50 protein-coding genes and 1 pseudogene are annotated in these 53,169 nt (G+C 40.3%); all 51 read left to right on the forward strand.

What is annotated here, in order from left to right:
• The first annotated feature begins 763 nt into the window (after positions 1-763).
• Positions 764-976: a type II toxin-antitoxin system Phd/YefM family antitoxin gene (locus BUB85_RS10990; RefSeq protein ID WP_047388351.1), complete on the forward strand. Its 213-nt coding sequence runs from the start codon at positions 764-766 to the stop codon at positions 974-976.
• 36 nt (positions 977-1,012) lie between these two features.
• Entirely contained in the window at positions 1,013-3,703 is a 2,691-nt protein-coding gene (locus tag BUB85_RS10995) for an N-6 DNA methylase (protein WP_073110185.1), read from the forward strand.
• Positions 3,697-4,818, forward strand: a complete 1,122-nt coding sequence (locus BUB85_RS11000) for a restriction endonuclease subunit S (RefSeq protein WP_073110191.1) — start codon at positions 3,697-3,699, stop codon at positions 4,816-4,818. The genes BUB85_RS10995 and BUB85_RS11000 overlap by 7 nt, the downstream gene beginning before the upstream one ends.
• A 13-nt stretch (positions 4,819-4,831) precedes the next feature.
• A complete protein-coding gene (locus BUB85_RS11005; protein WP_073110197.1) occupies positions 4,832-7,957 on the forward strand; it encodes a type I restriction endonuclease subunit R in 3,126 nt (1,041 codons plus the stop codon).
• Positions 7,947-8,702, forward strand: coding sequence for a M48 family metallopeptidase (locus BUB85_RS11010; protein WP_242945405.1), 756 nt, complete (start codon positions 7,947-7,949; stop codon positions 8,700-8,702). Before BUB85_RS11005 ends, BUB85_RS11010 begins: the two co-directional genes overlap by 11 nt.
• A complete protein-coding gene (locus tag BUB85_RS11015; protein ID WP_073110202.1) occupies positions 8,677-10,263 on the forward strand; it encodes a helix-turn-helix domain-containing protein in 1,587 nt (528 codons plus the stop codon). Before BUB85_RS11010 ends, BUB85_RS11015 begins: the two co-directional genes overlap by 26 nt.
• A gap of 373 nt (positions 10,264-10,636) precedes the next feature.
• On the forward strand, positions 10,637-11,155 hold the full coding sequence (locus BUB85_RS11020) for an RNA polymerase sigma factor sigma-70 region 4 domain-containing protein (protein ID WP_073110207.1): 519 nt from the start codon (positions 10,637-10,639) through the stop codon (positions 11,153-11,155).
• A gap of 65 nt (positions 11,156-11,220) precedes the next feature.
• Positions 11,221-12,000 carry a phage antirepressor KilAC domain-containing protein gene (locus BUB85_RS11025; protein WP_073110210.1) on the forward strand — a complete coding sequence of 260 codons (780 nt, stop codon included), beginning with the start codon at positions 11,221-11,223 and terminating at the stop codon, positions 11,998-12,000.
• 1 nt (position 12,001) lies between these two features.
• A complete protein-coding gene (locus tag BUB85_RS11030) occupies positions 12,002-12,436 on the forward strand; it encodes a DUF7768 domain-containing protein (RefSeq protein ID WP_073110214.1) in 435 nt (144 codons plus the stop codon).
• A complete protein-coding gene (locus tag BUB85_RS11035; protein ID WP_073110217.1) occupies positions 12,433-14,790 on the forward strand; it encodes a virulence-associated E family protein in 2,358 nt (785 codons plus the stop codon). Before BUB85_RS11030 ends, BUB85_RS11035 begins: the two co-directional genes overlap by 4 nt.
• Positions 14,791-15,014: 224 nt before the next feature.
• The gene (locus BUB85_RS11040; RefSeq protein ID WP_073110220.1) at positions 15,015-15,296 is read left to right on the forward strand and encodes a VRR-NUC domain-containing protein; all 282 of its coding nucleotides are present in this window, start codon (positions 15,015-15,017) and stop codon (positions 15,294-15,296) included.
• A complete protein-coding gene (locus BUB85_RS11045) occupies positions 15,277-16,629 on the forward strand; it encodes a DEAD/DEAH box helicase (RefSeq protein WP_073110223.1) in 1,353 nt (450 codons plus the stop codon). Before BUB85_RS11040 ends, BUB85_RS11045 begins: the two co-directional genes overlap by 20 nt.
• A complete protein-coding gene (locus BUB85_RS11050) occupies positions 16,626-16,847 on the forward strand; it encodes a hypothetical protein (RefSeq protein ID WP_073110226.1) in 222 nt (73 codons plus the stop codon). Before BUB85_RS11045 ends, BUB85_RS11050 begins: the two co-directional genes overlap by 4 nt.
• Positions 16,847-17,299, forward strand: a complete 453-nt coding sequence (locus BUB85_RS11055; RefSeq protein WP_018659555.1) for a DUF1492 domain-containing protein — start codon at positions 16,847-16,849, stop codon at positions 17,297-17,299. Before BUB85_RS11050 ends, BUB85_RS11055 begins: the two co-directional genes overlap by 1 nt.
• 118 nt (positions 17,300-17,417) lie before the next feature.
• A complete protein-coding gene (locus BUB85_RS22435; protein WP_073110316.1) occupies positions 17,418-17,777 on the forward strand; it encodes an HNH endonuclease signature motif containing protein in 360 nt (119 codons plus the stop codon).
• A 118-nt stretch (positions 17,778-17,895) separates the two neighbouring features.
• Positions 17,896-18,435 (forward strand): P27 family phage terminase small subunit, encoded by a 540-nt coding sequence (locus tag BUB85_RS11065; RefSeq protein WP_073110229.1) that lies wholly within the window; start codon positions 17,896-17,898, stop codon positions 18,433-18,435.
• Between the two features lies 1 nt (position 18,436).
• On the forward strand, positions 18,437-19,600 hold the full coding sequence (gene metK, locus BUB85_RS11070) for a methionine adenosyltransferase (RefSeq protein WP_073110319.1): 1,164 nt from the start codon (positions 18,437-18,439) through the stop codon (positions 19,598-19,600).
• On the forward strand, positions 19,590-20,828 hold the full coding sequence (locus tag BUB85_RS11075; protein WP_073110232.1) for a site-specific DNA-methyltransferase: 1,239 nt from the start codon (positions 19,590-19,592) through the stop codon (positions 20,826-20,828). The genes metK and BUB85_RS11075 overlap by 11 nt, the downstream gene beginning before the upstream one ends.
• A 135-nt stretch (positions 20,829-20,963) precedes the next feature.
• On the forward strand, positions 20,964-21,656 hold the full coding sequence (locus BUB85_RS11080; RefSeq protein WP_073110235.1) for a virulence protein: 693 nt from the start codon (positions 20,964-20,966) through the stop codon (positions 21,654-21,656).
• A complete protein-coding gene (locus BUB85_RS11085; RefSeq protein ID WP_073110238.1) occupies positions 21,640-21,870 on the forward strand; it encodes a DUF4314 domain-containing protein in 231 nt (76 codons plus the stop codon). The genes BUB85_RS11080 and BUB85_RS11085 overlap by 17 nt, the downstream gene beginning before the upstream one ends.
• Positions 21,857-22,039, forward strand: coding sequence for a DUF5049 domain-containing protein (locus BUB85_RS11090; protein WP_456298567.1), 183 nt, complete (start codon positions 21,857-21,859; stop codon positions 22,037-22,039). Before BUB85_RS11085 ends, BUB85_RS11090 begins: the two co-directional genes overlap by 14 nt.
• 4 nt (positions 22,040-22,043) lie before the next feature.
• Positions 22,044-22,268, forward strand: a complete 225-nt coding sequence (locus tag BUB85_RS11095; RefSeq protein ID WP_073110244.1) for a DUF7678 domain-containing protein — start codon at positions 22,044-22,046, stop codon at positions 22,266-22,268.
• Positions 22,269-22,416: 148 nt separating this feature from the next.
• Complete coding sequence (locus tag BUB85_RS11100; RefSeq protein WP_073110322.1) at positions 22,417-23,982, forward strand: terminase large subunit; 1,566 nt, start codon at positions 22,417-22,419, stop codon at positions 23,980-23,982.
• A gap of 15 nt (positions 23,983-23,997) precedes the next feature.
• On the forward strand, positions 23,998-25,266 hold the full coding sequence (locus BUB85_RS11105; RefSeq protein ID WP_073110247.1) for a phage portal protein: 1,269 nt from the start codon (positions 23,998-24,000) through the stop codon (positions 25,264-25,266).
• Complete coding sequence (locus tag BUB85_RS11110; RefSeq protein ID WP_073110251.1) at positions 25,256-25,987, forward strand: head maturation protease, ClpP-related; 732 nt, start codon at positions 25,256-25,258, stop codon at positions 25,985-25,987. Before BUB85_RS11105 ends, BUB85_RS11110 begins: the two co-directional genes overlap by 11 nt.
• Before the next feature lie 16 nt (positions 25,988-26,003).
• Positions 26,004-27,200, forward strand: coding sequence for a phage major capsid protein (locus BUB85_RS11115; RefSeq protein WP_073110255.1), 1,197 nt, complete (start codon positions 26,004-26,006; stop codon positions 27,198-27,200).
• Positions 27,201-27,212: 12 nt separating this feature from the next.
• Positions 27,213-27,437 (forward strand): Head fiber protein, encoded by a 225-nt coding sequence (locus BUB85_RS11120; RefSeq protein ID WP_067425072.1) that lies wholly within the window; start codon positions 27,213-27,215, stop codon positions 27,435-27,437.
• 22 nt (positions 27,438-27,459) lie between these two features.
• Complete coding sequence (locus BUB85_RS11125) at positions 27,460-27,768, forward strand: head-tail connector protein (protein WP_073110259.1); 309 nt, start codon at positions 27,460-27,462, stop codon at positions 27,766-27,768.
• On the forward strand, positions 27,756-28,133 hold the full coding sequence (locus BUB85_RS11130) for a head-tail adaptor protein (protein ID WP_456298568.1): 378 nt from the start codon (positions 27,756-27,758) through the stop codon (positions 28,131-28,133). Before BUB85_RS11125 ends, BUB85_RS11130 begins: the two co-directional genes overlap by 13 nt.
• On the forward strand, positions 28,120-28,551 hold the full coding sequence (locus BUB85_RS11135; RefSeq protein WP_073110262.1) for an HK97-gp10 family putative phage morphogenesis protein: 432 nt from the start codon (positions 28,120-28,122) through the stop codon (positions 28,549-28,551). The genes BUB85_RS11130 and BUB85_RS11135 overlap by 14 nt, the downstream gene beginning before the upstream one ends.
• Positions 28,548-28,892 carry a hypothetical protein gene (locus BUB85_RS11140; RefSeq protein WP_073110265.1) on the forward strand — a complete coding sequence of 115 codons (345 nt, stop codon included), beginning with the start codon at positions 28,548-28,550 and terminating at the stop codon, positions 28,890-28,892. The genes BUB85_RS11135 and BUB85_RS11140 overlap by 4 nt, the downstream gene beginning before the upstream one ends.
• 2 nt (positions 28,893-28,894) lie before the next feature.
• The gene (locus tag BUB85_RS11145) at positions 28,895-29,479 is read left to right on the forward strand and encodes a major tail protein (protein ID WP_073110268.1); all 585 of its coding nucleotides are present in this window, start codon (positions 28,895-28,897) and stop codon (positions 29,477-29,479) included.
• Positions 29,480-29,492: 13 nt separating this feature from the next.
• Positions 29,493-29,876: a hypothetical protein gene (locus tag BUB85_RS11150; RefSeq protein WP_046391891.1), complete on the forward strand. Its 384-nt coding sequence runs from the start codon at positions 29,493-29,495 to the stop codon at positions 29,874-29,876.
• Between the two features lie 205 nt (positions 29,877-30,081).
• Positions 30,082-32,688 (forward strand): phage tail protein, encoded by a 2,607-nt coding sequence (locus BUB85_RS11155; protein WP_073110271.1) that lies wholly within the window; start codon positions 30,082-30,084, stop codon positions 32,686-32,688.
• 12 nt (positions 32,689-32,700) lie between these two features.
• Entirely contained in the window at positions 32,701-33,477 is a 777-nt protein-coding gene (locus BUB85_RS11160; RefSeq protein ID WP_073110274.1) for a distal tail protein Dit, read from the forward strand.
• A gap of 4 nt (positions 33,478-33,481) precedes the next feature.
• Positions 33,482-36,007: a phage tail spike protein gene (locus tag BUB85_RS11165; protein WP_073110277.1), complete on the forward strand. Its 2,526-nt coding sequence runs from the start codon at positions 33,482-33,484 to the stop codon at positions 36,005-36,007.
• 202 nt (positions 36,008-36,209) lie between these two features.
• Positions 36,210-36,794, forward strand: a complete 585-nt coding sequence (locus BUB85_RS11175) for a hypothetical protein (protein ID WP_073110283.1) — start codon at positions 36,210-36,212, stop codon at positions 36,792-36,794.
• Positions 36,794-39,262 (forward strand): glycosyl hydrolase family 18 protein, encoded by a 2,469-nt coding sequence (locus BUB85_RS11180; RefSeq protein WP_073110286.1) that lies wholly within the window; start codon positions 36,794-36,796, stop codon positions 39,260-39,262. The genes BUB85_RS11175 and BUB85_RS11180 overlap by 1 nt, the downstream gene beginning before the upstream one ends.
• A gap of 60 nt (positions 39,263-39,322) precedes the next feature.
• On the forward strand, positions 39,323-39,733 hold the full coding sequence (locus tag BUB85_RS11185) for a phage holin family protein (RefSeq protein WP_046391885.1): 411 nt from the start codon (positions 39,323-39,325) through the stop codon (positions 39,731-39,733).
• A 2-nt stretch (positions 39,734-39,735) separates the two neighbouring features.
• On the forward strand, positions 39,736-40,674 hold the full coding sequence (locus BUB85_RS11190) for a GH25 family lysozyme (RefSeq protein ID WP_073110289.1): 939 nt from the start codon (positions 39,736-39,738) through the stop codon (positions 40,672-40,674).
• 332 nt (positions 40,675-41,006) lie between these two features.
• A complete protein-coding gene (locus BUB85_RS11200; protein WP_073110295.1) occupies positions 41,007-41,324 on the forward strand; it encodes an rRNA biogenesis protein rrp5 in 318 nt (105 codons plus the stop codon).
• A complete protein-coding gene (locus BUB85_RS11205; RefSeq protein ID WP_073110298.1) occupies positions 41,317-42,453 on the forward strand; it encodes a DUF2800 domain-containing protein in 1,137 nt (378 codons plus the stop codon). Before BUB85_RS11200 ends, BUB85_RS11205 begins: the two co-directional genes overlap by 8 nt.
• A gap of 5 nt (positions 42,454-42,458) precedes the next feature.
• Positions 42,459-43,010 carry a DUF2815 family protein gene (locus tag BUB85_RS11210; protein ID WP_073110301.1) on the forward strand — a complete coding sequence of 184 codons (552 nt, stop codon included), beginning with the start codon at positions 42,459-42,461 and terminating at the stop codon, positions 43,008-43,010.
• Between the two features lie 73 nt (positions 43,011-43,083).
• Positions 43,084-45,024, forward strand: coding sequence for a DNA polymerase (locus BUB85_RS11215; protein ID WP_073110304.1), 1,941 nt, complete (start codon positions 43,084-43,086; stop codon positions 45,022-45,024).
• A 55-nt stretch (positions 45,025-45,079) separates the two neighbouring features.
• Positions 45,080-45,295, forward strand: a complete 216-nt coding sequence (locus tag BUB85_RS11220; RefSeq protein ID WP_073110307.1) for an SHOCT domain-containing protein — start codon at positions 45,080-45,082, stop codon at positions 45,293-45,295.
• 58 nt (positions 45,296-45,353) lie between these two features.
• Entirely contained in the window at positions 45,354-46,919 is a 1,566-nt protein-coding gene (locus BUB85_RS11225; RefSeq protein WP_330392294.1) for a recombinase family protein, read from the forward strand.
• Entirely contained in the window at positions 46,920-47,336 is a 417-nt protein-coding gene (locus BUB85_RS11230; protein WP_061106162.1) for a hypothetical protein, read from the forward strand.
• Positions 47,337-47,355: 19 nt separating this feature from the next.
• Complete coding sequence (locus BUB85_RS11235) at positions 47,356-48,918, forward strand: recombinase family protein (RefSeq protein WP_073110313.1); 1,563 nt, start codon at positions 47,356-47,358, stop codon at positions 48,916-48,918.
• 491 nt (positions 48,919-49,409) lie between these two features.
• Positions 49,410-50,894, forward strand: coding sequence for an ABC-F type ribosomal protection protein Lsa(E) (lsa(E), locus tag BUB85_RS11240; RefSeq protein WP_002294513.1), 1,485 nt, complete (start codon positions 49,410-49,412; stop codon positions 50,892-50,894).
• 53 nt (positions 50,895-50,947) lie between these two features.
• The gene (gene lnu(B) / locus BUB85_RS11245; protein WP_002294514.1) at positions 50,948-51,751 is read left to right on the forward strand and encodes a lincosamide nucleotidyltransferase Lnu(B); all 804 of its coding nucleotides are present in this window, start codon (positions 50,948-50,950) and stop codon (positions 51,749-51,751) included.
• 936 nt (positions 51,752-52,687) lie between these two features.
• A pseudogene (locus BUB85_RS11250) lies at positions 52,688-53,169 on the forward strand (hypothetical protein); the annotation flags it as partial.

Here is a 53,169-nt window from a genome sequence, read left to right on the forward strand (position 1 = left end):
CAATTACCGAAATAATATCGCAAAACAGGTTTTAAAAATTCTCTGTTTTGTACAAAAATTAATTAGTTCCCCAAGGGGGTTCTGAACAGTTACCATAATTTTTTGAATTGTGTAAAGCAAAGTATGAAGTAAAACGTATGCAAAAGTTGGTACTGACAAGCAAGAGCGAGAAATGGAGCGATTGAATGGAAAAATTCGAAAGGAAATAAAATCAACAGCATCTTATAGAGACGCTGTCAAGGAAATTCAAGACATCATTTTACACTGGCGAAAGAAACCAGACCAAGAGAAAAAAGAGATTTTTCAAAAGTATATTGATAAATGGGTATGTTAGGTGGTCAATAGTGGATATATTCCCACATACGGACGAGGGCATAAGGCGTACTTCCTGTCGTATCGAACCACGTTGAGACGGTAGTATTGATGTCAAGGGTAGATAAGTAAGCGTGTAATAAGATAAGTAAATAAAGGCTTTCCGTGATTTGAGGTCTGGTTCTAAGCCGGAAGGATAATCACGGATTTTTACTTTGAGGGAAGTTATCCAAGAGTGGTGGATTACTCACCGGATTTACGAATTTGAATATAGGATTGGTGGGTTGATAAGATTGCTAGCAAAAATGTGGTGAGTTGACAAGATGGCTATTGGCTTGAATAGATAAACAAGATTGAAATGCACTTAAAAAGTAATTACTTTTTAAGTGTATATAAAGGTTGAAATAACAATGTCTATATATTATAATAAAAAGAAAAGGTGGATTTAGGTATGGATAAGGAAGATAAAGCCCAAAAGCAACCAATGGAGTTTTATAATATGTCAGATTTTCTTAGAGGACAATCCTCGAAATTGATCACAGGTTTATCAGATGAAGATAAAACTGCTTTTGTTTTGAAAAACGGAAAGCCTGTAGCAGTGCTTATTTCTCACGAGAGATACGAAAGGTTATTAAAAGCAGGAATAGATATAACTGAATACTAAATATAAAACAATTAAGAGATGAGAGAGGTTAAATGAATGGCCGTGAAAAAATCAGAATTGTATTCCCTATTATGGGAGGCTTGTAATAAATTAAGAGGTGGAGTAGAACCTTCAAGGTATAAAGATTATGTGCTTGTTTTGTTATTCTTCAAGTATGTATCGGACAGATATAAGGGGCAACGTTTTGCTGAATTTACAGTAAATGAAGGTGCCTCATTTGACGACTTGATTGCTGCAAAAGGTAAACCGGATGTTGGCGAAAGAGTAGATGTAATTCTTCAAAAGTTTCTAGAAGATAATAAGCTAGTAGGAGCGCTTCCTGATGTAAGCTTTAATAATCCGGATGAACTAGGTTCTGGCAAAGAACTAGTTGATAAAGTTTCTGGTCTTATTGCTATTTTCCAAAATCCTGCAATCGACTTTAAAAGCAACAGAGCTAGTGGTGATGACATCATTGGGGATGCATATGAATACTTTATGATGAAATTTGCTCAAGAGTCTGGTAAGAGTAAGGGACAGTTTTATACACCTAGTGAAGTGTCACGTATTATTGCTAAGCTTATTGGCATTGGCGATATTAAACAAGAGACAGGAAAGAAATGGACTCTTCATGATCCTGCGGCGGGGAGTGGATCATTACTTATTCGTTCAGCAGATGAAGCACCAACTGATGATAATGGTGATTCCATAGTTACAATATTTGGACAAGAAAAATATCCTGATACTGCTGGTTTAGCAAAGATGAACTTCATCCTACATAACAAAGGTACAGGAGAAATCAAAAGTGGGAATACATTAGCAAATCCACAATATACTGATGATTTTGGTGGACTTAGAAAATTTGATTTTATTGTCATGAACCCCCCATTTTCTGATAAAGACTGGACTGATGGAATTAAACCATCTGAAGATAAATACAAGAGGTTTGATGGTTATGGCATTCCACCAGAAAAGAATGGTGACTATGCTTGGTTTCTACATGTTCTAAAAGCGTTGGAAAGCAATGGTAAGGCGGGGATTATTCTGCCACACGGTGTTCTCTTTAGAGGGAACTCAGAAGAAACCATTAGAAAAGCGGTTCTTGAGAAGCGATACATTAAGGGGATTGTTGGTCTGCCAGCAAACTTATTTTATGGTACAGGAATTCCTGCTAGTATTATCATAATCGATAAAGAAAACGCTGATAAACGTGAAGGTATCTTTATGATTGATGCGAGCGATGAGTTTAAGAAAGACGGAAATAAGAACCGCCTACGTGAACAAGATATTGAGAAAATTGTGCAAACCTTTATTCACCAAAAAAAAATTGAGGGATACTCTCGCTTTATTACCTATAAAGAGGTTTTAGAAGAGAACGAAGGAAACCTTAATGTGCCTCGGTATATCCAAAAAATAGATGACACATTACCTCAAAACATTGCGTCACATCTTAAAGGGGGTATTCCAGAAGTCGATATTAACTCTTTAGAGAGACTCTGGAAAATATCACCGCAGTTAAGACAAGAGATATTCACTTGTGTTGATGAAGAACATAATATCTATAATCTTGCTATAAAACCAAATGAAATTGAAACAGTCATTTCTGAAGATGAAAATATAAAGGTTGAAAAGGAGACTGAATACAGTTCTCTATTTGAGACGTGGAAAAATAAAGTAAAAGATTCATTACTCAATATTAATACAGATACAAATCCAAAAGAATTAATTCGAAGCTTGGGTATTGAAATTTTGAGAGATTTTGAATCGGCAAAACTTCTAGACAATTACGATGTGTACGACTTCTTGCTTAACTATTGGAATGAGAAAATGCAAGATGATGTATATGTAATAAAAGCGAGCGGATATGATGCGGGACGTGAGATTGAATATGTATACGCTCAAAAGAAAGCTAAAGATGAAAATGGAGAAGAAATAAAAGTCGATGATACTTCGAAAATGAAGTCTTTTGAAGGTGCTTTAATTTCGAGAGACATTATTGAACAGGAGTATTTTGAAACTCATTTAATGGCTCTTAATGAGCTAATCGAAAAATCTGCATTGCTTGAATCTGAACTGGATGAAATGAGAGAAGAAGAATCAGGTGACGAAGGTTTGCTTATAAATGCTTTGAATGAAAAAGGTGACGGTATACCTAAAGCAAATCTGAATAAACAAATAAAAGAACTTGAAAGTAAAAAGACTTCTGAAGTAATAGATGACATTACAAAACTTATTGAATTATTTGACGCAGGCAGTACTTCAGAAATGGAAAAAATCGTCAAATCTAATATTGAGCTGAAGACATATGAGCTTAGAAATAAGAACGGTTCATTTGGAAAGGCTAAGTTAAGAAATGCATTAAAAGAAGCAAATGACAATGCAATAATGCCAGAAACATATGTTGAAGAATATAATGCTCTTCTTTCTTACCAAGCTAAGTTAACTGAAAAAGAAGAAGCTGATAAAGCGATTAAAGATTCTCAAAAAGAACTGGATGATCTAGTACTTGCTAAATACGGGGAACTAACGATTGATGAAGTAAGGCATTTACTTTTTGACAAAAAGTGGATGGCAAGGCTTGAAAGCGACATTATTGATGCGATTGACCAGGTGCTGAATTCTCTTGCCTCTAAGGTTTTCTTAATTGCTAAACGCTATGAGCACACATTAGGCGAGATTGAAGAAAAGACAGCTCAGTCAAAGGCTAAGGTGAAGTCCGCTTTAGAAAGGATGGGATACACATGGTAACTTATCCTTCTGATTGGGAAATTAGTCAAATTGATAAAATAGCTGACATTACTACGGGATGTAGAGATGTAAAGGATAGCGTTAAAAACGGTAAATACCCATTCTATGTCAGATCTAAAGATGTGGAACGTATAAACTTTTATGATTTTGATTGTGAGGCAGTGTTAACTGCAGGCGATGGCGGAGCAGGGAAGATTTTTCACTATAAAAACGGTAAATTTGCAGCCCATCAACGGGTATATGTTATTAGTAAATTTGAAAAAGTTGACGGAAAGTATTTTTATTATTTTTTCTCGAAAAACTTCCTGCAAGAAGTTGAAAAATATACTGCGAAATCAACGGTTGATTCTGTAAGACGTCCAATGATAGCGAATATGGAATTTCCCTTACCACCCTTCAAAGAACAACAAGCTATCGCTTCAGCATTATCGGATTTTGACGAGCATATCGACAATCTCACCGAACTAATTGAAAAGAAAAAAGCAATCCGTGACGGGGCTTTAGAGGACTTAGTCAGTGGTAGGACAAGACTTGATGGGTTTAATGGTGAGTGGATCAATGTAAAATTGTCTGACTTTGCACAAATTAATCCTTCTTCCGCACTTCCAGAAGTCTTTAAATATGTCGACTTAGAATCTGTCAAGGGAATAACACTCATGGGGTGGCGGGTTGAAAGAAAAGAAACTGCTCCATCGAGGGCTAAGCGACTAGCTCAATTTGGTGATATTTTCTTTCAGACTGTACGCCCATACCAAAGAAACAATTATCTATTCGAATTGTCAGATGAGGATGTTGTTTTTTCTACTGGTTACGCTCAATTAAGAACTAAGAACGATGCCAGATTTCTTTTTTTACTTCTGAGACAGGATGATTTTGTTAATGAAGTACTTGATAACTGTACGGGTACTAGTTACCCTGCAATTAATCCGTCAAAATTATCTGACATAAAAATATATGTTCCAATAGATAAGAATGAACAACAAGCAATTGCTGAAGTTCTGACAGCAATGGATGAAGAAATAGAATCTCTTAAAATAGAAAAAGAAAAAATGATTCAAATCAAAGAAGGTGCAATGGACGACCTCTTAACAGGCCGTGTGCGCCTTAATGTATGAGGAGGTAAAGGCTATGTCTGTTGATTTAGAAAGAAAATTGCAAAACAAGGTCCTTCACTGGTTAATAGATAAAGAGGAAGACGGAGGTCTAGGTTATACGTATCTCGGAAATCTAGAGGATCAGAATAACAAACCTATCAGAGAAGATTTGCTGAAGAAGAATCTTGAAAAACGTGGTTATTCGAAAGACCAGATTTCCAAAGCTGTAACTGAGCTTGTTTCAAAAGCGAGCAATCAAGTGGATAGCCTTTACCAAATCAATAAAGAGGTCTATTCCCTACTTCGCTATGGCAAGCAAGGTGTTAAAGACGAGAATAAAAATCGTCAAACAGTCCATTATATCGACTGGAACAATGTCGAAAACAATGATTTTTATGCTGCTGAAGAAGTAAGTGTTCTCTGCTTTAATCAAATAGAGAGAAAACGCCCTGATGTGGTGCTGTATATAAACGGTATCGCTCTTGGCATATTTGAGTTAAAGCGTTCATGTGTGAGTATTGGTGAGGGAATTCGTCAGAATCTCACAAACCAAAAAAAAGAGTATATTCAGAACTACTTTAGCACTACGCAGTTTCTCTTTGCAGGTAACGAAGCAGAAGGACTGAAGTATGGAACAATCGAAACTCCAGAAAAGTATTATCTGAATTGGAAAGAAGATATTAAAGCTAGTGATGAACTTTCTGCGAGTATTAAAGGTATCCAATCCAGAGAAAGAAATAAACTAAGGGATGGTGTAATTTCTCTTTGTCATAAAGAGAGGTTTCTTTCACTAATCCACGACTTTATTATTTTTGATGCTGGAGTGAAAAAGATTGCAAGACATAATCAGTATTTTGCTAATATTGCTGCTAGGAAAAGAATCCTTTCGGGTGAAGGTGGAATAATCTGGAATACGCAAGGTTCAGGAAAATCCCTAATTATGGTATGGCTTACTAAGTGGGTTATTGAGAATGTAGCAGATAGCCGAGTGGTAATCATCACCGACCGAGATGAGCTTGATGACCAAATTGAAAGCCTGTTTATTGATGTAAATGAAAAAGTACGAAGAACAAAAAGCAGTGCTGATTTAAGAGAGATTCTGAATAAAAATGATGATTCTATTATCTGCTCTTTGATTCATAAATACGGACATAATGCAGGTAAACAATCTGACGTGGATCAATATCGTAAAGAATTGATAAAAGACCTCCCTGCTGACTTTAAAGCAAAAGGAAATATTATAGCTTTTATTGACGAGTGCCATCGTACTAACTCGGGAAAATTGCATGAGGCTGTAAAAGTACTGATGCCTGAAGCATCACTTATTGGTTTTACAGGTACTCCACTACTCAAAAAAGATAAAGTAACGAGTCTTGAGACTTTTGGACCTTACATCCATACTTATAAATTTGATGAAGGTGTTCAAGATGGTGTTGTTCTTGATTTACGTTATGAAGCAAGAGATGTTGACCAAGACTTATCTAGTAAAGACAAGGTCGATTTATGGTTTGACAATAAAACCTTAGGTCTTACAGATAGAGCAAAGATACAGCTGAAACAAAGTTGGACTTCAATCAACAAATTATATAGTTCAAAACAAAGACTTGAGAAAATAGCTAGCGATATCATTTTCGATATGAACTTAAAACCTCGTCTAAAAAATGAGCGTGGTACTGCCATGCTTGTGGCCAACAGTATATATGAGGCTTGCAGATACTGGGATATTTTTACTAGCAACGGCTTTAACAAGTGTGCTGTTGTAACTTCCTTTGAGCCTTCAACCGCGAGTGTTAGAACAGCTACGAGTGATTTAAGTCAAGAGGGCGAAGAAGAATATAAGAAGTCTATTTATGAGCGTATGCTTAAGGGCAAAAAATTGTCTGAATTTGAGAAGGAAGTAAAAGAGCAGTTCAAAAAAGAACCTGCTAAGATGAAACTTCTTATCGTGGTAGATAAACTTTTAACAGGATTTGATGCTCCAACAGCGACATATCTATATATTGATAAATCTATGAGGGATCATGACCTTTTCCAGGCTATCTGCCGAGTTAATAGACCAGATGGCGAAGATAAGGACTATGGTTATATCGTAGATTACATGGACTTGTTTCGTAATGTTCAGCTTGCAGTGGCTGATTATACTGCTGAAGCTTTCGATAGCTTTGATAAGGAAGATGTTGAGGGACTTATAAAGAATCGCTATGACGAAGCTAAATCTGAGATGGTGGGTGCAATTGCATCGCTGAAAGATTTATTAGAAAATGTAAGCGATCCTAAAGACGATACGGATTATATTGAGTATTTTTGTGGTGAAAATAGTGAAGACGATGAAAACACTGGTCGCAGAGATATTTTGTATAGTCTTACAGCTTCGCTAACACGCTCTTTTGCTAACTGCAGTGATAAACTTGTGAGTGATTATAGCTATTCAGAGGGGCAAGTTAGCAGGCTAAGGAGTGATATTTCAGGCTATAACAAAATAAAAGAAATGGTAAAACTAGCAAGCTGTGATTATATCGATTTAAAACCATATGAGGCTGATATGCGATATGTCCTTGATACTTACATACGTGCAGAAGATTCTACAGTTGTAAGTGAACTCGGGAATATGTCGTTGGTGGAATTGTTACTTGAAAACACTTCAACAACACCAATAGAGGCCCTGGTACAAGGTCTTCCAGGTAATGAAAATGCTAAAGCAGAAATCATCGAAAATAACTTGCAGCATGAAATTGTAAAGAAGATGTCATCTAACCAAGTTTATTATGGTAAGTTATCAGAAATGCTCCAAGTACTAATCGACCAGAGACGAATAGAGGCTATGAGTTACGAGGAATATTTACGGCAAGTTGTTGAGTTGGCCCAAGCGATTTTGCACCCTGAAGACAGCTTGGATTATCCTGATACCGTTAAGACTAGTGAAGCTAGAAGAGCTTTCTTTGATTATTTTAATAAAGACGAGACTTTAGCAGTAAATATTGATAGTGCTGTCCATAGTGCATTACGTCCTGATTGGAAAAGGAATTTTCAAAAACAACAAAACATAAGGCTTGCTATATATGAAAATTTATTGGTATATGGTTATGACGAAGATGAAGCAACGCAAGAAACTGCTGCGGTCTTCGAAATAGCTGAAAGGCAGGCAGAATATGATGTGTAATGAAGAAATAATTGGTGGGTTGCCAATAGAAATTATAAAAAAGAAAAATCTTAAAAATCTCTATATTAGGGTGAATCCACCAGAAGGCAGTGTGACAGTTAGTACTCCTAGCGATTATCCTGATGAAGAGATAAGGCTCTTTGTATTAAAGAAAATGCCAGAAATCACTAAGGTAAGAGACAGGATGCTGTCACAGGCGCGTCAAACTGAGAGAGAATATGTTTCAGGAGAATCCCATTTCCTGTGGGGAAAGCCATATCGGCTACAAGTTGTCTATGAAGGAAACAAATACGAAATTTCAAAACTACCAAACAAGATAATATTGACTGCTCCCGAAAGATCAACTAAAGAATCAAGGGAGAGGGCATTCAATGAATGGTACAGAGAAGAACTTAAACGAGTGTTGGATGGGGTTGTTTCAAGGTGTGAAACAAAAACAAACCTCCATGCTAATGAGTACAAAATTAAGAATATGAAAACTAAGTGGGGTACATGCAATATTGATAAAAAAAGAATATGGATTAATCTACAGCTAGCCAAGAAACCAATAGAATGTCTTGAATATGTTGTTATCCATGAACTGGTACACTTGTTAGAAAAGAATCACACCCATAGATTCAATTCACTTGTGGAGGAGTTCTACCCTACCTGGAAAGAGGCAAGAAAGTTATTGTCAGAGTTGCCTTTGGATCATATTGAAAAAGGAGAACAGGTAGATTATGAAGAGGAAGATAACTCCAAGTGATGTATTCGATATCAATAAAAAATCAGGTGCTCTAATTCTTGGAAAGAATCGCCTTGATGACTATGCTACAAAATTTCTGACTAAATACTGTAAACAGGCATTGGTTGAACCGATGCCTCTTCCGGTTGATGACATTCTTAAGGATATGGGGCTTACTGTTCAAGAAGTTTATTTATCAAGCGACCTAGATGTTTTTGGATGTTGTTTACTTTTGGATGCAGATGTTGATATATATGACAGGGAAACAGGTAAATATTTATCAACTTCCTTCAGTGCTGGAACAGTATTAATTGACCCTTTGTCCGAGTCTTTATATGGTGAAGGCTCGAAAAGAAATACGCTCATTCATGAAGCACTACACTGGGAAAAAGATAAAACATATTTTCAAATTCTTAAGGTTAAAAATAAAAATGAATCTGAAAAATTATATCCAATTTTATGCCGACAATCCGAGACTTTCTTTACACCACCAGAGGGTAAGAACACAAAAGAAAATGAAGTTCGATGGTTGGAATGGCAAGCACATAGATTAGCTCCTAGAGTCCTGATGCCCAAAAATTGCTTCAAAAGGAAAGCGTTAGAGTTTATTGAGCAGTATAAAGCATCTGGTGAAAATACAATATACTCTTGTGACACCTTGATTGAGGATTTAAGCAGCTTCTTTATAACGTCAAGGCTATCAGTAAAATATAGATTGATTGAAGTTGGTTTAGAGGATATCATATCAGAATTCTCTGATTACAATGATGTATATGAAGAAATCAATAGTAATCAAGATTTTGTTAGATTAACTCCAGTTGAAGCATTGAAAATAATTGATTCAGATTCAACTCTACAGAACTGGATAACAGAGAGACATTTTGTATACGCTGACGGATACTTTGTACTTGCCAACAGCCAATATGTTACACAAAAAGATGGAAAACTCTTTTTAACGCCAAAGGCAAAGAAAAATCTCTCTAAATGTGTTATCAATATTCGTGAACAGAATTTTGTAACATACACTAATACTTACAAAGACTTGCTTGGGTATACGGTCCTTAAGAAGGTTGAAGGCATTGATAGTAGACTTCTTACGTTTCATCCTAAGTACCAATCCCCTTTACTGAATGAACCTGAAGAAACATATCAAGCATTTTCTCAGCAGCTAGCTTCTTATAATGAGGAGGAAGAAATTGAACTCATTAAGTTGCTTGGTGACCCTACCAAAACACTATGTAATTGTCTGTGGTTTTTGATGGAAAATAGAAAGTGGAATTATCCTGATAAGTTTAATGAAGAGACAGGAATCCACAAAAATTACCATGGTAGAATAAAAAATGATAAAGCCAACAATATGACAACGAACGTGTTGATGGCCATCTGTGTTGGTATGCAGTTATGCACGAGGATTACGCAAAAGCTGTTTGATAAATCAAATAATAAACTAGATTATTATAAAGATCCCGATAAGACGTATATTCGTATTATGGATACTATGCCAGGGCTTTCGCTTGATGATTTCAATGGTATTCTAGAGCAATGTGGTATTCAGGAACTAGGTAGTGAAATAAAAGAATAAATAAGTTGATAACTCGATGAGTTGGTTTAGGACCCCGAAAGGGGTTCTTTTTTTATGCCCAAATTTAGAAAAGACTGATAAATAGGCAAATTTGGCCCAACTCAACGAGTTGGTCGTGAAATTTTGAAACCTATTATATTTATAGATGTAAGGGACAAGCCTTACAAAAATATAAATGCGTCTAAAGCTGGCCAGCAGAAGACGGCGGATACATAAATGATTCGAAGATAGCCAATGACAGGCTGTTGGGTGAAATTTATGCTCCTCCGTTTTATTTCCTATACATATTTGTAGGAAGTAACTCTGTTGGTCATTGTTTTCCAAAGATTCATTAGTTCTCCGCTGTCTTCCAGGACGGGATTAGGAGAATCTAATGAGATTATCAATCAGATATGAGAACCAGTTTCAAAGCATCGAACTCAATGAGGAAGAAACTCAGGAGATGTGGGTCAGTCTTTCACTTGAAGGTGAAAATCTTGAAAAGGAAAAATTAATCCAAAAAACATTCGATGAAAAGTTCAACAAGCCGGAGTACAACATCTGGCACAGAGAAACCAGACACTTAACAACTCCTAAGGAGCGCTTCAATGACGATGGTGATGAATACGATACCTCGGAACCACTTATGAAAGAAGTTGCGGATGACAGAATTTTTAGAAAAAACGAAATTGAGCGTGCTTATCAGGATGATTATGAAGGTGTCTGCAAATGGATACGTACTGCTCTTGGCAAAAAACAGGATTGGGCAGATATGTTTATCGCAGTTCGTATTGACGGTGTGTCCATCCGAGAATATGCCAGTTCCATCGGTGTAAGTGAAAACAATATTACTCAGAAATTAAAGCGAGCAACAAAGAAATTACAAGAAGAATATAAATACCGTCAGATTTGACCTTCTCCCAAGGCTACTAGGTAGGAGGTCAAGACCTCCAATAAAAACACAAGGAGGTAATTCGAATGGAATTACAAGTTTACAAAAATGCAGAGTTTGGTTCTGTACGTACTACAACGATTGGCGGTCAACCTTATTTTGTAGGTAAGGATGTAGCAAGCATACTCGGTTATACAAATACCCGAAAAGCATTAATTGATCATGTTGATGAAGAGGACAAGGGGGTAACGAAATGTGACACCCTTGGTGGAAAACAGGATTTGATTATCATCAATGAGTCTGGTCTCTATAGCCTCATCCTCTCAAGCAAAATGCCAAATGCTAAAAAGTTTAAGCGCTGGGTCACTAGTGAAGTCCTCCCTGCTATTCGTAAACACGGACTCTATGCTACGGATGATTTAATCGCAAACCCCGACCTTGCTATCGCAGCTTTTACCGCATTAAAAGAGGAACGTGAAAAGAACAAGGAATTGATGGCAGCCGTTGCGATTGGTCAGCAGCAAATTGCAGAGATGAAACCCAAGGCTACCTATTATGATGTGGTTCTTAAATGCAGGGATGCCGTCAATATTTCTGTGATTGCCAAAGATTATGGTTGGAGTGCCATGCGCATGAACGAATACCTTCATGAAAAAGGGATTCAGTTTAAACAAGGTGATATTTGGCTGTTATATCAAAAGCATGCTCCAAATGGCTACACAAAAACCAATACCCACATCTATGAAGATAGTAAGGGTATCCAACATACGAAAGTGCATACCAAGTGGACGCAAAAAGGCCGACTCTTTATCTATGAACAGTTGAAAGCCGACGGTATTTACCCGCAAATTGAGATGGAGGTGTGATATGGAAATCGATATGAAAAACTCAGAAGGCTATTATGATCCAACTCCCCATGAAGCACTTAGCAATATCACCCGTGAGGAAAAGGCAGCAGCAAAAGCTGCCTTTAAGCCCCTTGTCTATATTTGCTCTCCCTTTAGTGGCGATATTGAAAACAACAATAAGCGGACACGAGCGTTTTGCCGTTTTGCTTTAGATAAGGGCAATATTCCGCTTGCTCCTCACCTTTTATTTCCACAGTTTATGGATGACAGCAATGAGAAAGAACGTGAGCTCGCTATTTTTATGGATATTATCCTGATGGGCAAATGCCAAGAGGTCTGGGTGCTAGGTGATGTGATTTCAAGGGGCATGAGTATTGAAATTGAAAAAGCAAAGAAACGCAGACAGCCGGTCAGATACTTTAATAAAGATTTTGAGGAGGTAGAGTCTCTATGAAGATAGCATACGGCAACAGCCGAATGGATAAAAAGTGGAAAAACACAGACATCAGCTGGGAGGACTTCTGCTCCCGTGTTAAGACCACACAGCGTACCACCGAAACGGTAGAAGAATATCGGAAAATGAGAAAAGGCGGTCAGGATTCTATTAAAGATGTCGGCGGTTTTGTCGGAGGTCATTTAAAAGATGGCAGACGTAAAAAAGGAAATGTTCTATCACGCTCCATGCTCACCCTTGATATGGATTATGGCACGAGTACTATCTGGGAAGAAATCTCTACCTTCTTCCCTTATCAGTGTTGTATTTATTCTACTCATAAGCATACTCCAGAACATCCAAGATTAAGGCTGATCATTCCACTCTTTCGTGATGTGGGAGAAGAGGAGTATGCAGCCGTTAGTCGCATGGTCGCAAAAGAAATCGGCATCGACCTTTTTGATGACACAACCTATGAACCGGAACGATTAATGTATTGGCCGTCTACTTCTAGAAATGGCATTTTTGTGTATGAGGAAAAAGATGGTTCTCTCCTTGATCCTGATGAATTTCTAAATAAATACGATGATTGGCGAGACACAAGTACTTGGCCCGTATCCTCTAGGCAGTCAGAAGTACTTGATCGCTCATTAAAAGAACAAGCCGATCCACTTTCTAAAGAGGGAGTTATCGGTACTTTTTGCCGTACCTACTCAGTAAGCAGTGCAATCGATATGTTTTTAAAGGATATATACGAGCCTTCAGTAATGGTAGGTCGATATGATTATATCCCGGCTGACTCCAGTGCAGGGGTTATCCTCTATGATGATAAGTTTGCCTATTCCCATCACGCAACAGATCCTGCAAGTGGGAGGCTGCTTAATGCTTTTGACCTTGTTCGCATTCACAAGTTTGGTCATTTAGATGATCGAGCGACAGAAAGTACACCACCAAGTAAACTCCCATCCTTTATCAATATGTGCGAATTTGCTATCCAAGATGATGAAGTAAAAGCACAGTTTATGAAAGAGCGGATGGAACAGGCAACAATCGATTTTACTGAAGATAACTGGCAGACAGCACTTGAGCTGGATAAGCAAGGAAAGATTAAGGACACCTTGGATAATATCGTTCTCATCATCCGTAACGATTCAGAACTAGAATCCATTGCTTTTAATAAGCACCGTGATGGAATCGATGCAAGAGACGGACTGCCTTGGGAACAGATGAAGGGTGGCTGGAATGATTCAGATAATGCAGCCCTTAAAGTTTATCTGTCTAATAAATATGGCATCTACTCCCCAACCAAAACAAAGGACGCAATACTAGCAGTCGCAGCAGAGCGATCCTATCATCCTATAAAAGAATACCTGGATCATCTACCAGAGTGGGATGAAATCGACCGCGTTGAGACCTTACTGATTGATTATTTTAATGCAACAGATAATTCCTATACCAGAGCTGTTACCAGAAAAATGATGGTGGCAGCAGTCGCTAGAATTGTTCATCCTGGTACGAAATTCGACAGCGTTTTAATTCTGAATGGACCACAAGGCATCGGTAAGTCTACCTTCTTTGCAAAGCTTGCAGGTGATTGGTTTTCCGATAGTTTGACGCTCACGGATATGAAGGATAAAGCAGGTCCTGAGAAACTTCAAGGGTACTGGATTTTAGAACTGGGCGAACTAGCTGGCATGCGAAAAACTGATGTGGAGGTTGTGAAGTCCTTTATATCAAGATCGGATGATAAATATCGTGCCAGTTATGGTGTGAATGTTGAAAGCCACCCACGTCAATGTATCATTGTCGGTTCTACCAATGCAGAGAGTGGATTCTTGCGAGATATCACGGGTAACCGAAGATTCTGGCCAGTGCGTATTAGTGGTGATGGTAAAAGAAAAGCATGGCAGATGTCCGTATACGATGTAGAGCAGATTTGGGCAGAAACTTTGGTGCTTTATGCCAAAGGTGAAAAGCTCTATTTAGAGGGCAGTGATGTAGAGTTAGCAACGAATGAGCAGGCAGATGCCATGGAAAGTGATGAGCGAGAAGGGCTTGTTCGCACCTACCTCGATACGCTGTTACCCGATGATTGGAATGTCCTGTCCTTATACGAGCGAAGAAACTATCTAAACGGTAGTGAATTTGGTGGGGAATCTCGTGTCGGTACGGTTGAACGTACCCTTGTTTGCAATATGGAAATTTGGTGCGAATGCTTTGGAAGGGATGCCTCCGCCATGAAACCTGCAGACTCCTATGCCATTGCAGGCATTATGAAAAAGATTAATGGGTGGAACAAGTACCAAGGGAACAAGAACGGAACAAGTAATTTTCCCATTTACGGTAGGCAACGTTGTTACGAGAAGAATGAGTAAGGTCGTTCCTTGTTCTTTAGTTGTTCCCTGTGCTTGTTCTCTTAAAAACCCAGTCATTGCTGATGTTTTGGCTTTACTGGAATGAGTGGAACAAGAGTTTTACTACTTAGTAATAAATTAATAAATAGTAGTAGTAAAGCATCGTGAGCGTGTGTATGCGCGCGTATAGGAAAAAACGCTAAAAGTTGTGCTTGTTGTTCCTGATTAATTTATGGAGGTCATTTATGCAAGAAAAATATATAGAACAAAAACTGGTAGCGACAGTAAAAAGCATGGGAGGTATTGCCCCGAAATTTGTGAGTCCTGGAATAGATGGAATGCCTGATCGGATTGTATTACTTCCCATGGGAAGAATTGCCTTTGTCGAATGTAAGGCGACAGGGAAAAAGATGCGACCTTTACAAAATAAAAGAAAGAAGCAATTAGAGGCATTAGGCTTTCTAGTCTATTGCCTTGATGATATAGAACAGATTGGAGGGATACTTAGTGAAATACAAGCCACATGAATACCAAAGCTATGCCACTGAATTCATTTTATCCCATCCCATATCGGCTGTATTTCTTGAAATGGGTTTAGGTAAAAGTGTGATTACCTTATCCGCCATCTTTGATTTGTGTTTGGATAGTTTCCTCGTTTGCAAGGTGTTAGTGATTGCGCCTTTAAGAGTAGCAAGAGATACATGGCCTGCCGAAATCAAAAAGTGGGATCATCTAAAAGGACTCTCTTATTCAGTGGCAGTGGGAACGGAAAAAGAAAGAATCGATGCCCTCAAGAAACAATCAACGCTATACATCATCAACCGTGAGAACGTAGATTGGCTGGTTCATAAAAGTGGTATTCCTTTTCATTTTGATATGGTGGTCATTGATGAGCTATCATCCTTTAAGTCTTATGGTGCAAAGCGGTTTAAGAGTCTACTTAAAGTAAGACCCTCTGTAAAAAGAATAGTCGGCCTTACCGGAACTCCCTCCAGTAATGGATTGATGGATTTATGGGCAGAATTTCGAATTCTTGATTTGGGTCAAAGGCTTGGACGCTACATTAGCCATTATCGAAATACCTATTTTAAGCCAGATAAGCGAAATGCTCAGATTATATTTTCTTATAAACCACTACCCGGTGCGGAAGAGGAAATCTACAAACAAATATCAGACATCACCATTTCTATGAAATCTACTGATTATCTCAAGATGCCTGAATATGTCAGCAATGAGGTGTTCGTTACTTTAAGTGATAAGGAGTGGAAGGTTTATTCGGAATTTAAGGAAGAAATGGTTGCTAACTTAGGTGATGAAGAAATTGATGCTGTTAATGCTGCAGTGCTTTCTGGAAAACTGCTACAGATGGCAAATGGTGCTGTATACGATAGCGGGAATAAGGCCCATATGATTCATGATAAAAAGCTAGATGCCTTGGAAGATTTAATTGAAGGAGCAAATGGGAAACCAGTTCTTGTTGCTTATTGGTATAAGCATGATTTAGAACGGATTAAAGAGCGATTTCCGGTAAGGCAAATTCAGTCATCAAAGGATATTGAGGATTGGAATGATGGCACGATACCCGTAGCTGTTATTCATCCAGCCAGTGCCGGTCATGGTCTTAATCTTCAAAGCGGTGGTTCAACGCTTATCTGGTTTGGTCTGACCTGGTCACTAGAGCTGTATCAACAAACCAATGCAAGACTTTATAGGCAGGGTCAAAGGGATACAGTTATTGTCCACCACATCATCACCAAAAACACCATCGATGAAGACGTGCTGCTTGCACTCACAAAAAAGGAGAAAACTCAAGATGCCTTGATTGATGCGGTAAAGGCGAATTTAGAGGTGATGCGATGACAGAACCTTATCAAAATTTAGCCAATGCCATTATTTTGATGGCTGTTAAGGATTATAGAGATGCCTTAAAGAAACTAAAGAAACGGCCTAGATATGGGCCTGCACATGATATAAAAAACGAGGTGGAGAGGTTCTTCCGCTCTGATTGGTATAGAGAACTTACCTCTGTTGATGGGAATGTCCTAATCAAAAAGCTACAAGCGGAGGTGAGCGAGTAATGAAAGCAAAAGAATATTTACATCAAGCCTACAGGCTAGATAAACGAATCCAATCCAACATTGAGGAAATGGAAAGGCTAAGGGAGCTATCGACCAGTGTTTCCTCCCCTAGTTGGGGTGAGAGAATACAAACCCAGCGGCATACCGATGCTTTGTTTGTCAGATACCTGGAGCGAATTGAAGAACTTCAAATCAAGATTAATGATGAGGTGGATCATCTTGTAGCACTTAAAGCAGAGATTCGAGATGTGATTAATAAAGTAACGGATATCGATGAACGCATGGTGTTACGTTACCGTTACGTTCATAACTTTACCTGGGAGCAAATCGGTGATGAGCTGAATGCTGATAAGAGTACCATTCGCAGATGGCATGGCAATGCCTTAAATCACGTTGTCGTACCTGAAAATCCAATTGTTATTCAAATGTTGAACAGCAATGAGCACTTTTGAGCAGAGATAAGCACCTCATCTTCATGTTACATTATAATCAGCAAGATAGAATACTTACCAAGCCTTGTGGGATGCGCCCTGCAGGGCTTTTTCTATGCCCAGAAAGCGAGGTGATATGATGCCAAGAAAACCAAAACGACCATGCAGTACACCAGGCTGTCCCAACTTAACCGATGGCCAGTACTGTGAAGAGCATCGAGTCGTTGAACGTAGACGCTATGATAAATACCAACGGTCAAAGGATATTAATAAAAAGTATGGTAGATCCTGGAAAAGAATCCGAGACCGGTATGCACAGGAACATCCCCTGTGTGAGATGTGTAAAGAGGACGGAAGACTAACTCCCACCGATGAAGTGCATCACATCCTCCCTGTTTCTCAAGGTGGTACACACGATAGAAACAATTTGATGTCCTTATGTAAATCCTGTCACAACAAGATTCATTTAGAACTCGGTGATAGACAGATTCGTAGGTGAGCCAAGGGGGAGGTCAAATCTCTAGACCTCTTATGGCGGACAACGGCCTGGGGCTTCGCGTGTAAAAATCAGAAATCAAAGGGGGTATTAAAGACTTTTAGAAAAGTGGGGTGAAAACATGGCGAAAGACGGTACAGCAAGAGGCGGTCAGCGTGTTGGTGCTGGAAGAAAATCAAAGGCTCTAACCGACAAAATTGCTGATGGCAGATTAAACGGGGTTCAAGTACTGCCGGAGCCAGCAGAAATGGAAGGCACGGATGTTCCTCCAGTAAAAGATTATTTAAAGGCGGCTCAGAAAAACGGTAAAGACCTCTGTGCAGAAGATATTTATATCGAAACTTACAAGTGGCTGAAAGATCGTAGCTGCGAAATGTTAGTAAACAACCAGCTAATCGAGCAGTATGCCATGAGTGTTTCTCGTTGGATTCAGTGCGAAGAGTGTATTTCAGAATATGGATTTCTTGCAAAGCATCCAACCACTTCAGCTGCCATCGCATCACCTTATGTTGCGATGAGCCGTGAATACATGAAACAGGTCAACCAGTGTTGGTATCAGATTTACCAAATTGTAAAGGAAAACTGCTCTGTGGAGTTTGGAGGCAGAAGTCCACAAGATGATTTGATGGAGCGGTTATTATCTGCTCGGAAAGGAAAATAAAATGAATAAATATAGAACGTGTGAAAGTGTATGTAAAGGTCATCCCGATAAATTATGTGACCTTATTTCAGATAGCATTTTAGATGCGTGTTTAAGAAAAGATAAATCCTCTCGTGTCGCTTGTGAGGTGATGGCAACCAAAGGACACATCATTGTTGCCGGTGAGATTACCTGCTCAAAGAGAATTGACATTAGAGGTGTTGTCCGCCGTGTTCTTACGGATGTGGGCTACAATCCTAGAAAGTTTTTAGTCTTTGTCTATGTCCATCAGCAAAGTAAAGATATCGCAGGTGGTGTGGATCAAGCCTTGGAATCTCGTGAGGGTGATACGTCATGGTATTCCATGTTAGGAGCGGGTGACCAAGGCACCGTTTATGGCTATGCCACCAATGAAACTAGTGAGAAACTACCTCTCCCCTTAGTCTTATCTCATGCCATTTGCGAAAAGCTGGATAAGGTGATGAAGAATGGCGTAATCAAAGACATTGGCCCAGATGGTAAGGCTCAAGTGACGGTGGAATATGAAGGTGACAAACCAAAACGAATTAAGACCATCGTTGTCTCCGTTCAACACAGTGCAGATAAAGATTTAGATGTTTTAAGAAATGAAGTCATTGCTCAGGTGCTGTGGCCAGTCTTTGAAAAATATCCATTTGACGATGAGACTGAGATCCTCATTAATCCTAGTGGACGATTTGTTGAAGGAGGACCAGCAGCTGATACCGGTCTTACGGGAAGAAAAATCATGGTTGATACCTATGGCGGACTCGCCGCTCATGGTGGCGGTGCATTTTCAGGAAAAGACCCGACAAAAGTTGACCGCAGTGGTGCCTATATGGCAAGGGCGATTGCAAAGAATATCGTTCGATGTGGCTTTGCTAAGCGATGTCAGGTAGCGATTTCCTATGCAATTGGAAAAGCAGATCCTGTTGCTCTTGAGATTGATACCTTTGGAACAGGGACGATTGAGGAAAGTATCCTTTGCCGTGCTGTGTTAGATGTATTCAATCTAAGACCTGCAGCCATTATCGAAAAGCTAAAACTGACGGATGTCATTTATGCAGATACAGCTACTTACGGCCATTTCAGATATGGCTTAAGCACGTGGGAATTTCTAGATTGCTATACAGAACTAAGGGAGGCGGTAAACAAATATGTTGATTGAAAAGAAGAACACAAAAGACCTCATCCCTGCAACATACAATCCTCGTAAAGATTTGAAACCAGGAGATGCAGAATACGATAAATTAAAACGATCCATTGAACAATTTGGTTATGTAGAGCCGGTTATCTGGAATAAGGTGACCGGCCATGTTGTTGGTGGGCATCAAAGACTGAAGGTTCTCATGGATATGGGCATCACAGAAGTTGAGTGTGTCATCATTGAAATGGACGAAGAAAAAGAAAAAGCACTCAACATCGCACTCAATAAAATAAGCGGTGATTGGGATAAGGATAAACTTGCCCTCTTGATTGCAGATTTACAAGGTGTAGATTTTGATGTTTCCCTAACTGGATTTGACCCTAAAGAACTGGATGACTTATTTAAAGACACACTGAAAGATGGTATCCACGATGATGACTTTGATGTGGAGGAAGAATTAAAAAAGCCAGCAATCAGTAAGCTTGGTGACATATGGACCCTTGGTAGACACCGACTTATATGTGGTGACTCCACCAAGAAAGAAACCTATGATTTACTCATGAATAAAAAGAAGGCTAACTTGTGTTTAACAGACCCTCCCTACAATGTAAACTATGAAGGAACTGCTGGGAAAATCAAAAATGATCATATGGCAAATGATGCCTTCTATCAGTTCCTCTTAGATGCCTTTATCAATATCGAAGAAGCACTGGCAGACGATGCTTCTATCTATGTATTCCATGCCGACACCGAAGGGTTTAATTTTAGAAAAGCCTTCTCGGATGCCGGTTTTTACTTGTCCGGCTGTTGTATATGGAAAAAGGACTCCCTTGTACTGGGGCGTTCTCCGTATCAATGGCAGCACGAACCTGTGCTGTTTGGCTGGAAGAAGAAAGGCAAGCATCAGTGGTATACAGGTAGGAAAGAAACCACCATCTGGGAATTTGATAAGCCAAAGAGAAACGGTGACCATCCTACGATGAAGCCTATTCCTCTTCTCGCCTATCCAATTTTGAACTCCTCTATGAGTAACACCATTGTGCTTGACCCATTTGGCGGAAGTGGTAGTACCCTAATTGCCTGTGAGCAATCAGAGCGCATTTGCTACACGACAGAACTAGATGAGAAGTTTTGCGATGTCATTATTAAACGCTACATTGAACAGGTTGGGACTTCCAAAGAAGTCAGTGTTCAAAGAGACGGGCTTAGCTATGGTTTTGATGAATTGGATTTAGCTGCAGATGAGTAGTCGGCGCTGTTTGGTTTACACAATTAGAGGGAAATACTTAGGGCTTCTTTCTACACCAAATAATCGAGAAAAAGCTTGCTATATCAGTGCTTTAGAGTGATATATGTACATACCAAAACAAAGGAGGTTTTGTACATGGTCATTAAATATAACCTAACAGGAGCAGACCGAAAAAGGCTAATTACAGCACTGAGCAAGATTACAGGTGTAAAAGCAAAGTATCTAGGAATGCCTAGCATGGCTTATGAGGTGGGAGATTTTATCATCGACAAGGATGGAACACTTGAACTGACTGGCAAGGCAGATAGCGAAGAAATCGAAAGTGTGGCCGAGCATTTATTAAGTGAGGGCTTTACCCCAATGGAAGAAACTAAGGGCACAGAGGCCGCACAAACGGCGGACAGCGGAATGTTTGGTCTTTGTATCTCCATGCCAAGAAACAGCTTTACTGATACAGCATTAGAAAACGTAAAAGCAATCATTCAGGTAAAAGGCGAACTGATTCGTCATGCTTTGCGGCTAGACGATTTACCGATTAAGATTTCAAAAGAGGAAGTCTCATTTCCTTGGTTTGAAGAAATGCCTTCACCAGAAGAGGTACAAGCGTATACCCACTTTATTTCAGCTCTTTGTGAGATGGCAAGGAATCAAAAACGCATCATGGCAAAAGAAAAGGAAACTCCGAATGAGAAATATACATTCCGATGCTTTTTACTGCGCCTTGGCTTTATCGGAAAAGAATATAAGGAAGAACGGAAAATACTGCTTAGAAACCTAACAGGTTCATCGGCATTTAAAGGAGGAGCTAAAAATGATGATAATCAGTAAGGAAAGACTACATCATCTTCGTGAAACGTATCCTGTTGGATGCCGTGTAGAACTTTTAAGGATGGATGACATTCAAGCACCAGTTATTGGAACAAAAGGAACAGTAATAGGCGTAGATGATATCGGTTCAATCATGGTGTCTTGGGACACAGGGTCTAGTTTATCCGTTGTTTATGAAGAAGACCTTTGCAGGAGGATTGATGATGACAGATAAGATAAAGGAGCAGATTCTTGCCATTCGAGATACCGGTGAAACCAATATGTTTGATGTGCGAAAAGTACAGGAAATCGCTCTGAGGGAAGGATATGACGAGCTACTTGTTTACCTTGCAGATAACGTGGGGGCCTATTCCAGATTCATTCTGACAGGCAAGGAGGAATAAAACCGTGTGGAAAGAAGGTAGCATTAAAGTTCATGACAGCATCATCCATTATTGGGTAAAGTGCTATGAGAAAAGTTCGGAATTTGGCATTGACAAGGGGCGCATCTCAAAGCTGATGCTTAAGCGCAAAGAAGAGATTATTGCAAATTATGACCGAGGCTGGGACATTGAACCTGTGGATGAGGATACAGAAATTGCGCTTGCAATCTTATTATTAGAACACAACTAAATAGCAACAGAGGACAGTGCCAACATTGGCTCTGTTTCTCGTATAGAAAGAGTAATAAGGCTTGCTTGATGCGGGTCTATTTTTATGCTCATTTTGAAGAGGGGTGACCGCAATCAGAAAACTTAAGAAATATAAACCGACTCCTTTTATGGCAAAGGACTCTATTTACGATAAAGATGCTGCAGATTATGCGGTCAACTTTATTGAATGCTTAAGTCACACCAAAGGGAAATGGTCTGGAAAGCCATTTGAACTGATTGATTGGCAAGAACAAATTATCAGAGATCTCTTTGGAACACTGAAACCAGATGGTTATCGGCAGTTTAATACAGCCTATATTGAGATTCCTAAGAAAATGGGGAAATCTGAATTAGCGGCAGCTGTCGCATTACTGCTTACTTGTGGTGATGGCGAAGAAAGAGCCGAGGTTTATGGATGCGCTGCAGACAGGCAACAGGCATCCATTGTTTTTGAGGTGGCTGCTGATATGGTACGTATGAGTCCGGCTCTAAGTAAACGAGTCAAAATCTTATCGGCAACAAAACGAATCGTTTTTCAACCGACTAATAGTTTTTATCAAGTGCTTTCAGCAGAGGCCTATTCAAAGCATGGCTTTAATATTCATGGTGTTGTTTTTGATGAGTTGCATACGCAGCCCAACAGAAAACTCTTTGATGTCATGACCAAAGGTTCTGGTGATGCCAGAACACAGCCCCTATATTTTCTTATCACCACGGCAGGATCTGATACAAAATCAATCTGCTATGAAACCCATCAGAAAGCCAAAGACCTCATGGAGAAAAGAAAAATTGACCCTACTTTTTATCCGGTTATTTATGGAGCAGATGAGTCCGATGATTGGACAGATCCGAAGGTGTGGAAAAAAGCTAATCCAAGCCTTGGCATAACGGTAGGGATTGATAAGGTAAAAGCCGCTTGTGAATCAGCCAAGCAAAACCCTGCAGAAGAGAATGCCTTTAGACAGTTACGACTTAATCAGTGGGTCAAACAGGCGGTTCGCTGGATGCCGATGGACAGGTGGGATAAATGTGCCTTTGCCGTAAATGAAGAGGATTTACTTGGAAGGGTATGCTATGGCGGACTAGACCTTTCTAGCTCCATTGATATTACTGCCTTTGTATTGGTGTTTCCTCCCCTAGATGAGGATGATAAATACATCATTCTTCCCTACTTTTGGCTGCCAGAAGAAACTCTAAGTGCCAGGGTCAACCGTGACCATGTTCCCTATGATGTCTGGGAAAAGCAGGATCACCTTAAAACAACCGAAGGAAATGTAGTTCATTACGGTTTTATTGAGAAGTTTATTGAAGAACTTGGCGAAAAGTACAATATTCGTGAGATTGCCTTTGACCGTTGGGGAGCCGTACAAATGGTTCAAAACCTAGAAGGCATGGGTTTTACTGTTGTCCCCTTTGGTCAAGGATTTAAGGATATGAGTCCACCGACTAAGGAACTGATGAAACTAACGCTAGAAGAAAAGGTTGCTCATGGTGGGCATCCTGTACTTCGTTGGATGATGGATAACATTTTTGTTCGAACAGACCCGGCAGGCAACATCAAGCCGGACAAGGAAAAATCATCAGAAAAGATTGATGGTGCAGTGGCAACGATTATGGCTCTTGATCGAGCGATTCGTTGTGGCAATGATACGAGTGCTTCGGTTTATGACAACCGAGGCATTCTCTTTATATGAGGGAGGTGATTGGTTTTGGGATTTTTATCATCCATTTTTAAGGCGAGAGATAAGCCTACTGATAGAGCGGTGAGTTCCAACTATACCTTTTTAATGGGTTCAAGCACAGCAGGTAAAACAGTGACCGAGCGGTCGGCACTTCAAATGACGGCCGTATACTCTTGTGTTCGAATATTAGCTGAAGCAGTAGCAGGGCTTCCTCTGCATCTTTATTGTTATACAGAAGATGGTGGCAAGGAAAAAGCAATTGACCATTCCTTGTATCGACTTTTGCATGATGAACCGAATCCTGAGATGAGTTCTTTTGTGTTTAGAGAAACACTGATGACTCATCTTTTATTATGGGGGAATTGTTATGCGCAGATTATTCGCAATGGCAAAGGTGAAGTTGTAGGACTCTACCCCTTGATGCCAAATCGGATGTCAGTTCATCGAGATGAGAGTGGGCAGCTCTATTACTTATATACCAGAGGTGCAGATGATGTGAACAGTACGAAGGGTATGACAGTAAAACTTAGTACCTCCGATGTACTTCATATTCCCGGACTCGGGTTTGATGGACTGGTTGGCTACTCCCCGATTGCGATGGCTAAAAATGCGATTGGTCTAGCCATTGCAACAGAGGAATATGGAGCCAAGTTCTTTGCTAACGGTGCTGCTCCAAGTGGTGTGTTGGAGCATCCGGGAACGATTAAAGAACCTGGGAAAGTCAGAGAGGCTTGGCAGTCACAATTTGGTGGCAGTGCCAATTCCAATAAAATAGCCGTGCTTGAAGAAGGAATGAAATATACACCGATTTCCATTTCACCAGAACAAGCACAATTCCTTGAAACAAGGAAGTTTCAAATCAATGAAATTGCTCGGATTTTTAGAGTCCCTCCTCACATGGTAGGCGACCTTGAGAAGTCGAGCTTTTCTAATATTGAGCAACAATCCCTTGAGTTTGTGAAATACACCTTAGACCCGTGGGTAGTGCGTTGGGAGCAAACCCTAGCCCGCACCCTTTTTACACCGGAAGAAAAGAAAAAATACTTCTTTAGATTCAATGTAGAAGGTCTGCTTAGAGGGGATTATGTTAGTCGCATGAGCGGGTATGCCACAGCAAGGCAGAACGGTTGGATGAGTGCAAATGATATTAGGGAACTTGAAAACCTAGACCGTATCCCTTCAGAGGATGGCGGTGACATGTACCTTGTCAACGGCAATATGCTCCCTCTTACAAAGGCAGGTGCATTCGCAAATACAAACGAGGATGGAAAGGAGGAAGACTTGGATGAAGAATAAGATATTTTGGCGATGGAAGAACCAAGCAAGCGAACAAGAAGAACGAGTTCTTGAGCTTTATGGAACAATCGCTGAAGAAAGCTGGTTTGATGACGATGTGACCCCGCAGATGTTTAGAAATGAACTCTTTAGCGGAAAAGGACCCATCACCTTATGGATTAACTCACCGGGTGGAGATTGCATTGCCGCAAGTCAGATTTATACCATGTTGATGGATTACCCAGATGAGGTAACCGTCAAGATTGATGGGATAGCAGCATCTGCCGCCTCTGTCATTGCCATGGCAGGAACAAAGGTACTAATGGCTCCGACAGCACTCATGATGATTCATAACCCAGCAACCATCACGATGGGTGATCATGAAGACATGAAACGAGCGATTGAGATGTTAGATGAGGTGAAAGAAAGCATTATTAATGCCTATGAGATTAAGACTGGAGTATCTCGCATCAAACTATCTCATCTGATGGATGCTGAAACCTGGATGAATGCCAACAAAGCCATAGAACTTGGCTTTGCAGACGATGTGCTAAAGGATGAGAAACAATCCGAACCCACTTTTTCTGCCTATGCGTTTTCTAGAAAAGCAGTGGCTACGAATCTGCTAAATAAAATTGCAGAAAAGACAATACCAATCAAGGCAGAGGAATCTGCCAAACCCCAAGGGCGCTCAATTGATGAACTCAAGGAGCGTCTTTTAATTATCAAAAAATATATGTAAATGGAGGAATTTTACTATGACGATTACAGAAATGCGTAACAAGCGCAAAAAGCTTATTGAAACGATGGACGGGTTTTTGGACACTCATAAAACCAAGAATGGCACATTGTCCGGAGAAGATGATAAAACCTACAAAACCATGGAAGATGAGATCACTGAACTCACGAATGAAATCCATCGCATGGAAAGACGTGAAGCAATCGAGGCTGAACTTGAAAAACCTGTCAGCAAGCCAATCATTGAAAATCCGATGAATGGTCGAATGGATAACAGTGAAATTAAAACTGGCCGAGCAGCTGATTCTTATAAGACAGCAATGCTTTCAGCTCTTCGTTCAAACTTCCGTAATGTATCCAATGTCCTGCAAGAAGGTGTTGATGCTGATGGTGGATATCTGGTTCCAGAAGAGTATGACACGAGACTGATTGATGGGCTGAAAGACGAAAATATCATCCGTAAGTTAGGACATACCATTACGACATCTGGTGAGCGAAAAATCAATATAGCGGCCACAAAACCTGCGGCTGCATGGATTGATGAGGGTGAGGCACTGACCTTTAGCGATGCAACCTTCTCTCAAATTAATCTGGATGCTCACAAACTTCATGTAGCTGTAAAGGTTACCGAGGAACTGCTCTATGACAATGCCTTCCAACTGGAGAACTACATCATTGAGGAGTTTTATAAGGCACTGGCCAATGCCGAAGAAGATGCCTTTATTAATGGTAATGGTACAGGAAAACCACTGGGTATTCTGGCTGCAAGTGGTGGAGCTGAAGTCGGTGTGACTGCAGCATCCGCGACGGCTATTACTGCTGACGAAGTGATTAACCTTGTGTATTCCTTGAAGCGTCCTTATCGTAAAAATGCCGTGTTCATTTTAAATGACCAGACCATAGCGGCACTTAGAAAACTAAAGGACGGTAACGGAGCCTATATGTGGCAAGCAGCTCTTGTTGCAGGTGAACCAGATAAACTACTTGGCTATCCTGTTTATACATCTGCTTATATGCCTACCATTGAGGCAGGTGCTAAGACCATTATCTTTGGCGATTTGTCTTACTACAACATTGGAGATCGTGGTTCTCGTTCCTTTGCAGAACTTCGTGAGCTGTTTGCAGGTAATGGCATGGTCGGTTTTGTAGCTAAAGAACGTGTGGATGGCAAGTTAGTACTACCTGAAGCAATCAAGGTTCTTCAGCAGAAAGCCTAACGGAGGTGCGATATGGATTACAACACAAAAAACTACACCGAACAAGGCGGAGATAAAACCGTCATCGCAGGAACGTTAGAGATTAAGGAGGGAGCAACCGTGACAGGTCTCCCTTCTTCTTTTACTCCTGCAGAAAACCAAGCACCTAGTGTGGCAGAAGATATTACGAGTTTAGTTGCTGATTTTAATGCATTGCTTTCAAAGCTAAAAACAGCCGGACTCATAGAAGCTGATTAAAAAGAGAAAGGATGGTAGCGGTATGACACTGATTCAAAAGGTAAAGGCAAATTTGATTTTGGAGCATGAAGCTGATGACGAACTCTTAGAGATGTTCATCGCCGCTGCTGTCAGTTATGCCGAGAGTTATCAGCATGTACCAGAAAAGTACTACACCGATCACCCCATGCCACCGACTACTGAGCAAGCCATTATTGTGCTTTCTTCTCATTTTTATGAAAGCAGAGATGGCAGTACAGGTGGCTTTTTTGCAGATAATGTGCAAGCCGGTCAGCAGGTGTGGAATATGGTCAACCTGCTATTAAGGCTTGATCGGGATTGGAAGGTGTAAAAATTGAAGGCGAGGTACTGGTTGTGAGTTTCGGAAAAATGAATGGATTTGCTGACATTAAGGAAATCACAAAAACAAAAGACAGTGAAGGATTTGCGACAACATCAGAAACCGTGATTGCTTCGATTCGAGTCTACCGGGAAGGGCGTCATGGTAGTGAGCGCTGGGCTAACCTGGCTACTTTTTCAGAGGCTACCGATTTATTCAGGTTTCGTGCCATTCCAGAAGTTGAGGTTACGACAGAACACTTTATTGAATGTGATGGAGAACGTTTTGATATTACCTCGGTAGAAAACGTAAAAGGTCGAGGTATGTATACAGAAGTTTTGGCAAAGAAGGTGGTGAGTAGTATTGGCAAAAGTTGATATTAAGATGCCCGATGATTTTTTGCTCAAGATTTCAAAGCTTGGATCTGACTTTGACCCTGTTGCCAAAAAGGTGCTAAAAGCAGGTGGCGAAGTCGTTTTCAAACGAACGAAGAGTAATCTTTCTGCTGTAATCGGTAAAGGTACAAAGCATGAATCACGATCAACGGGTGAATTAGAAAAGGCACTCGGTGTCACTTCAGTCAGGCTAGATAGGAACGGAAACCACAATATAAAAATTGGATTTTCTGAACCAAGGCCTGATGGTGAGAGTAACGCAAAAATAGCAAACATCCTTGAGTATGGCAAACACGGTCAACCTGCAAAGCCTTTTTTGAAACCCGCTAAAAGTGCATCAAAGTCTGAGTGTATCTCAGTAATGAAAAGCACTTTTGAAGAGGAGGTCAAAAAGATATGAGCATTCTAGCAGACTTACAAGTCGCTTTAGAATCACTGGATGTTCCAATAGAAACAGGCGTGTTCTCGGATGCTGCGCCGTCAAAGTACATGGTGATTGTTCCGATGAGCGATAGCTTTGACCTTCATTCGGATAATCTACCATGCATCGATGTTCAAGAGGCACGGATTTCAATTTATAGCAAAGGCAGTTATACAGCGTTAAAAAATCAAGTGGTGCAGTTATTGTTGGATTCCAGTTTCACCATAACCGCACGGAGCTACATCGGCTTTGAAGATGATACGGGCTATTACCACTACAACGTGGATGTAGCCAAACATTATGAAATAGGAGGTAATTAAAAATGGCAACAATTGGTCTGGATAAACTTTATTATGCGACCATCACAGATGATGAAAATGGCGAAGAAATCTATGGCACACCCACTCAGCTGGCAAAAGCAATCTCAGCAGAGTTATCTGTTGAACTGGCAGAGGCAACTCTCTATGCAGATGATGGTGCGGCAGAAATCGTTAAAGAATTTAAAAATGGCACTATCTCTCTTGGAGTGGATGATATTGGCTCGACTACTGCAGCCGCCTTAACCGGAGTCACGGTTGATAAGAACAACGTTGTGGTTTCTAACAGTGAAGATGGCGGGGATCCCGTGGCTGTTGGTTTTAGAGCAAAGAAATCCAATGGCAAGTATAAATACTACTGGCTCTACCGAGTGAAATTCGGTATTCCTGCGACAAACCTTGCTACAAAGGGTGACAGTATTACATTTTCAACACCAACAATTGAAGGTACGGTTCTCCGAAGAAACAAGCCGGATACAAGCGGTAAACATCCGTGGAAAGCGGAAGTGACCGAAGGCGATAAGGATGTACCGGCATCGGTTATCAGCAGTTGGTATGCAGAAGTCTATGAACCGGATTACACAGTATAAGGAGGGATAATTCATGGATAACGAACGAACAGCAAGCATTAGTATTGGTGGCGATGAATATGTGCTACTACTTACTACAAAGGCAACAAAGGAAATTGCAGGACGATATGGTGGTCTTGAAAACTTAGGCGATAAGCTAATGAAGTCTGAGAATGTCGAGATGGCACTTTCGGAGATTGTGTGGCTGATTACCTTACTGGCCAATCAAAGTACCCTAGTCTATAACATCAAGCACAAGGATGCACCGAAGGAATTACTGACAGAAGATGAGGTAGAAATTCTCACAAGCCCGATTGATTTGGCAGAGTACAAAGAGGCAATTATGAATGCCCTTTACAAGGGTGCAAAAAGAAATGTACTCAGTGAGGAAAGCCAAAAAAACGCAGTAGCCCCGTAAGTGACGAAGAGTTATTTACGAGGCTTTTATATTACGGCATCAGCGCATTACATCTGACCATGGATGAATTTTGGCTGATGCCGTTTGGTTTGCTACTAGACTTGTGGGAGTGTCACAAACAGTATCAGGGGCTGGCAAAACCAAAAAGAGAGATATTTATTGATGACATCATCCCTGATGGAATCTGACAAAGGAGGTGGAAAGCATGGCAGATAATTTTGGTTTGAAGATTGGTCTTGAAGGCGAGAAAGAATTTAAGAAGGCATTAACAGATATCAATCGCTCCTTTAAAGTACTTGGCTCTGAAATGAAACTGGTAGCTTCAGAATTTGATAAAAACGATAAGTCTGTCCAGGCTCTTTCCGCCAGAAATTCAGTCCTCAATAAAGAGATTGAAACCCAAAAAAGCAAAATTGATACCTTGAGGTCGGCTCTTGAAAATGCAGCTACTTCCTTTGGAGAAACCGATAGAAGAACGCAAAATTGGCAGATTCAGCTAAATAACGCAGAGGCTGCACTCAACAATATGGAGCGAGAGTTAAGTAGCAATAATGCTGCTCTTGAAGAAGCTAACTCCAATTATGATGATGCTGAAGATGCTCTCGATGACATGAACCGTGAAATGAACGATGTCACCGACAGTGCAGATGATATGGGAAAAGAGATTGATGAGGCGGCTGACTCTGCTGAAAAGTCTGAATCTAAGTTCAAAGGCTTAGGTACAACTCTAAAATCTATCGGCATTGCGATGGGAGCAGTTGCTGTTGCAGCAGGTGCGGCGGCTGTCAAACTTGGTAAAGAAGTCATTTCCGCTTATGCAGATTACGAACAATTAGTCGGTGGTGTGGATACGCTTTTTAAAGAAAACTCTCAGCAGTTACAAGACTATGCATCGAATGCCTATAAGACGGCAGGTCTTTCTGCCAATGACTACATGGAAACGGTCACTTCGTTTTCTGCAAGCCTTATTTCTTCTCTTGGAGGAGATACTGAAAAAGCCGTTAAATATGCGGATATGGCGATTACTGATATGTCTGATAATGCCAACAAAATGGGTACAGACATGGAGTCCATTCAAAATGCCTATCAGGGTTTTGCCAAGCAAAATTACACCATGCTAGACAACCTAAAACTTGGATATGGTGGTACAAAAAGTGAAATGGAGCGACTCCTTGCTGATGCCGAGGCCATCTCTGGTATTGAGTATGATGTTTCTTCTTATGCCGATGTAGTTTCTGCCATCCATGTCATTCAAGAAAGCATGGGCATTGCTGGTACGACTGCTCTTGAGGCAGAGGAGACTATTTCAGGGTCCTTGAATGCTTTTGAATCTGCTTTACAGAATCTTTTAGTTGGTTTTGGAAATGCCGATGCAGATATGGAACAACTCAGTAAAAACATGGTGGATGCCTTTCAGTCGGTGGTAAAAAACATTACTCCAGTGATTGAAAATATCGTAAAGGCCCTGCCCATAGCAATTGAAGCATTATTGGATGCGGTTTCCGATTTGTTACCGACATTGCTTGTTACGGTGACCGATTTGTTTACTCAGGTACTAAACGCACTGATGAACCTACTACCTACCTTAATACCGGTAGCAGTTGATTCCATTCTCACGATTGTGAATGCGTTGATTGAAAACTTACCACTGCTAGTGGATGCGGCCGTTCAGTTAATTGCAGCTTTAGTGGATGGTCTTGGGCAGGCTCTCCCAGAACTTATTCCTGCGGCAGTTAATGCAATTACTACGATTGTGCAAGGTTTGGTGGATAATCTACCCATGCTGCTCGACGCAGCACTGCAGTTAATACTTGGTTTGGCTCAGGGGCTTCTCGAGGCGATCCCGCAACTAATTGAGGCTCTCCCTACGATTATTTTGGCAATCGTTGATTTTATTATAAGCGCAATTCCTCAGATTATAGATGCAGGTATTCAGCTATTAACATCGCTGGTTACAGCCTTGCCTGAAATTATTACGGCTATTGTAGAGGCGATTCCACAGATTATTGATGGAATATTAAATGGGATTTTAAATTCGATTCCACAACTCATACAAGCGGGTGTCGACTTACTTGTTGCACTGATTCAAAATCTACCGACCATTATTACCACCATTGTGGCGGCAATCCCTCAAATCATTTCAAGTATCGTAAATGCCTTAATTGGAAACATCGACAAGATCATTATGGCAGGGGTTCAGCTATTTGTAGCACTCATTCAGAATTTACCAACCATTGTGGTAGAGATCGTAAAAGCAGTGCCTCAGATTATTGGCGGCATCGTCAGAGCATTTACAAACTCCATGGGTTCCATCGTGACGGTGGGTGGCAACATTGTAAAAGGGTTATGGCAGGGTATTCAATCTCTTGCTTCTTGGTTATGGAATAAAGTCAGTGGTTGGATTAGTGGCATTTGGACTGGCATCAAGGATTTCTTCGGTATCAAATCACCATCGAAACAGATGGGGTGGGTTGGTGAAATGCTTGTAAAAGGTCTTGCAGGTTCTATCCAAGATAACGGTGATGAAGCTGTGAAAGCGGCTGAAATGATGAGCGAGGATATCAACGATGTGATGACCAGTCTTGCCAGCGATATGAGTACATCCTTGCCTACAGACTTTTCAGTGGATACTTCTGTAGGCGGCGTGATTTCAAATGCAGCGACCTCTTCCCTAGGTGGTGTCAGTGGGTCGCTAGTTACTGTACAGCAGATGATTGTACGAAGTGAAGATGATATCAGAAGGGTATCTCAGGAACTTTATAACTTAATTCAGACAGGCTCTCGTGCTCAGGGCCGGTTTTCTACAACATAAGGAGGTGTGCCGATGGGTTTTTCATATGACGATATTTCTTCAAAAAGCATGGGACTAAAAGCCAGGCTCACTTCCTGGCAGGTTTGTGGAGGAATGCGTAATTTTACCACCACCGTACCTGGAAAGTATGGTGTGACAGACTTTGGGGCTGATTTTGATTACCGAGAAATCAATTTAGCTTGTAATATCTATCCTAAGCATAGCTTTTCTGCACTGGTGACTACCCTTGATAATATTTCTACTTGGCTTGATCCAATGCAAGGGTTGAGACAGCTTGTTTTTGATGATGTACCCGACAGGTATTTCATGGCAAGGCTGAATGAAAAAGTGGATTGTGAACGACTCATTCGTTTTGCAGGAAGTTTTAACTTAAAATTTTTCTGTCCTGACCCTTTTGCTTATGCCATTACGGATGAAAATTATTTAATAGAAAGCGAAGGAAGTCACACGATTTTAAGACAGACCGGTAATGTTGAATCCAATCCTATGTATCGCTTGAAGGGAATCATCACATCGGGTGTGAACAATTCTATTTCTGTTACAACCAATGGCTTGGAAATGAAAATAGTGAATGCTGTACTTTTGGCAGAAGAAACACTTGTCATTAATACAGATAAGATGACGGCTTATGTGGAAGACGAAAACGGGATAATCTTAAGAAACGCTTTGCCTTACCTAGAGGAGATTGATTTTCCAAGTCTTCATGTGGGCACGAATACCCTAGCAATAACAACGAATAATGCTGTGTTTACAGCACTTGAAATAAAGGCTCGCAGTAGATGGAGGTGATCCAGTGGCACTAAAAACAATATTAAATAAACAGACAGATTTTACGGGAGAGTTCCCAGTCGAATATGCAAAATCTGGACTGTGGCGATTTAATGATGTATCAGTTGATGAATATGGCTATCTTGCAGACTCTTCTGGGCTAGATAGAAAAATAGAGCTTGTCAATTATCTAGGAACAACTGCGAGCCTTCTAAGTGGCCAAAAAGGGAGACAGATCCGAATCAACATCAACAATCCCGCTACAGAAAAAACCTACCTTAAAGTGGCCAATGATGGTACTTTCTTTTCGGAGATGGGAGAGCGAATCCTTGTTGGCGGTTGGATGATACCGACTACTTATTCGGTGGGAAATACCTATTGCCCCGTATTAAATACGCGCTATGGTCCTGGTCAGCCTATCTTTTACCTGTCGCTCTTTGCAGGCAGACCTAGAATCATGCTTTATAACGCTAGTGGTTCTCTTATACTCGACCAAACAACCACACCGCCTTTTTCACTCATCAATGGTGGTGTGTATTTTATTTGCACGGTCATAGAACCAAACAATAAAAATGCATGGATTGTACTGGGAGATAAGACGAGCGGAACAAGCTGGGTGTCACCGACTTATTCCTTTACAGGCACACTAAATCCTTCTTGCACGGCCGACATCATTATGGGCATGCATGCAGATGCCTATTGGTATGCAGGAAGATTTGATGACTGGTTTTTTGATATGGATTCAAGTCTTTCAACGGATGATTTGATTGATTATTTCAATGGGTCTCTTTTGACTAACGGTGGTGATATGGGCGGTGCTGTTGATGCCCTTAGCGTACCGGGAGTCGTGAGTTTAAGGGAAACAGAAGGTGTCTATCCAACGGAAGGAACACTATATACGGCTCCGGCAACGTGCAATCTATCTGGTACAGGTCGGGTCTCCGTTACCAGTGAATATATTTCTGGGGTAACTGCAGTTGAGCCGATAGAAACCTCAACAAGCGATGACCTTGTTCATTGGAGTGATTGGGCAGCCATAGCACTTGATGGAAAACTGGTATCTCCGAATAAGGCATACATTCGTTTTAGGGTCACACTTACTACTGTAGATACGAGTAAGACCCCTCGAATCATTGATATCAGACTTTACGACATTCCAAAGTCACCTTATGAGAGGATTGGTTTCGCAAGACCTGTCGTATTGGATTCAAATGGAGCCTGGGAGGCTGTGTTAGAAAATGCTTATAACATTGTAGTAACCAGTGAAATCAATGGCGAGGATACGCTCTCCTTTATGATCCCCTACCGTGATAACAAGAGGGGATTTATTGATAGTGAAAAGAAAATCCAGATTGTTAATGACATCTATAAAGTAAGGACTTTGACGGATACAAAAGATAGCGAAGGAAATCTAGCGACTGAAGTGTATGCTGAAGCAGAGTTTTACGACCTGACTTTTTCAGTGCGAAAAGAAGAACATAAATTTGATGCAGAAACTGCTGAAGTGTCCATGGCATATGCGTTAGAAGGAACAGAGTGGAGTGTAGGCACAGTCAATGTTCGAACCAAAAGAACCTGGACGAGTACAGAAAAGAATGCACTATCCATCCTTCGCACGGTTGCGGACTTACATGGTGGAGACCTTGTCTTTGATTGCCCCAATCGGCTGGTCCATCTCTTAACGGTCTATGGTACGGATAGCGGTGCATTGTTTGCTTATAAGAAAAATATGAAGAGCATTAAAAGAGTCGTTGATACCAGAAGTCTTGTGACAAGGCTCTATGCCATTGGTAGCGAGGGTCTTACTTTTGCAGACATCAATGGAGGAAAGGCATATGTGGAGGACTATACGTATTCGTCTGATATTCGAATATCAACGCTTGATTGTTCTTCCTTTACCAATCCCTATCAGATGAAAGAATATACCGAGATGAGGCTTGCTCAGTATTCAAAACCAAACATCTCTTATGTTTTAAACGCAATGGATTTATCGGTGTTAACGGGTTATGAGCATGAAGCATGGTCGCTTGGCGATTATGTTCATGTAGAAGATAAAGATTTAGGACTGTCGGTGACAACTCGTGTTATACGAAGAGAATACAACTTACAAGAACCATGGAATACAGTATTAGAACTATCTACTACCCTTAAAAATCTGGGTAGTTCTGCAAGCCAGTGGGACAATGTAGCAGATTCTCTTGAAGGCACAAGTATGGTTACAAATAATGATATTCGTGAAATGGTGCCATTTAATTTGCTGCGAAATTCTCGTGCTGATGATGGGATGGCTTACTGGGTTAATTCAGGCTTTGAAGTAGATGGCGATAACGGTGTAAGTGGTACGACATCATTTAAGGCAATGGGTGTAGCCAATATGACAAAGAGCATGGCTCAGACCATCTATCCAGCGAATCGTTCTAGCTACACACTCTCGGCACAAATCGCATCTGAAAACCTTGAAAAGCTGAGTAGCGACTCACAGGTTGGTATTGAAGTGGTTATTGAATACGAAGATGGAACGACAGAAACAAGATTTATTGATTTGTATTAAGGAGGTGGATTGGTGGCTTATTTTTCAAGAACATCAGAAAAGATACCCCCAGAAAGCTACTCTTCAAAAGTAAAATCCATTACCATCCGTGTCTGTGTCACAAATTGCACAGGCACTTTATATATTACGGATCTCTTTTTACAAGCAGGGTCAGTGGTCACGGGATGGGTAGGTCATCCCTGTGAAATAAGGTGGACGTTAGATGGCTAAGGTTAAATTTATAAGGTTAGCAGAAGTCATAAATAAAAAACAAGATAAGCGTGTCATGAGTGTAAGCATAAAACCTACCCTCTATGATTGCACTGGCATGATTTGGTTTACGGACATCCAGTTACAAGAAGGACCTGTTCTAAATGGTTATGCTCCTCATACAGAAAGTAGGTTAGAAAAACTAAAGGAAGATGGCAGTATCAAGAATCCTGTTTGGTTTAACGGTGTGGTCCGTTCAGAGGAAACCATTATTTTATTTAATGTTGGTGAAACCTCTGCAGGACTTGATATTCATATCTATCCAAAGCTTTCTATGTCTGCTGGAACAGTGAAACTAAGCCAAGGTATAGGAGGGCAACAGGTCTCCTTCCCTAGAGAAATTGAAAAAGATGATGATTTGGCACTCTTAGCATCCACGCGAACTTGTACCAAAAACGGAGTCAGCGAACCCAAAGAGGGGTTCTATCAATACAGTGCTGCCTGGGACTCAAAGCACAAAGTGATCCTTGAAAAAGGAAAATCTGCAAGGGTTCTGTTTACCATGCAGGAAATGCAAGACGGAGGTGAACCATTCTAATGGAACGACTAAAAGGCAAGAAAATCATGGTGTGGACTTTTATGGGAAATGCACGGATGTATGAAGCTTTAGAGAAATATGGAGACCGGATTGATACCATCGGTCTTTTTTCTTTTAAGGTACGAGCTACGGGTGAAATTGTTGAGAGTGGTGTCACCATCAGTAGTATGCTCCCCTACATTAACCGTTATCGTCACATCAAATGGTTACTTACCATTGCCAATGATGGAGCAAATAGTATTTTTAGAGCATTGAGAGATAACACGAATGGCGCTCAGGAACTGTTTCTATCCGAGCTGATTCGTATTATGAAAAAATATCCTTGGTGCGATGGTATTGATATTGACCTAGAAAGAGGCGATGACTATTCCACTCATGCTGAGTCAACGACCATGTTTAAAAATATTTACAACACCATCAAAGCCTATGATTCAAGTAAACTGATGAACATTTGCCTTCCAGGTATGACTAGTGTCAATGGCTCTGTAGGTGGTGAGAATTGGTGCGTTTATGGTGACCTAGACCCTTATTGCGATACCGCATCAATTATGAGTTATGGTATGGCTTGGTCAGGTTCTGCACCGGGACCTGTATCTCCAAGGAGCTGGCTTGAAGGGATTTATGATTATGCCGTTACAGTGATGAATCCCGATAAGATTTTCTTTGGGATGCCTGCTTATGGATGGAACTGGCAAATCTATGACACACCAGAAAACCTAGGTAAAGCCTATAGGGGAACGTCTCATACCTACTATGCGGCAAAATACTGGATGACAGGAGTCTATAATTTCACAGACGATGCGCCTCCTCAACCGTTTATTCCCATCGTGGCTTATTGGGATGATGATAATAAAGTGCCCTGGGCATTGCCGCATGTCTACGATTATATGGAAGGAAGAGATGCCACTCGCTATAGCTATCCACTCTTATCTGCAAGCTACAATGGAAGACAGTATCTGACGGCCTATGGCAAACAACAAAAGTCAGCCTTTGGAACTGTTTATGTGGATCATGATGCCATGCCGGATAGTTATTCTGGTGTTGTTTCTGTTTCTAATAGCGTCACAACACTGGGGGATGAAGGTGCAGCAACCTATCATTTTACGCTTGCTCAGGCAGGTACTTATGATGTAGCAGTAAAGCTAGGCTTTCCATTTTGGGATAAGAATAGTATTCATATCTCCCTTGATGGAAATGAAGTAGATTTTTTTGAAAACAGACTGTGGTGGCCTTATTGGAGAACGACTTTCTGGGCGGTGCTTAAAAAAGGAGTGAGCCTTTCTGCAGGAACACACACCATCACCATTTCGCTTGGGGCAAAGGGTGTACAGTTTTATGGATTTAGAGTCTGTTCTTCATTTTCTGAGGAGCCAACAGTTGGTGAAGCAGAATATACCCTAGCTCCTAGACATTTCAAAGATGTAAATGGTGACATGGTAGGACCTGCCACAGGCTTCAAGCTGACACTGGAGATGCTTAGAAGAAAAGCAGATTCTGCCCTTGTGTGGTATGAGGATTTTAGAGATGATAACCCTCTCCCCCAAAGCTACTGGAAAACATTATCAGGCGAATGGAGTGTTTGGCAAGATACAAGCAATTCGATGAATAGACCCTATTCCCAACTGGAGGGTAAGGGGCAGTTAGCATGGAACTACAACAATTTTTCAGATATCCACTTAAGAGCGCAGATTATTTTTCCTGAGACCTTTAGTGGCAAGGCAGGTGTTTTTATTGAAACGATTTATTGTTGCTTTAATTATGATAACCAGCGTATTGAACTGTATGAAGGTTCTACTTTAAAAGGTAGTTATGCCACTAGCTTTTCAAAAACATCGGCCGCAAACATTCGATCGAATCCAAGCTTTTACACTCTAGAAATTCGAAAGCGTGGCAATCAAGTGCGGGTCTATTCCTCTGCATCTAATACACTGCGCTTTACAGCCACTTGCTCGGATGTGACAGGGTATGCAGGTATTCGTTCGGATAATAAAGTCCATTGCCAGTTGCTTCGCTTAGGCGATGCTTGGACCTATGAGCCTTATGAACGCTTTGACGTGCTTATGCCAGATGGGGCATTTAAAACATATGGTCGGCTATCAAGAAGTAACTGTTCTTGGGATGATGAGTTTCAAGTGTTTACTTTAACAGCAGACCTTGAAGAATCAGCCACAAGAAGTGAAAGCATCTCCCTAGATTATGATTTTTTTCATTCAGATATGATGCCATCCATTCAGTGTGGAAATGACTACAGTGTCACCATCATTCTAAGGGATATTAACATCTGGATATCTCGTATTTTCTTAGGTGATGGTGACGGATTTTCCATTCTTTATTATCAGGATGTGGATAGCCTTGTGTACTGGGCAAATGAAGCAGCTTATCGGTGGAAACTTCGAGGCATGTGTATGTGGTCACTAGGGCAGGAGGATTTAAGACTCTGGGAGTGGCTACCAAAACAAATAGAGTAATCAAAGGAACATCTGCAAAAGTAGGTGTTCTTTTTATTTCATCAAAAGGAGGAATTTAAAATGAAAGAAATATGGAACTGGATCCAAGTTGTGATAACAGCAATCGGTGGATTCTTCGGATGGTTTTTAGGAGGAGCAGACGGATTTTTATATGCGCTACTAGTCTTTGTAGTCATCGACTATCTAACAGGTGTCTTATGTGCAATCGCTGATAAGACCCTATCAAGTGAAGTGGGATTTATCGGAATCAGCCGTAAAGTGCTGATTTTTGTTTTAGTGGGTGTGGCTAATATTTTAGATGTCTATGTGATTGGTGATGGGAGCGTACTAAGAACAGCGATTGTTTTCTTCTATCTATCAAATGAGGGAATTTCGCTGTTAGAAAATTCAGCTCACCTTGGACTACCTATCCCAGAAAAACTAAAAGATGTATTAGAACAGCTTCATAACAAGAGCGACGAGGAGGAATAATCATGAAAACTAAAGGAATCGATATCAGCACGTGGCAAAAACCAAGTCAGATAAACTATGACCATCTTGCAAAAGAGGTTGATTTTGTCATTCTACGTGCAGGATACACCGGTCACGGTACAGGAGTGAGTTTACACAAAGATGATGCCTTTGAAAAACACTACAAATCCTTTCACGAGAGAGGTATTCCTATCGGTGTTTACTGGTACAGCTGTGCCAATACCAAAACCAAGGGTATAGCAGAAGCGAAGAAATGCCTAGAAATTATCAAAGGCAAGTCCATCTCTTATCCCGTATTTATTGATACAGAGGATAATTATCACCAACGACCAAGTGGCAAGAAAGCCATTACCGATGCTTTGGTAGGCTTTTGCGAGACAGTAGAAAATGCTGGCTATTATGCCGGTATCTATGCGTCTAGTTCTTGGTTTCAAGAATTGACAGAACTGGATCGTCTAGCACCTTATGATTTCTGGGTCGCTCAGTGGTCGAGTAAAGAACCGACACTTCGTCACGGTATCTGGCAGTACACAAGCAAAGGCAAATTGAATGGTTATTCAGGCAATTTGGATATGAACTATGCCTATAAGGATTACAAAATGATTATCCAAAGTGCAGGGCTTAATCATCTTGGCAAAGAAGAAAATACACCTGCTCCTACAGAAAAGAAATCGGTTGAGACGCTGGCCAAGGAAGTCATTCAAGGGTTGTGGGGTAATGGTGAAGAACGAAAGAAACGCTTACCGGATGCAGGCTATGATTATGTGGCAGTGCAATCAAAGGTCAATGAAATGCTATCTAGTAAAAAGTCTGTTGATGCCATCGCAAAGGAAGTCATTCGTGGCGATTGGGGTAATGGACAAGATCGAAAAAACAAACTCACAAATGCCGGTTATGACTACATTTCGGTACAAAAAAGGGTCAATGAACTCTTGAAATAAGAACTAGTAAGAATGCCTATCAAGGAGTATTTCTCTTTGGTAGGCATTCTTTTTTTCTAAACCGTCAGATTCTATTACCTCCCGTGGCTACTAGGTAGAGGGCAACAAATAAATCGCCCTTTGGAAAGAGGTGATGGATATGAAACACAATCTCAAAATTAGTGTTTCTAAGAAACCACAGACAGGCGGACTAGTTACCTACCGTAATGTGTCCGTAAGGGAACGAATTCTTCGCTTTCTTTTAGGGAGTAAACAGCGTGTAACGATTGTGATCCCTGGAGATAGCATCGAGGAACTATCTATCTGTGAAATGACGAAAGGAGGAACTGGCCTTGAGCAAAATAAAGCTACTGCTTGAAGTGGTCAATGATATGCGAAGTCTTGCTGACAGCATACAGGCAGTTTGCGATGCGATGACAGAAGGAGATCCTGCTCCAAGTGCAAAAGCTGCCACTGAACAAGAACTAGTAAAAGAGCCGGATATCCCACTGGAAAAAGTACGTATGGTACTTGCTGAAAAGAGCCAACTTGGATTTACCGCCGAAGTGCGAGGACTCATTCAGAAGTATGGTGCAGACAAGTTAAGTGCTGTTGATAAGACTTATTATGCTGACATCTTGAAAGATGCGGAGGAGCTTGGGAATGGGTAATCATGCAATATTATCTGCATCTTCATCCCACAGGTGGCTCAACTGCCTACCCTCTGCAAGACTTGAACTGGAGTTTGAAGACCAAAGTGGTGAGGCAGCAAAAGAAGGTACAGCGGCTCATGACCTGTGTGAACACAAACTTAAAAAGGCACTCCATATAAGGAGTAAGCGCCCTATATCAAAATATGACTCAGATGAGATGGAGGAATGTACAGATGCTTACGTTGACTTCGTTATGGAACAGGTGGAACTTGCAAGAAAGTCTTGCACAGATCCTATCGTTCTTATTGAACAGCATCTTGATTTTTCATGCTATGTGCCAGACGGCTTTGGAACAGGAGACTGTGTAATCATTTCAGATGACAGACTTCATATCGTGGATTTTAAATATGGACTGGGTGTGCTAGTCGATGCAGTGGACAATCCACAGATGAAACTCTATGCCCTCGGAGCACTTGGAATCTATGATCACCTGTACGACATTAAAGAAGTGTCCATGACGATCTTTCAGCCAAGGCGAGAGAATGTCAGCACCTGGACAATACCGGTGGAAGAACTAAAAGATTGGGCGGAAGAGGAGCTAAAACCAAGGGCGGTCAAGGCCTTTAACGGTGAGGGCGAATACATCCCCGGTCCATGGTGTACTTTCTGTAAAGCGGCAAATAGGTGTCGGGCTAGAGCCGAAGTAAAACTGAAACTTGCAGAGAAAGAATTCAAGATGCCACCTCTGCTGACGGATGCTGAGATAGAAGAAATCTTACTTTTTCTTCCCGACCTTACCAAGTGGGCGAATGAAATAACAGCCTATGCCACTGATGCAGCAGTCAATCACGGTAAAGAGTGGAACGGTTTTAAAGTTGTGGAAGGCCGCTCGGTTCGCAAGTACAAAGATGAAGGAGCCATTGCAGAAAAAGCCGTGGCAGGTGGATATAAGGACATTTACAGAAAGAGCCTTATTCCACTGACAGAGATGCAAAAACTGATGGGTAAATCCAAATTTGAGGAACTCCTCGGTGACCTCATTTACAAACCACCGGGTAAGCCGACTCTTGTTCCAAACTCAGATAAAAGACCGGCTATGAACGTAGCAGATGCTAAAAACGAATTTAACGAAATTATGGAGGATTAAATATTATGGCAAATATACAAAACAAAACAAAAGTTATCACAGGTGTAAACTCAAGATTTTCTTACTTCCACGGCTGGGAGCCAGTATCCATCAATGGTGGTGCAGAAAAATACAGCGTATCCGTACTTATTCCAAAGGATGATAAGGAAACCATTAATGCTATCCATGCAGCAGTTGATGCTGCCATAGAGGAAGGTATCGCAAAGTTTGGTGGTAAGAAACCAAATAAGGCAGCCATTAAACTACCGCTGCGTGATGGTGATGTAGAGCGTGATGATGAGGCTTATAAAGGCCATTACTTCATCAATGCGAATAGCAAGACAGCGCCACAGATTGTAGACAAAAGTGTTAAGCCGATTATGGATCGCAGTGAGGTATACAGCGGTTGTTATGGCAGGGTTTCTCTTAACTTCTATGCTTTCAACTCAAATGGTAATAAAGGTGTAGCTTGTGGTCTTGGTAATATTCAAAAAATTAGAGACGGAGAACCTCTAGGCGGTAAGACTTCTGCAGTAGATGATTTTACGACTCTTGTCGATGATGACTTCCTTGCCTAATAGAAACAATAAACTTGACGGTGGTGGAGGTCTTCCCTCTGCCACCTTTTTTCATTTAGGAAAGGTGGTAGCTATGAAAAACTTAGAAATTGATATAGAAACCTATTCATCTACCAATTTACAAAAGAGTGGTGTTTATCGTTACGTAGAAGCAGATGATTTTGAGGTGATGCTGTTTGGTTATGCGGTTGACGGTGATGAAGTTAAGGTCATCGATTTGATGAATGGAGAAAAGATTCCAAAAGAAATCCTAGATGCCTTAACCGATGAAACCATCACGAAGTGGGCATTTAATGCTCAGTTTGAGCGAGTCTGTCTTTCACGTTATTTGGGCTACCCCACTGGAACTTATCTAAATCCTTCCTCATGGAAATGTTCCATGGTTTGGTCTGCCTATATGGGACTTCCTCTTTCTTTAGAAGGTGTAGGTGCAGTGCTAGGACTTGAGAAGCAAAAGCTGACGGAGGGTAAAGACCTGATACGATACTTTTGTGTTCCATGTACTCCGACTAAAACAAATGGTGGTAGGACCCGTAACCTACCCACTGATGAAATCGATAAGTGGCAAAAGTTCAAAGCATATAACAAGCGTGATGTGGAGGCAGAAATCCAGATACAACAAAGATTGATCAAGTTTCCAGTGCCAGAGGACATCTGGGATGAGTATCATCTCGACCAAGAAATTAACGATCGAGGCATAAAGGTTGATATGGATTTTGTTAAGCAGGCCATCGCCATGGATGACATCTCTCATGAAAAACTACTAACCGCCATGCAGCAGATAACACATCTCGAAAACCCAAACTCCGTACAACAGATGAAAGGCTGGCTTTCAGATAACGGTCTAGAGATGGAGACACTCGGGAAAAAGGCTGTCGCTGAGAAACTTGAGGAAACAGATGGTGAACTAAATGAAGTTCTTTCACTTCGTCAGCAACTGGCAAAATCCTCGGTAAAGAAATATACAGCAATGGAAAATGCGGTTTGTAGTGATTCAAGAGCCAGGGGAATGTTTCAGTTTTATGGAGCTAACAGAACCGGTCGCTTTGCCGGTAGGCTTGTGCAGTTGCAAAATCTCCCTCAGAACCATATGCCAGATTTAAAAGAGGCGCGAAATATTGTCAGAAATGGTGATGTTGAAACACTGGAGCTGCTCTATGAAGATATACCAGATACCCTCTCACAACTGATTCGTACAGCCTTTGTACCAAGAGTTGGTCATAAGTTTATTGTGGCTGACTTCTCAGCCATTGAGGCTCGTGTGCTTTCATGGCTCGCAGGTGAGACATGGCGAACAGAGGTATTTGCTAGTGGTGGTGATATCTACTGCGCATCTGCCTCCCAGATGTTTGGTGTTCCCGTTGAAAAGCATGGTGTGAACGGTCACTTGAGACAGAAGGGTAAAATCGCTGAATTGGCACTTGGATATGGTGGTTCTGTTGGTGCGCTAAAAGCCATGGGTGCATTAGAGATGGGGCTTGAAGAGGAAGAATTAAAACCGCTTGTGAATGCCTGGAGAATGTCTAATCCCAACATCACCCAGTTCTGGTGGGATGTAGATCGGGCGTCTAAACAATGCGTGAAGGAAAACAAATCACAAGAAACCCATGGCATCGAGTTTCATTGTTTTAGTGGCATGCTTTTTATCGTTATTCCCTCCGGCAGAAGGCTTGCCTATGTAAAACCTCGAATTGGTGAGAATCAGTTTGGTGGTGAGTCTGTTACCTATGAAGGAGTAGGTGGAACAAAGAAATGGGAGCGTCTTGAAAGTTACGGTCCTAAGTTTGTAGAGAATATTGTTCAAGCCATCTCCCGTGATATTTTGATGTATTCAATGAAGATGCTTAGTACTTATCGTATTGTGGCTCATGTCCATGATGAAGTCATTATTGAAGCCAATCCTCAAATATCTGTTACTGAAGTATGTAAGCAGATGAGTCAAGTGCCACCTTGGGCAAAAGGGCTGCTCCTTGATGCCGATGGCTATGAATGTGAATTTTATCAAAAAGATTAAAGAAATCATCAGATTTCACCTCCTGCCGTGGCTACTAGGTAGGAGGTGTTTTTCTATGAACATTTATGAAGTAAAAGACGGCTGTCCTTTAAAGGGCAAGACCGAGCAGATGACAGAGGAAGAATTACAAAAGGAATATGACTTTCATATAGCAGAGAGCATTGTCGCAAACCTATATAAAGAAGGCAAAATCACAGTGGATGAATTACACAAAATATCAGCCTTGAACAGGCAGAAATTCTCTCCCCGTTTAGCCGAGATTATGTTCTAAAAAGCTTGCTATTAATAGCTTTTAGAGTGATGTATGTAATGGGCGAAAGCGAGGTGAGATGATGAAAAAGATAACAAAAATAGATGAACTGCCCCAGGGACAACTACCTAATACGAAACTTAGGGTTGCCGCCTATGCCAGGGTCTCAACCGATAGTGATGAACAGCTTGAAAGCCTTAAAGCACAGCGTGAACACTATGAGCGCTATATTAAGTCTAATCCAGAATGGGTATTTGCTGGTCTTTATTATGACGAAGGGATCTCCGGCACCAAGATGGAGAAACGGACTGAACTGCTCCGTATGATACGAGATTGTAAGCAAGGTCGGATTGATTTTATTATCACCAAATCAATCAGCCGCTTTGCTCGTAATACAGTAGATTGCCTAGAGTTAGTAAGAAAGCTGATTGATATCGGTATTTACATTTATTTTGAAAAAGAGAATCTAAATACGGGTGATATGGAAAGTGAGCTGATGCTTTCTATCCTTTCTGGATTTGCTGCAGAAGAGTCTGCATCTATTTCACAAAACTCAACATGGTCCATTCAAAAGAGATTTCAAAATGGCAGTTATGTTGGTACTCCACCCTACGGCTACACCAATATAGATGGTGAAATGGTAATCGTCCCAGAAGAAGCAGAAATCATCAAACGTATTTTTGCAGAGTGCCTTTCAGGAAAAGGTGGAGGTACTATAGCAAGAGGTTTGAACAAAGACAAAATCCCTGCAAGACGAGGTAATCACTGGAGTGCAGGCACGGTGATAGACATGCTCCGAAACGAAAAATACATGGGAGATGTTTTGTTACAAAAGACCTACACAGATAGTAACTACAATCGCCATCCAAATACAGGCGAAAAAGACCAGTATTACTACAAGGATAATCATGAACCTATTATAAGTAGAGAAGACTTTGCTAAGGCACAAGATCTCATTGATGAAAGAGCCAAGATGAAGTGTAAGGGCGTGAAAAAGAACGTTTATCTTAATCGATATGCTTTAAGTGGCAAGATGGTCTGTGGAGAGTGTGGTCGCAATTTTAGGAGAAAGACAAACTACTCAGCTGGTAGGAGTTACATTGCTTGGAGTTGCATCGGTCATATCGAAGACAAAGAGAGTTGCTCCATGTTGTTCTTGCGAGATGGGGAAATCAAAGCCACATTTACAACCATGATGAATAAGCTTGCTTTCAGTAACAAGCTAATCCTAGAGCCACTTTTCAAATCAATTAGCCAAATCGATGAAGAAAGCGACCGTGAAAGAATGGATGCTATTGATAAGCGAATGGAGCAACTCATGGAAGAACGCAACACCCTTATTACACTGATGGCCAAAGGTTTCCTTGAGCCAGCTCTTTTTAATCAGGAACGAAATGTTTTAGATAGTGAGATGAAAAATCTTTCAACTGAAAAAACAAACCTTGTATCAAATTCCACAAGTGGGGTTTTGCGAGCAAACGAGATAAAGGACCTCATTGATTACGTGTCAGCAGATAATTTTAATGGTGACTACACGGAAGAACTATTTGAAGAATTTGTAGAGAACATCATTGTAAATTCCAGGGATGAGCTGACATTCAATTTGAAATGCGGTCTCTCCCTGAAAGAAAAGGTGGTGAGATAAATGGCATATATTCCATATGGATACAAAATTCAAGATGGAGTGGTTACTGTCGATGAAAAGGCAGCAGGTCAAGTAAAGGTATTCTTTGAGAAATACATATCAGGACTATCCCTTACAGTGGCTGGCGAACAGGCAGGTATTGATAAGACACATTCTGTGATGGGTCGCATTTTGAAAAACGTCAACTACCTTGGAAATGATACGTATCCAGCAATTATTGATAAAGAGATATTTGATAAAGCTGAAGAAGTTAGAGATAAGCGTGCAAAGGATTTAGGACGAGTGGTAGAGCTTGCCGCTTTCACCTCTCCCCCTCCCAAAGAACGATTCAAAATGAAAAAGGCAGATAATAAGATGCCAGTTGATCCTTTTGAACGAGCAGAATACTTATATAGTCTGATAGAAAGCGAGGAATAAAGTGACAGAGAAAAATATAATGGTTATTCCTGCTCGTAAAAGAGTAGGAAGTACAGCCGCAAAAGAAAAGATAAAGAAACTTCGTGTTGCTGCCTATTGCCGTGTTTCTACAGAAACAGAAGAACAAAATTCTAGCTATGAGGTTCAGGTCGCACACTATACAGAGTTTATAAAGAAGAATACTAAGTGGGAGTTTGCTGGCATCTTTGCAGATGATGGTATCTCCGGTACAAACACAAAAAAGCGTGACGAATTTAATCGTATGATTGCAGAGTGCATGGACGGTAACATCGATATGGTTATTACAAAATCCATAAGCCGATTTGCACGTAACACCCTAGACTGCCTTCAATATATTAGACAGCTCAAGGATAAGAACATATCTGTCTATTTTGAAAAAGAGAACATAAACACAATGGATGCAAAAGGTGAGGTTTTGCTGACGATTATGGCATCTTTGGCACAACAGGAAAGCCAGAGCCTTTCACAAAACGTTAAGCTTGGGCTACAGTACCGATACCAACAAGGAAAGGTGCAGGTCAACCATAAGCGATTTATGGGCTACACCAAAGATGAAGATGGAAATTTAATCATTGTTCCCGAAGAAGCTGAGATTATCAAACGCATCTACCGAGAATACCTTGAAGGTCAGAGTCTAGTGGGTATTGGTCGAGGTCTTGAAAAGGATGGTATTTTAACAGCAGCGGGAAAACCAAGATGGCGACCAGAATCAGTTAAGAAGATACTTCAAAACGAAAAATACATCGGAGATGCCCTTCTGCAAAAGACTGTCACAGTAGATTTTCTAACCAAGAAACGAGTTAAGAATGAAGGTCATCTTCCCCAGTATTATGTTGAAAATAGCCATGAGGCGATTATTCCTAAAGAGTTATTTTTGCAGGTGCAAGAAGAAATTCATCGAAGAAGCAATATCTACACAGGAGAAGGCAAGAACAAACGAATTTATAGTAGTAAGTACGCATTAAGTGCCATCACCTTCTGTGGAGATTGTGGCGATATTTATAGACGGGTCTATTGGAATATCCACGGAAGAAAAGAATTTGTCTGGCGATGCGTGACTAGAATTGAGCAGGGTCCTGAGGTATGTAAGAACCGAACCGTAAAAGAAGATGAACTTTATGGTGCAGTAATGACTGCGATTAATAAGCTACTTGCAGGTGGGAACAATATGATAAAGACACTGGAAGAGAATATTCATGCTGTGATTGGCGAAACGACAGAATACCAAATTTCAGAGATTAACAACTCACTAGAGGAAAAACAAAAAGAACTCATCAAGCTGGCTAATAAGGGGCAAGACTATGAACATCTAGCAGATGAGATTGATGAGCTGAGAGACAAGCGACAGACCCTTTTAGTAGAAGATGCCTCCCTCAATAGCGAGAACGAGCGAATCGATGAACTGATTGAGTTTATCCGCAAGAACAAATTCCGCACTCTAGAATATGATGATAAGCTTGTAAGGAAGATAATCCAGAACGTTACAGTCTATGAAGACCACTTCGTCATATCCTTTAAATCAGGCATCGAAATGGAAATATGTAAATGTTGTGATATATGAAGATAAACTCACGTTAAATTCAAATCAAAAGTCAGAATTGATATAGAGTTGTAATCTTTAGAAAGAAAGCAGAAAAATTATATTGGATTTTCGAAGATAATATGATACAATAAAATTACTTGGAGGTGGAAGAATGTATAACTTTTCTTGCTAACTATATGATGCATAATAAGATATTTAAAGAAACGGCTATAGAACCGTTTGTTTTGTTATGCAAATTGCAAGAAAGTTAAGTATTCGACACTCAATAATACATTACAGTAACCTTATGTTTAACAAAAGGTAATAATAGTATTTGTTTTTGAGCCGTAAGAATTTACTTTCTTGCGGCTTTTAATATTTGTAAAAGAAAGGAAGATAAACGTGATAGACAATGATACTATGTCATTCATGACAAAATCCTTGCAGAGTTGGATAACATTATAGAGTAATTAATGCCGAAAACCGACTTTGCTTATAAAATTTTTATAATGTAAAGGAGGAAGAAATATATGTCCTTAATAAATGTTTCAAATCTAACTTTTTCATATGAAGGAAGTTATGACAATATTTTTGAAAATGTAAGTTTTCAGATAGATACAGATTGGAAACTCGGTTTTATTGGAAGAAACGGACGCGGTAAAACTACTTTCTTAAATTTACTGCTTGGCAAATATGCGTATTCCGGCAATATAAGTTCTACAGTTAAGTTTGAGTATTTTCCTTATGATGTGGAAGATAAGAGTCTATATACAATTGAAGTAATGAAGAGTATTTGTACGGAATGTATGGATTGGGAGATTTTTCGTGAAATATCATTGCTTGATGTTCAAGAAGATGCTTTATATCGTCCGTTTAATACATTGTCAAATGGTGAGCAAACAAAGGTCCTTCTTGCAGCTTTATTCCTTACAGCGAGTTGTTTCCTGCTTATTGATGAACCTACAAACCATCTTGACATCGATGCACGTAATGTAGTGCAAAACTATTTGAAACGCAAGAAGGGGTTTATTTTGGTATCTCATGATAGAAGCTTACTTGATCAATGTGTTGACCATATACTATCTATCAATAAAACGAATATCGAAATCCAAAAGGGAAATTTTACTTCTTGGTGGGAGAACAAAACGTTACAAGATAATTTTGAACTGGCAGAAAACAAGAAACTCCTTAAAGAAATAGGAAGGTTGTCTTATGCAGCAAAACGTAGTTCAAACTGGTCAAATAAAGTAGAAAAAAGTAAATATGGAACAACAAATTCTGGTTCAAAACTGGATAAGGGTTATGTTGGACATAAGGCTGCAAAAGCGATGAAACGTGCCAAAAATATTGAGTCAAGACATCAGGAAGCCGTTTTACAAAAATCAGAACTGCTCCACAACATTGAACAATATGATGACTTAAAAATTTCACCACTTGAATTTCACAAAGAGTGCTTAATAGAAGCGAATGATTTATCATTGTCTTATGGAGATAAAGAAGTATGCAGTAATCTTAATTTCAGAGTCAATATTGGTGATAGAGTTGCCATTATCGGAAAAAATGGGAGTGGTAAGTCTAGTATCCTAAAATTGATTAATGGAGATGATATTAAATTTACCGGAAATTTTATGCTAGCAAGTGGACTAAAAATTTCTTATATTTCGCAAGATACTTCATATTTAAAAGGTAATCTATCTGAATTTGCCTATAATAATAAGATCGATGAAACTCTATTTAAAACGATTCTTCGTAAACTGGATTTTAATAGAGAGCAGTTTGATAAGAACATGGTGGATTTTAGTGCTGGTCAGAAAAAGAAAGTACTAATTGCTAAAAGCCTTTGTGAAAGTGCACATTTGTATATATGGGATGAGCCATTGAACTATATTGATATTTTTTCACGTATCCAAATTGAAAAAATGATTTTGGAATATTGTCCTACACTATTGTTTGTGGAGCATGATGATGCTTTTTGCAATAACATTTGTACGAAAAATATTAATTTAGGTTTGTAGAGATTTTGAGTTGCCACAATAACTAAAAGATATTTACATGAAAGGGTGAAGAAATGTTAAAACAAAAAGAATTAATTGCAAACGTTAAGAATCTTACTGAGTCAGATGAACGAATTACAGCTTGTATGATGTATGGATCGTTTACCAAAGGAGAAGGTGACCAATACTCTGATATAGAGTTCTATATATTTTTGAAAGATAGTATAACCTCGAACTTTGATTCATCCAACTGGTTGTTTGACGTAGCTCCGTACTTGATGCTTTATAAAAATGAGTACGGAACAGAGGTAGTTATTTTTGATAATCTTATACGTGGGGAATTTCATTTCCTTTCTGAAAAAGATATGAACATAATCCCCTCGTTTAAAGATTCAGGTTATATTCCTGATACGAAGGCTATGCTTATTTACGATGAAACAGGGCAATTAGAAAATTATTTATCAGAGATAAGTGGTGCAAGACCAAATAGACTTACTGAAGAAAATGCTAATTTTTTGTTGTGTAATTTCTCTAATCTATGGTTGATGGGAATCAACGTTCTAAAAAGAGGAGAATATGCTCGTTCATTAGAACTCTTATCACAACTTCAAAAAAATACACTACAACTTATACGTATGGCAGAAAAAAATGCTGATAATTGGCTAAACATGAGTAAAAACCTTGAAAAAGAAATTAGCCTTGAAAATTATAAAAAATTTGCAAAGACCACTGCTCGATTAGATAAGGTAGAATTATTTGAAGCCTATAAAAATTCTTTGCTATTAGTTATGGATTTGCAAAGTCACCTTATTGAACAATACAACTTAAAAGTTACACATGACATTTTAGAAAGATTGTTGAATTACATTAGTGAATAGGAGAGTAACGTTATTTCCAGTATTGGCTACTAAGAATTAACAGTATACCTCAGTTTTCAAAAAACAGCGAAGTCTATGGATATGTTCCCACATACGCAAGCACTCAGTGGATATGTTCCCTCAAAGAGGACTTCAATTAAAAATATTTAGCTTTCTAATTTTTGACAGCTATCCCCTCATCTCAAAGCACGTAGAGATTGTGGTGGGACTACATCAAAAAGATACTTAAAATCTTTAACTATACGCATGTTTTTGCTATTTCTTAAATATAGAAAACTCATTTTGACAAAAAAGCAGTTCTTGGAAAAACTATAGGACATTGTTGAAAAAAGAAAAGCATGCCATGCAAAATCATATACCAAAATCAATGCATAATAACTTTGGAGACATACCAAAAGAAGTGCAGGGATCTTGGTATGTTTTGTTTAAAGTAACATAAGATTAGCCAGCGGCCAGAATAAATGGATTGCATGCAGGAAAAACCAAGATAAGCCAGAGGACAAAAACTTTTGTGCTTCTGCTTCAAGGTATGAATCAATGCTATAAAAACGGAGAGGGGATTAGGAAAAAAGAAAATCTTGCGAACTCAAATTATCTATGATACAATCAACAAACAGATATCTCTATAAAGAACATTCTGTTCTGAATATCTGAATCATTCGGAGGTCACATCGACCAATAAACCCAATGAGAAGACAACTGAACCTTATCAAGTAAGTAGCGAGGCAGATTGCGAAGACCTGCTTTGACCAAAAGACAAAATGTATGGGATGCGTCTGTCTGCAGAATGGTGTTCCATGATGCAGCAAATGAGAGCGAAGAATCGTAGCATATCATAAGTGCCCTCAACTTAGCCGGCTTCGGTGCTTTTGATGCGCTTAACGCACCTGCTGCTTTCAATGCGCCCGGTTCATTTTGTCCGAAAGGAGAAAATCTATGGAGCATGAAACACAAAAAAAGAAGAGGACGCCGGACCCAGCCGGCGCAAAAGAAAGAAATCGTGTACTGGAGCAAAAAGAGCAGGAAAAAACAGTACCCGATCCGCTGGAAGACGCTGCGCTAAAGGATGCCATGGTCTACTTCGGGGAGCTGCTGCTCCCACAGTTCGGAATCAAAGAGAAAGTCACAGCGATGCTGCCTACAGAAGAAATTATTCTGGAACTTCAGCGGCTTTACGAGGACTTTAATTATGTTACTGAAAATGAAACGATACTTCATTTTGAATTTCAAAGTACGAATGAAGGGGTGGCAGGATTAAAACGGTTCCGCGTCTACGAAGCAGCCACGAGTAGGAAACACAAAAAACCGGTCATCACCTACGTGCTGTATTCCGGGAAGATCAAAAATCCAATGACAGAATTTCAGGAGGGCGTCAATACCTACCGGATCATACCGATTATCATGAGCAATAAGAATGC

The organism is Hespellia stercorisuis DSM 15480 (assembly GCF_900142165.1).
GTDB lineage: Bacteria > Bacillota > Clostridia > Lachnospirales > Lachnospiraceae > Hespellia > Hespellia stercorisuis.

Excerpts from the sequence above, each read along its gene's own strand:
- BUB85_RS10990 (WP_047388351.1), top strand. The coding sequence starts at position 764 with ATGGATAAGGAAGATAAAGCCCAAAAGCAACCAATGGAGTTTTATAAT.
- BUB85_RS10995 (WP_073110185.1), top strand. The coding sequence starts at position 1,013 with ATGGCCGTGAAAAAATCAGAATTGTATTCCCTATTATGGGAGGCTTGT.
- BUB85_RS11000 (WP_073110191.1), top strand. The coding sequence starts at position 3,697 with ATGGTAACTTATCCTTCTGATTGGGAAATTAGTCAAATTGATAAAATA.
- BUB85_RS11005 (WP_073110197.1), top strand. The coding sequence starts at position 4,832 with ATGTCTGTTGATTTAGAAAGAAAATTGCAAAACAAGGTCCTTCACTGG.
- BUB85_RS11010 (WP_242945405.1), top strand. The coding sequence starts at position 7,947 with ATGATGTGTAATGAAGAAATAATTGGTGGGTTGCCAATAGAAATTATA.
- BUB85_RS11015 (WP_073110202.1), top strand. The coding sequence starts at position 8,677 with ATGAAGAGGAAGATAACTCCAAGTGATGTATTCGATATCAATAAAAAA.
- BUB85_RS11020 (WP_073110207.1), top strand. The coding sequence starts at position 10,637 with ATGAGATTATCAATCAGATATGAGAACCAGTTTCAAAGCATCGAACTC.
- BUB85_RS11025 (WP_073110210.1), top strand. The coding sequence starts at position 11,221 with ATGGAATTACAAGTTTACAAAAATGCAGAGTTTGGTTCTGTACGTACT.
- BUB85_RS11030 (WP_073110214.1), top strand. The coding sequence starts at position 12,002 with ATGGAAATCGATATGAAAAACTCAGAAGGCTATTATGATCCAACTCCC.
- BUB85_RS11035 (WP_073110217.1), top strand. The coding sequence starts at position 12,433 with ATGAAGATAGCATACGGCAACAGCCGAATGGATAAAAAGTGGAAAAAC.
- BUB85_RS11040 (WP_073110220.1), top strand. The coding sequence starts at position 15,015 with ATGCAAGAAAAATATATAGAACAAAAACTGGTAGCGACAGTAAAAAGC.
- BUB85_RS11050 (WP_073110226.1), top strand. The coding sequence starts at position 16,626 with ATGACAGAACCTTATCAAAATTTAGCCAATGCCATTATTTTGATGGCT.
- BUB85_RS11055 (WP_018659555.1), top strand. The coding sequence starts at position 16,847 with ATGAAAGCAAAAGAATATTTACATCAAGCCTACAGGCTAGATAAACGA.
- BUB85_RS22435 (WP_073110316.1), top strand. The coding sequence starts at position 17,418 with ATGCCAAGAAAACCAAAACGACCATGCAGTACACCAGGCTGTCCCAAC.
- BUB85_RS11065 (WP_073110229.1), top strand. The coding sequence starts at position 17,896 with ATGGCGAAAGACGGTACAGCAAGAGGCGGTCAGCGTGTTGGTGCTGGA.
- metK (WP_073110319.1), top strand. The coding sequence starts at position 18,437 with ATGAATAAATATAGAACGTGTGAAAGTGTATGTAAAGGTCATCCCGAT.
- BUB85_RS11075 (WP_073110232.1), top strand. The coding sequence starts at position 19,590 with ATGTTGATTGAAAAGAAGAACACAAAAGACCTCATCCCTGCAACATAC.
- BUB85_RS11080 (WP_073110235.1), top strand. The coding sequence starts at position 20,964 with ATGGTCATTAAATATAACCTAACAGGAGCAGACCGAAAAAGGCTAATT.
- BUB85_RS11085 (WP_073110238.1), top strand. The coding sequence starts at position 21,640 with ATGATGATAATCAGTAAGGAAAGACTACATCATCTTCGTGAAACGTAT.
- BUB85_RS11090 (WP_456298567.1), top strand. The coding sequence starts at position 21,857 with ATGATGACAGATAAGATAAAGGAGCAGATTCTTGCCATTCGAGATACC.
- BUB85_RS11100 (WP_073110322.1), top strand. The coding sequence starts at position 22,417 with ATGGCAAAGGACTCTATTTACGATAAAGATGCTGCAGATTATGCGGTC.
- BUB85_RS11110 (WP_073110251.1), top strand. The coding sequence starts at position 25,256 with ATGAAGAATAAGATATTTTGGCGATGGAAGAACCAAGCAAGCGAACAA.
- BUB85_RS11115 (WP_073110255.1), top strand. The coding sequence starts at position 26,004 with ATGACGATTACAGAAATGCGTAACAAGCGCAAAAAGCTTATTGAAACG.
- BUB85_RS11120 (WP_067425072.1), top strand. The coding sequence starts at position 27,213 with ATGGATTACAACACAAAAAACTACACCGAACAAGGCGGAGATAAAACC.
- BUB85_RS11125 (WP_073110259.1), top strand. The coding sequence starts at position 27,460 with ATGACACTGATTCAAAAGGTAAAGGCAAATTTGATTTTGGAGCATGAA.
- BUB85_RS11140 (WP_073110265.1), top strand. The coding sequence starts at position 28,548 with ATGAGCATTCTAGCAGACTTACAAGTCGCTTTAGAATCACTGGATGTT.
- BUB85_RS11145 (WP_073110268.1), top strand. The coding sequence starts at position 28,895 with ATGGCAACAATTGGTCTGGATAAACTTTATTATGCGACCATCACAGAT.
- BUB85_RS11150 (WP_046391891.1), top strand. The coding sequence starts at position 29,493 with ATGGATAACGAACGAACAGCAAGCATTAGTATTGGTGGCGATGAATAT.
- BUB85_RS11155 (WP_073110271.1), top strand. The coding sequence starts at position 30,082 with ATGGCAGATAATTTTGGTTTGAAGATTGGTCTTGAAGGCGAGAAAGAA.
- BUB85_RS11160 (WP_073110274.1), top strand. The coding sequence starts at position 32,701 with ATGGGTTTTTCATATGACGATATTTCTTCAAAAAGCATGGGACTAAAA.
- BUB85_RS11175 (WP_073110283.1), top strand. The coding sequence starts at position 36,210 with ATGGCTAAGGTTAAATTTATAAGGTTAGCAGAAGTCATAAATAAAAAA.
- BUB85_RS11180 (WP_073110286.1), top strand. The coding sequence starts at position 36,794 with ATGGAACGACTAAAAGGCAAGAAAATCATGGTGTGGACTTTTATGGGA.
- BUB85_RS11185 (WP_046391885.1), top strand. The coding sequence starts at position 39,323 with ATGAAAGAAATATGGAACTGGATCCAAGTTGTGATAACAGCAATCGGT.
- BUB85_RS11190 (WP_073110289.1), top strand. The coding sequence starts at position 39,736 with ATGAAAACTAAAGGAATCGATATCAGCACGTGGCAAAAACCAAGTCAG.
- BUB85_RS11205 (WP_073110298.1), top strand. The coding sequence starts at position 41,317 with ATGGGTAATCATGCAATATTATCTGCATCTTCATCCCACAGGTGGCTC.
- BUB85_RS11210 (WP_073110301.1), top strand. The coding sequence starts at position 42,459 with ATGGCAAATATACAAAACAAAACAAAAGTTATCACAGGTGTAAACTCA.
- BUB85_RS11215 (WP_073110304.1), top strand. The coding sequence starts at position 43,084 with ATGAAAAACTTAGAAATTGATATAGAAACCTATTCATCTACCAATTTA.
- BUB85_RS11220 (WP_073110307.1), top strand. The coding sequence starts at position 45,080 with ATGAACATTTATGAAGTAAAAGACGGCTGTCCTTTAAAGGGCAAGACC.
- BUB85_RS11225 (WP_330392294.1), top strand. The coding sequence starts at position 45,354 with ATGATGAAAAAGATAACAAAAATAGATGAACTGCCCCAGGGACAACTA.
- BUB85_RS11230 (WP_061106162.1), top strand. The coding sequence starts at position 46,920 with ATGGCATATATTCCATATGGATACAAAATTCAAGATGGAGTGGTTACT.
- BUB85_RS11235 (WP_073110313.1), top strand. The coding sequence starts at position 47,356 with ATGGTTATTCCTGCTCGTAAAAGAGTAGGAAGTACAGCCGCAAAAGAA.